This is a genomic window from Micromonospora sp. NPDC002717, assembly GCF_040295705.1.
Classification (GTDB): Bacteria; Actinomycetota; Actinomycetes; order Mycobacteriales; family Micromonosporaceae; genus Micromonospora.
This window is the reverse complement of sequence record NZ_JBEOVW010000016.1, coordinates 72,925-127,886: the sequence shown is the minus strand read 5'-3', so window position 1 is coordinate 127,886 and position 54,962 is coordinate 72,925. Positions and strand designations below refer to the sequence as shown.

At 73.7% G+C, this 54,962-nt stretch carries 54 protein-coding genes, 2 tRNA genes and 1 other RNA gene (2 of these 57 only partly in view); 34 read left to right on the top strand and 23 right to left on the bottom strand.

Annotated features, from left to right (window positions below):
* Together ABT006_RS23455 and ABT006_RS23450 are read right to left on the bottom strand one after the other, a co-directional pair.
* Positions 1 to 222, bottom strand: partial view of a hypothetical protein gene (locus tag ABT006_RS23455; RefSeq protein WP_350709578.1) — the 5' end (the start) only. 393 nt of this gene lie to the left of the window's left edge; the window shows 222 of its 615 coding nt (coding positions 1-222); it begins with the start codon at positions 220 to 222; the stop codon falls past the left edge of the window.
* A gap of 145 nt (positions 223 to 367) precedes the next feature.
* On the bottom strand, positions 368 to 1,375 hold the full coding sequence (locus ABT006_RS23450; protein ID WP_350709576.1) for a helix-turn-helix transcriptional regulator: 1,008 nt from the start codon (positions 1,373 to 1,375) through the stop codon (positions 368 to 370).
* 61 nt (positions 1,376 to 1,436) lie between these two features.
* Here ABT006_RS23450 and ABT006_RS23445 point away from each other — a divergent pair, with 61 nt between their 5' ends.
* A complete protein-coding gene (locus ABT006_RS23445; RefSeq protein WP_350709574.1) occupies positions 1,437 to 1,847 on the top strand; it encodes a VOC family protein in 411 nt (136 codons plus the stop codon).
* 5 nt (positions 1,848 to 1,852) lie between these two features.
* On the top strand, positions 1,853 to 2,152 hold the full coding sequence (locus ABT006_RS23440; protein WP_350709572.1) for a YdeI/OmpD-associated family protein: 300 nt from the start codon (positions 1,853 to 1,855) through the stop codon (positions 2,150 to 2,152).
* Between the two features lie 40 nt (positions 2,153 to 2,192).
* Here the strand turns inward: ABT006_RS23440 and ABT006_RS23435 are convergent, their stop codons facing one another.
* Positions 2,193 to 2,384 (bottom strand): DUF397 domain-containing protein, encoded by a 192-nt coding sequence (locus ABT006_RS23435; RefSeq protein WP_350709570.1) that lies wholly within the window; start codon positions 2,382 to 2,384, stop codon positions 2,193 to 2,195.
* On the bottom strand, positions 2,375 to 3,142 hold the full coding sequence (locus ABT006_RS23430; RefSeq protein ID WP_350709568.1) for a helix-turn-helix domain-containing protein: 768 nt from the start codon (positions 3,140 to 3,142) through the stop codon (positions 2,375 to 2,377). The genes ABT006_RS23435 and ABT006_RS23430 overlap by 10 nt, the downstream gene beginning before the upstream one ends.
* A 422-nt stretch (positions 3,143 to 3,564) precedes the next feature.
* Between ABT006_RS23430 and ABT006_RS23425 the strand changes: the two genes are divergently transcribed.
* Positions 3,565 to 3,921 (top strand): hypothetical protein, encoded by a 357-nt coding sequence (locus ABT006_RS23425; protein WP_350709567.1) that lies wholly within the window; start codon positions 3,565 to 3,567, stop codon positions 3,919 to 3,921.
* Positions 3,918 to 4,166, top strand: a complete 249-nt coding sequence (locus ABT006_RS23420; RefSeq protein WP_350709565.1) for a flavin reductase — start codon at positions 3,918 to 3,920, stop codon at positions 4,164 to 4,166. Before ABT006_RS23425 ends, ABT006_RS23420 begins: the two co-directional genes overlap by 4 nt.
* Before the next feature lie 29 nt (positions 4,167 to 4,195).
* Here the strand turns inward: ABT006_RS23420 and ABT006_RS23415 are convergent, their stop codons facing one another.
* Complete coding sequence (locus tag ABT006_RS23415; protein WP_350709563.1) at positions 4,196 to 4,990, bottom strand: sulfite exporter TauE/SafE family protein; 795 nt, start codon at positions 4,988 to 4,990, stop codon at positions 4,196 to 4,198.
* 385 nt (positions 4,991 to 5,375) lie between these two features.
* On the opposite strand from ABT006_RS23415, the gene ABT006_RS23410 reads away from it, so the two are divergent.
* Entirely contained in the window at positions 5,376 to 6,548 is a 1,173-nt protein-coding gene (locus ABT006_RS23410) for a glycosyl hydrolase family 28-related protein (protein ID WP_350709562.1), read from the top strand.
* Positions 6,549 to 6,609: 61 nt separating this feature from the next.
* On the opposite strand, the gene ABT006_RS23405 is transcribed toward ABT006_RS23410, so the two are convergent.
* Positions 6,610 to 6,694 (bottom strand) — tRNA-Ser (locus ABT006_RS23405).
* Between the two features lie 81 nt (positions 6,695 to 6,775).
* On the opposite strand from ABT006_RS23405, the gene ffs reads away from it, so the two are divergent.
* The 9 genes from ffs to ABT006_RS23360 all read left to right on the top strand — a co-directional run bounded on the left by ffs (position 6,776) and on the right by ABT006_RS23360 (position 17,082).
* An RNA gene (gene ffs / locus ABT006_RS23400) (signal recognition particle sRNA small type) lies at positions 6,776 to 6,866 on the top strand.
* Positions 6,867 to 6,974: 108 nt separating this feature from the next.
* Complete coding sequence (locus tag ABT006_RS23395; protein WP_350709560.1) at positions 6,975 to 9,602, top strand: DNA polymerase III subunit gamma and tau; 2,628 nt, start codon at positions 6,975 to 6,977, stop codon at positions 9,600 to 9,602.
* Between the two features lie 246 nt (positions 9,603 to 9,848).
* Positions 9,849 to 10,157 carry a YbaB/EbfC family nucleoid-associated protein gene (locus tag ABT006_RS23390; protein ID WP_218106165.1) on the top strand — a complete coding sequence of 103 codons (309 nt, stop codon included), beginning with the start codon at positions 9,849 to 9,851 and terminating at the stop codon, positions 10,155 to 10,157.
* Between the two features lie 7 nt (positions 10,158 to 10,164).
* Positions 10,165 to 10,758: a recombination mediator RecR gene (recR, locus tag ABT006_RS23385; RefSeq protein ID WP_350683348.1), complete on the top strand. Its 594-nt coding sequence runs from the start codon at positions 10,165 to 10,167 to the stop codon at positions 10,756 to 10,758.
* A gap of 310 nt (positions 10,759 to 11,068) precedes the next feature.
* Positions 11,069 to 12,733: an ABC transporter substrate-binding protein gene (locus tag ABT006_RS23380; RefSeq protein WP_350709558.1), complete on the top strand. Its 1,665-nt coding sequence runs from the start codon at positions 11,069 to 11,071 to the stop codon at positions 12,731 to 12,733.
* Positions 12,734 to 12,810: 77 nt separating this feature from the next.
* Entirely contained in the window at positions 12,811 to 13,815 is a 1,005-nt protein-coding gene (locus tag ABT006_RS23375; protein ID WP_350709556.1) for an ABC transporter permease, read from the top strand.
* Complete coding sequence (locus ABT006_RS23370; RefSeq protein WP_350709554.1) at positions 13,812 to 14,780, top strand: ABC transporter permease; 969 nt, start codon at positions 13,812 to 13,814, stop codon at positions 14,778 to 14,780. The genes ABT006_RS23375 and ABT006_RS23370 overlap by 4 nt, the downstream gene beginning before the upstream one ends.
* 110 nt (positions 14,781 to 14,890) lie before the next feature.
* Complete coding sequence (locus tag ABT006_RS23365) at positions 14,891 to 15,982, top strand: ABC transporter ATP-binding protein (protein ID WP_350709552.1); 1,092 nt, start codon at positions 14,891 to 14,893, stop codon at positions 15,980 to 15,982.
* Entirely contained in the window at positions 15,979 to 17,082 is a 1,104-nt protein-coding gene (locus tag ABT006_RS23360) for an ABC transporter ATP-binding protein (protein ID WP_350709550.1), read from the top strand. The genes ABT006_RS23365 and ABT006_RS23360 overlap by 4 nt, the downstream gene beginning before the upstream one ends.
* 47 nt (positions 17,083 to 17,129) lie before the next feature.
* On the opposite strand, the gene ABT006_RS23355 is transcribed toward ABT006_RS23360, so the two are convergent.
* Together ABT006_RS23355 and ABT006_RS23350 are read right to left on the bottom strand one after the other, a co-directional pair.
* The gene (locus ABT006_RS23355; RefSeq protein ID WP_350709548.1) at positions 17,130 to 17,585 is read right to left on the bottom strand and encodes a hypothetical protein; all 456 of its coding nucleotides are present in this window, start codon (positions 17,583 to 17,585) and stop codon (positions 17,130 to 17,132) included.
* On the bottom strand, positions 17,567 to 18,226 hold the full coding sequence (locus ABT006_RS23350) for an HNH endonuclease family protein (protein WP_350709546.1): 660 nt from the start codon (positions 18,224 to 18,226) through the stop codon (positions 17,567 to 17,569). Before ABT006_RS23350 ends, ABT006_RS23355 begins: the two co-directional genes overlap by 19 nt.
* 108 nt (positions 18,227 to 18,334) lie before the next feature.
* Here ABT006_RS23350 and ABT006_RS23345 point away from each other — a divergent pair, with 108 nt between their 5' ends.
* The gene (locus tag ABT006_RS23345; RefSeq protein WP_350709544.1) at positions 18,335 to 19,798 is read left to right on the top strand and encodes an MFS transporter; all 1,464 of its coding nucleotides are present in this window, start codon (positions 18,335 to 18,337) and stop codon (positions 19,796 to 19,798) included.
* Entirely contained in the window at positions 19,795 to 20,007 is a 213-nt protein-coding gene (locus ABT006_RS23340; protein WP_350709542.1) for a DUF1737 domain-containing protein, read from the top strand. The genes ABT006_RS23345 and ABT006_RS23340 overlap by 4 nt, the downstream gene beginning before the upstream one ends.
* Positions 20,008 to 20,131: 124 nt before the next feature.
* Here the strand turns inward: ABT006_RS23340 and leuA are convergent, their stop codons facing one another.
* The 3 genes from leuA to ABT006_RS23325 all read right to left on the bottom strand — a co-directional run bounded on the left by leuA (position 20,132) and on the right by ABT006_RS23325 (position 23,643).
* The gene (gene leuA, locus ABT006_RS23335; protein ID WP_350709540.1) at positions 20,132 to 21,883 is read right to left on the bottom strand and encodes a 2-isopropylmalate synthase; all 1,752 of its coding nucleotides are present in this window, start codon (positions 21,881 to 21,883) and stop codon (positions 20,132 to 20,134) included.
* 238 nt (positions 21,884 to 22,121) lie between these two features.
* Entirely contained in the window at positions 22,122 to 22,673 is a 552-nt protein-coding gene (locus ABT006_RS23330) for a nitroreductase family protein (protein WP_350709538.1), read from the bottom strand.
* Between the two features lie 85 nt (positions 22,674 to 22,758).
* Complete coding sequence (locus ABT006_RS23325) at positions 22,759 to 23,643, bottom strand: hypothetical protein (protein ID WP_350709536.1); 885 nt, start codon at positions 23,641 to 23,643, stop codon at positions 22,759 to 22,761.
* Positions 23,644 to 23,866: 223 nt separating this feature from the next.
* Between ABT006_RS23325 and ABT006_RS23320 the strand changes: the two genes are divergently transcribed.
* Positions 23,867 to 25,132 carry an aspartate kinase gene (locus ABT006_RS23320; RefSeq protein WP_350709534.1) on the top strand — a complete coding sequence of 422 codons (1,266 nt, stop codon included), beginning with the start codon at positions 23,867 to 23,869 and terminating at the stop codon, positions 25,130 to 25,132.
* A gap of 5 nt (positions 25,133 to 25,137) precedes the next feature.
* Positions 25,138 to 26,199, top strand: a complete 1,062-nt coding sequence (locus tag ABT006_RS23315; protein WP_350709532.1) for an aspartate-semialdehyde dehydrogenase — start codon at positions 25,138 to 25,140, stop codon at positions 26,197 to 26,199.
* Between the two features lie 9 nt (positions 26,200 to 26,208).
* Here ABT006_RS23315 and ABT006_RS23310 read toward each other — a convergent pair whose 3' ends face one another.
* A complete protein-coding gene (locus ABT006_RS23310; RefSeq protein ID WP_350709530.1) occupies positions 26,209 to 27,630 on the bottom strand; it encodes a GGDEF domain-containing protein in 1,422 nt (473 codons plus the stop codon).
* A gap of 217 nt (positions 27,631 to 27,847) precedes the next feature.
* Between ABT006_RS23310 and ABT006_RS23305 the strand changes: the two genes are divergently transcribed.
* The 3 genes from ABT006_RS23305 to ABT006_RS23295 all read left to right on the top strand — a co-directional run bounded on the left by ABT006_RS23305 (position 27,848) and on the right by ABT006_RS23295 (position 29,518).
* Positions 27,848 to 28,630, top strand: a complete 783-nt coding sequence (locus tag ABT006_RS23305; RefSeq protein WP_350709528.1) for a phosphodiesterase — start codon at positions 27,848 to 27,850, stop codon at positions 28,628 to 28,630.
* A gap of 10 nt (positions 28,631 to 28,640) precedes the next feature.
* Positions 28,641 to 28,793 (top strand): hypothetical protein, encoded by a 153-nt coding sequence (locus ABT006_RS23300; protein WP_350709526.1) that lies wholly within the window; start codon positions 28,641 to 28,643, stop codon positions 28,791 to 28,793.
* 269 nt (positions 28,794 to 29,062) lie between these two features.
* Positions 29,063 to 29,518, top strand: a complete 456-nt coding sequence (locus ABT006_RS23295; RefSeq protein WP_350709524.1) for a lamin tail domain-containing protein — start codon at positions 29,063 to 29,065, stop codon at positions 29,516 to 29,518.
* 186 nt (positions 29,519 to 29,704) lie between these two features.
* Here ABT006_RS23295 and ABT006_RS23290 read toward each other — a convergent pair whose 3' ends face one another.
* On the bottom strand, positions 29,705 to 30,334 hold the full coding sequence (locus ABT006_RS23290) for a hypothetical protein (RefSeq protein ID WP_350709522.1): 630 nt from the start codon (positions 30,332 to 30,334) through the stop codon (positions 29,705 to 29,707).
* A 90-nt stretch (positions 30,335 to 30,424) separates the two neighbouring features.
* Positions 30,425 to 31,219 (bottom strand): alpha/beta fold hydrolase, encoded by a 795-nt coding sequence (locus tag ABT006_RS23285; protein WP_350709520.1) that lies wholly within the window; start codon positions 31,217 to 31,219, stop codon positions 30,425 to 30,427.
* Between the two features lie 310 nt (positions 31,220 to 31,529).
* On the opposite strand from ABT006_RS23285, the gene ABT006_RS23280 reads away from it, so the two are divergent.
* Positions 31,530 to 33,242 (top strand): bifunctional metallophosphatase/5'-nucleotidase, encoded by a 1,713-nt coding sequence (locus ABT006_RS23280; RefSeq protein WP_350709519.1) that lies wholly within the window; start codon positions 31,530 to 31,532, stop codon positions 33,240 to 33,242.
* Positions 33,243 to 33,312: 70 nt separating this feature from the next.
* Here the strand turns inward: ABT006_RS23280 and ABT006_RS23275 are convergent, their stop codons facing one another.
* Entirely contained in the window at positions 33,313 to 34,596 is a 1,284-nt protein-coding gene (locus tag ABT006_RS23275) for an MFS transporter (protein WP_350709517.1), read from the bottom strand.
* A 162-nt stretch (positions 34,597 to 34,758) separates the two neighbouring features.
* Between ABT006_RS23275 and ABT006_RS23270 the strand changes: the two genes are divergently transcribed.
* A complete protein-coding gene (locus tag ABT006_RS23270; protein WP_350709516.1) occupies positions 34,759 to 35,232 on the top strand; it encodes a hypothetical protein in 474 nt (157 codons plus the stop codon).
* A gap of 105 nt (positions 35,233 to 35,337) precedes the next feature.
* On the opposite strand, the gene ABT006_RS23265 is transcribed toward ABT006_RS23270, so the two are convergent.
* Positions 35,338 to 35,414 (bottom strand) — tRNA-Pro (locus ABT006_RS23265).
* A gap of 163 nt (positions 35,415 to 35,577) precedes the next feature.
* On the bottom strand, positions 35,578 to 36,471 hold the full coding sequence (locus ABT006_RS23260; protein ID WP_350709514.1) for a metallophosphoesterase: 894 nt from the start codon (positions 36,469 to 36,471) through the stop codon (positions 35,578 to 35,580).
* Positions 36,472 to 36,496: 25 nt separating this feature from the next.
* Between ABT006_RS23260 and ABT006_RS23255 the strand changes: the two genes are divergently transcribed.
* Complete coding sequence (locus tag ABT006_RS23255; protein WP_350709513.1) at positions 36,497 to 36,952, top strand: GatB/YqeY domain-containing protein; 456 nt, start codon at positions 36,497 to 36,499, stop codon at positions 36,950 to 36,952.
* 85 nt (positions 36,953 to 37,037) lie between these two features.
* On the opposite strand, the gene ABT006_RS23250 is transcribed toward ABT006_RS23255, so the two are convergent.
* Positions 37,038 to 39,464: a penicillin-binding protein gene (locus tag ABT006_RS23250; RefSeq protein ID WP_350709511.1), complete on the bottom strand. Its 2,427-nt coding sequence runs from the start codon at positions 39,462 to 39,464 to the stop codon at positions 37,038 to 37,040.
* Positions 39,465 to 39,868: 404 nt separating this feature from the next.
* Between ABT006_RS23250 and ABT006_RS23245 the strand changes: the two genes are divergently transcribed.
* Positions 39,869 to 40,189, top strand: coding sequence for a WhiB family transcriptional regulator (locus ABT006_RS23245; protein WP_319460489.1), 321 nt, complete (start codon positions 39,869 to 39,871; stop codon positions 40,187 to 40,189).
* A gap of 6 nt (positions 40,190 to 40,195) precedes the next feature.
* Here the strand turns inward: ABT006_RS23245 and bagB are convergent, their stop codons facing one another.
* From bagB to ABT006_RS23230, 3 genes are read right to left on the bottom strand one after another with little or no spacing between them, the layout of a single operon-like run.
* Positions 40,196 to 41,347 (bottom strand): ArsA family ATPase, encoded by a 1,152-nt coding sequence (gene bagB / locus ABT006_RS23240; protein ID WP_350709510.1) that lies wholly within the window; start codon positions 41,345 to 41,347, stop codon positions 40,196 to 40,198.
* A gap of 54 nt (positions 41,348 to 41,401) precedes the next feature.
* Positions 41,402 to 42,379 (bottom strand): ATPase BagA, encoded by a 978-nt coding sequence (gene bagA, locus ABT006_RS23235; RefSeq protein WP_350709508.1) that lies wholly within the window; start codon positions 42,377 to 42,379, stop codon positions 41,402 to 41,404.
* 26 nt (positions 42,380 to 42,405) lie between these two features.
* On the bottom strand, positions 42,406 to 43,083 hold the full coding sequence (locus ABT006_RS23230) for an Rv0361 family membrane protein (protein WP_350709506.1): 678 nt from the start codon (positions 43,081 to 43,083) through the stop codon (positions 42,406 to 42,408).
* Between the two features lie 313 nt (positions 43,084 to 43,396).
* Between ABT006_RS23230 and ABT006_RS23225 the strand changes: the two genes are divergently transcribed.
* From ABT006_RS23225 to ABT006_RS23195, 7 genes are all read left to right on the top strand, one after another.
* Complete coding sequence (locus ABT006_RS23225) at positions 43,397 to 43,885, top strand: hypothetical protein (RefSeq protein ID WP_350709637.1); 489 nt, start codon at positions 43,397 to 43,399, stop codon at positions 43,883 to 43,885.
* A 46-nt stretch (positions 43,886 to 43,931) separates the two neighbouring features.
* A complete protein-coding gene (gene sp36, locus ABT006_RS23220; RefSeq protein WP_013736319.1) occupies positions 43,932 to 44,087 on the top strand; it encodes a Sp36 family protein in 156 nt (51 codons plus the stop codon).
* A gap of 5 nt (positions 44,088 to 44,092) precedes the next feature.
* On the top strand, positions 44,093 to 44,554 hold the full coding sequence (locus ABT006_RS23215) for a RidA family protein (protein ID WP_350709504.1): 462 nt from the start codon (positions 44,093 to 44,095) through the stop codon (positions 44,552 to 44,554).
* Positions 44,555 to 44,673: 119 nt separating this feature from the next.
* Positions 44,674 to 45,501, top strand: coding sequence for an MBL fold metallo-hydrolase (locus ABT006_RS23210; protein WP_350709502.1), 828 nt, complete (start codon positions 44,674 to 44,676; stop codon positions 45,499 to 45,501).
* On the top strand, positions 45,498 to 49,085 hold the full coding sequence (locus tag ABT006_RS23205) for an adenylate/guanylate cyclase domain-containing protein (protein ID WP_350709500.1): 3,588 nt from the start codon (positions 45,498 to 45,500) through the stop codon (positions 49,083 to 49,085). The genes ABT006_RS23210 and ABT006_RS23205 overlap by 4 nt, the downstream gene beginning before the upstream one ends.
* 138 nt (positions 49,086 to 49,223) lie before the next feature.
* Positions 49,224 to 49,694, top strand: a complete 471-nt coding sequence (locus tag ABT006_RS23200; protein ID WP_350709499.1) for a hypothetical protein — start codon at positions 49,224 to 49,226, stop codon at positions 49,692 to 49,694.
* 32 nt (positions 49,695 to 49,726) lie between these two features.
* Positions 49,727 to 51,220 (top strand): serine/threonine-protein kinase, encoded by a 1,494-nt coding sequence (locus ABT006_RS23195; protein ID WP_350709497.1) that lies wholly within the window; start codon positions 49,727 to 49,729, stop codon positions 51,218 to 51,220.
* On the opposite strand, the gene ABT006_RS23190 is transcribed toward ABT006_RS23195, so the two are convergent.
* Entirely contained in the window at positions 51,197 to 51,541 is a 345-nt protein-coding gene (locus ABT006_RS23190) for a hypothetical protein (RefSeq protein WP_350709495.1), read from the bottom strand. The two genes, ABT006_RS23195 and ABT006_RS23190, sit on opposite strands and share 24 nt — an antisense overlap.
* 99 nt (positions 51,542 to 51,640) lie before the next feature.
* Here ABT006_RS23190 and ABT006_RS23185 point away from each other — a divergent pair, with 99 nt between their 5' ends.
* Together ABT006_RS23185 and ABT006_RS23180 are read left to right on the top strand one after the other, a co-directional pair.
* Positions 51,641 to 52,078, top strand: a complete 438-nt coding sequence (locus ABT006_RS23185) for a hypothetical protein (RefSeq protein ID WP_350709493.1) — start codon at positions 51,641 to 51,643, stop codon at positions 52,076 to 52,078.
* Positions 52,079 to 52,308: 230 nt separating this feature from the next.
* Positions 52,309 to 54,117, top strand: coding sequence for an alpha/beta hydrolase (locus ABT006_RS23180; RefSeq protein ID WP_350709491.1), 1,809 nt, complete (start codon positions 52,309 to 52,311; stop codon positions 54,115 to 54,117).
* A 52-nt stretch (positions 54,118 to 54,169) separates the two neighbouring features.
* Here ABT006_RS23180 and ABT006_RS23175 read toward each other — a convergent pair whose 3' ends face one another.
* Positions 54,170 to 54,962, bottom strand: partial view of an acyl-CoA dehydrogenase family protein gene (locus ABT006_RS23175; RefSeq protein WP_350709489.1) — the 3' portion only. The gene runs 398 nt beyond the window's last position; 793 of the gene's 1,191 nt are visible here — the last part of the coding sequence; the start codon falls outside the window, past its right edge; its stop codon occupies positions 54,170 to 54,172.

Below are 54,962 nucleotides of genomic sequence, written 5' to 3'. Positions count from 1 at the left end.
GGCGAGGGCGGCCGAGAGCACCAGGTGGAACGGCTCCGCGGGCGACCGTTCCGCCACGGAGAAGTCGGGCAGCGCCCCGGTCAGCTCCTCGACCAGTTGCGGGGTGGCCGGCAGCAGCGCGAAGTCCTGGCGCAGCTCGCCGAGGACCGCGTGGTCGAGGTCGGCGGTCTGCTCGCGGAGCAGCTCGGCGTCCGCGACGACCGCGCTGAGCTGGTAACCCATCGGAGCCCTCCGCCGTCCACAGCCTGTGGATGGAACATGTGTACGACGGACCCGCCTCCGTCACCAACCACCCGCACGCTACCGCCCACCCCCGCCGCCGTGGGGACGCGACGACCCCCGTGATCTTGCACTTTCGGCCCCTGTTTCAGGCGGAATGTGGGCCTTCGCCCGGGCACGAGGTGCAAGATCGCCGGGGCGGGTGGGGGAGGGCGGCGAGGTAGCGGGTGGCGAGGGTGTGGAGGAGGTCGTGGAGTTCGGGGGGAGCCAGGACCGTGAACGGGACGTCGAACTTGCTCAGGTAGGTGGCCAGGTCGTGCAGCGAGTCGGTGCCGGTGACCAGCTCGCACGTCGCGTCGTCGATCGGGATGATCTCGCCGGAGGTGGGGGTGCTCCGCTCGGCCACCACCGAGGCGGGCGCGTGGAACCGGATGCGCGCCTGGTACGCCCAGACCAGCGAGCGGACCCCGCGCAGCACGTGCGCCGCCGCGTCGCCGCCCGGCGGCTCGCGCGGCACGAACCGTGGCCCGGCCGGCGGCAGCGGACGCATCCGGTCGGCCCGGAACGTGCGCCAGTCCCGCCGCTCCGTGTCCCAGGCCAGCAGGTACCAGCGGCGGCCCGTGTAGACGAGGGTGTGCGGCTCGACGTCGCGCACGCTGGCGCTCCCGTCGTGGCCGGCGTATTCGAACCGCAGCCGTTCGTGCCGGTGCGCCGCTGCCGCGACGGTGGTCAGCGTGCCGGCGTCGACGGTCGGCCCGCCGCCGGCCGCCGAGACCGTGGTGGTGCGCAGGGCGTCGACGCGCGGGCGCAGCCGCGCCGGCAGGGTCCGTTCGAGCTTGGTCAGCGCCCGCAGTGACACGTCCTCGATGCCGGTGACCGAGCCCGCCGCAGCCGCCCGCAGGCCGACCGCGACCGCCACCGCCTCGTCGTCGTCGAGCAGCAGCGGCGGCAGCGCGGTGCCGGCGCCGAGGCGGTAGCCGCCGGCCGGCCCGGTGGTCGAGTCCACCTGGTAGCCGAGCTGCCGGAGCCGGTCGACGTCGTTGCGGACGGTCCGGGTGGTGACCGCAAGCCGGGCCGCCAGGTCGGCGCCGGACCAGTCGCGCCGTTGCTGGAGGAGCGAGAGGAGCCGCAGGAGCCGTACCGAGGTTTCCAGCATTTCCCGATTCTGCCCGGGATTGAGGAAACTGGTGTTCCTCAACCGGTCCTAGCGTGAGGTCATGACGGAGACACCGAGACTGCGCGGCATGGCCAACGTCAGCTACTGGGCGGCCGACTGGCAGGCGGCCAAGGGCTGGTACACGGAACTGATCGGCTTCGAGCCGTACTTCCTGCGCGACGGCTACGCGGAATGGCGCCTCGGCGACCATCAGGACGAGTTGGGCCTCATCGACAGCCGCTACCGCCCGCCAGGCGCGGCGTCCGGGCCGGGCGGCGTCGTCCTGTACTGGCACGTCGACGACGTGCACGGCATGTTCGCGCGGCTGCTCGCCCTGGGCGCCACCGCGCACGAGCCGCCGCAGGACCGAGGCAGCGGCTTCGTGACCGCCACGGTGGTCGACCCGTTCGGCAACCTGCTGGGCGTCATGTACAACCCGCATTACGTCGAGATCCTCGCCGGGCAGGGCTGACAACCGTGGACGAGGTCGAGATCATCCGGTGCGCGGACGCCGACGCCCCGCAGCGCAGCGCCGCCGTACCCGAGGATCTCGTCGCGGCGCTCGCGGGCAGCGACCGTGCCCGCGTGGCGTTCGAGGCCCTGAGCCGCAGCGACCGGTACGGGATCTTCCTGCCGCTGCTCAAGGCGCGCACGCCGGCCGGCGGGCCGGCGCGCTGCGGCGGGCGCTGGCGACCCTGGAGGCCGCCACGGTGCCGGCGGAGTGACGCCACGTCCGGGCGGCGGAGTGACCCCAGGTCGTCCGGGGCGGCGGAGTGACCCGCTGCCCCGGACGCCGACCCGGGTCACCGCCGCGCGGTCAGGGGCGCTCGGCGATCCGGCTGACGAACGCGCGCCACGCCGCCGGCGGGAAGGCGAGCGCCGGGCCGGCCGGGTCCTTCGAGTCGCGCACGGCGACGACGCCGGGCAGGTTGTCGGCGACCTCGACGCAGTCGCCGCCGTTGCCGCTGCTGCGGCTGCTCTTGCGCCACCGCGCGCCATTCAGCTCCATGTCTCCGCCACTTCCGAGATGAGATCGACAGACTGCCAGTGGGTCAGCGCCTCGCCGCGCACGTTCTCCCACGCAGCCATCATGGCGGCGATGTCCGCGGGGTCGCTAACCAGTTGGCCCTGGAGTTGGTTGTCGAGATAGCCGGCGATCCGGTGGTCGTGGCTGTTGGCGATGACGAACGGCCCGTTCAGCCCCGCGTAGGCGCCGACCGACGACGGCACGACGTGCACCCGGACGTGCGGCTCGGCGCAGGCGGTGACCAGGGCCCGGAGCTGCTCGCGCATGGTGGCCCGGCCACCGACCGGCCGGCGCAGCACCGCCTCGTCGACGACGGCCGTGAACAGCGGCGGCTCGTCCTGCCGGAGGATGCCCTGCCGGGCGAGCCGGGCGGCCAGGTGCCGCTCGACGTCGCCCCGGGGGAAAAGGCCACCGCCGGTCAGCACGGCACGGGCGTACGCCTCGGTCTGGAGCAGCCCGGGCAGCACCGCCGACTGGTACGACCGCAGCGACACCGCCTCGCGCTCGATCTCCTGCCACGGACGGAACCAGATCGGGTCACGACGTCTCGAAGTGTCCGGCCAGATGTCCGACACGTCCCGGTGGAGGGCCTCCGCCGCCGCCAACCGATGTCGGGGATGCGGGATGCGGTCCTCGGTCAGCCAGCGGCCGACCGTCTTCGGGTCGACCCCGACCTTTTCGGCGAGGGATTCGGTCGTGTGCCCGGTGTCGCTGAGCGCGACCCGCAGCGCGTCGTTCACGGGCTCCTCCCATCGGATGTCCCAAATATCTGGCGACCATACATTTACGCGGTGTATCTGTCTGCTCACCGGCGGCAAGTTGGGGTGACGAAGGCGGCGCGGCCGGTGGAGGCGAGGGAGCCCGGCGGTCGCGCCAGTCGCGGGGCCGCCCCGGCGGGGAGGGCGGGGCGGCCCCCTCCAGCCCGCTCGTCGCGTTCCTCGTCGCACTCCCGGAGGAGGCCCCGCCCGTGCCCACCCGCCAGCCGCCCGGCCCGGCACAGTTGCCCGTCCGGCCCGACGCCGTCGCCGGTCGATGCCAGCCGATCCCGCCCGCGCCTCGCCGGGAGTCCGCGCCTCGCCGGGAGCCCGCGCCTCGCCGGGAGCCCGCGCCCCGCCGGGAGCCCGCGCCCCGCCGGGAGCCCGCGCCTCGCCGGGAGACACGGATGCCTCTGGCCGTCGGCGCGACGATCCGCGTGCCGGACGACGCGTACCGCTTCGGCGAGGGACCGCTGACCCTGCGGATCACCGAGGTGCTGAGCATCGGCCCGTTCGAGGGACGGGTGTGGGCCGAGGTACGCGGCCACGAGCTCACCCCGGACGGCACCCTCCGCGCCCGCGCGCGCTTCGCCTTCGTCCGCGTCGACCGGGTCATGCTGATCCCCGCCGGCCCCGGGCCGGCCGGATCGACGACGCGACCCGCGCCCTCACCGAATTACCCGGTCTCGGTCGTCGCCGGTCCGTCCGGGTCGGGCACCGGCGGCCCAGGGTCCGCGGAGGCGGCGGGGGCGGCCCGGCCGTGAGTCGACGCCGCGAGCACGTCCCGACCCGGCCCACCTGGCGCTGCCGGGCGTGCGGCATCGCCTGGCCCTGCTCGGCGGCGAAGCTGCGGCTGCTCGGCGAGTACCGTCACGACCGCGTCGCGCTCACCGTCTACCTGGCGACCCTCCAGGCCGAGGCCGCCGAGCAACTCGCCGGGCTGGACCACGACGTGAACCCCGCCGACCTGGCCGACCGCTTCGTCTCGTGGGCCCGTGCGCGCGGATGACCGGCCAGCTCACGTCGGGTGGCGCCGGCTCAGGCCAGCAGGTTGACCAGGGCGGCGAGCCCGACGACCACGATCGCGGCGCGCAGCGCCGCCGGCGGCAGCCGACGCCCCCACCGGCCGCCGACCAGGCCACCCACCACGGAACCCACGGCGATGAGCAGTGCCGGCTGCCAGGCCACCGTGCCCAGGGCGATGAACATGACCGCCGCGACCCCGTTCACCAGGCCGGCGAGCACGTTCTTGACCCCGTTGACCCAGCGCAGGTCGGTGGAGAGCAGCACCCCGAGCAGCCCCAGCAGCAGCACACCCTGGGCGGCGCCGAAGTAGCCGCCGTACACCCCGGTGGCGAACACACCGAGGAGCAGGAGCGGCCCGACCCGCCGGACCTCCCCGTCGGCGGGCGGCGGCACGTCCGCCGGGCCCTGCCGCCGGCGGGCCAGCGCCCGGGCCAGTTGCGGCTGCACTAGCACCAGCACCAGCGCCAGCCCGATCAGCGCCGGCACGATGGCCCGGAACGCCCCCGGCGGCAGCCGCAGCAGCAGCACGCCCCCGGTGATCCCCCCGAGCACGCTCGCGACGCCCAACCGCGCCAGCAGCCGGCCGTGCCCGGCCAGATCACGGCGATAGGCGTACGCCCCGGAGAACGACCCCGGCACCAGCCCGACCGTGTTCGACACGTTCGCCACCACCGGTGGAAAGCCCAGGGACAGCAGGACCGGGAAGGTCACCAGCGTGCCCGAGCCCACCACCGCGTTGATGGCGCCGGCCGCGACCCCGGCGGCCAGCACCGCCAGCATCTCGGCGGCGTTCAACATCGTGTTCATCTGTGTCCGCGCCTTCCCCGGGCCGGTCGTCGCCCTCAGGTCGCCGCCGCCCGGATATCTCGCTGTCGAGTGCGGCTGCCAGCGTATGGTTCCGGCCCTGCCGGTTGATCGACCTGCGTCGGAGATCACCACTCGACCCCGGACGCTGGCGTCCCGAAGATCGCCCGTAGGGGGCAGACGGATCGGCCACCAGTTGCGATGATGACCGCCGATGCGGCGCGGGCTCCGTCGCCGCCACGGGGGATCGACACAGACGGAGAGACTTGGCGGCTCGGCGCAGGCCGGGCTGCCCCGTCGACCTGTCCGCTTCCTCCGTGCGACGGGCCACCGACGCCGCACCTCGTTCCGCCCCGGCGGCCGAGGGTCAACCAGCTCAGGAGGAAGCATGCAGGACAACCGTTCCGGCCGTCGTCATCTGCTCCGGGCCGCGATGGTCGGCGCGGGCGCCGCCGTCGCCGCGCCCGCGCTGGGCGGCATCAACCCCGCACAGGCCGCCGCGCTCGCGTCCACCGGGGCGATCCCGTGGGTCGGTCCCGCCGGCTCCGGCGCCACCTACGAGGTGGATCCGACCGTCGGCGCCCAGGCCGCCATCAACACCGCGCTGGGCAGCAGCAGCCAGCGGGCCGTCTACGTCGCGCCCGGCACCTACACGGTCAAGGCCCCGGTGGTGCTCGACGACAAGCACGCGCTGATCGGCGCCGGCCCGCTGGTCACGATCCTGCGCGCCGGCTCGGGCTTCAGCGGGGCGGCGCTGGTCGTCAACCCGTGGTCCGGCACGTACGTCGGCTCCTCCCGCCAGTGCGTGACCGACATCGGGCTCGACGCGGCGAACATCGTGGCGAACGGGATCAACTTCCAGATGAACGCCACCCCGTCCACGTACGGGCCGGACCCGGCGCCGTGGTTCACCCGGGTCTTCGTCACCCGCACCACCGGCGACGGCATCTACCTCGGCGGCACCTACTCGGGCGGGCAGCGCGAGTTCAAGCTGACCGACTGCCGGGTCGAGCACGCGGACGGCTGGGCCTACAACATCCAGTCCTCCGACGGTTTCGTCAGCGGCTGCTCCGCCCAGGGCGGTGCCGCCGGTGGCTACCTGATCAGCGGCGGCAACCTCAAGGTCTGGGGCAGCAAGGCGTACGGCACCGGTACCGCGACGACGCCGGGCCCCGCCTTCCGCATCGAGTCCGCCCGCGCCACGCTGGTGGGCTGCGAGGCCCAGGACAGCGCGGGCAACGGGTTCGAGATCGCCGCCCCGAACTGCACGCTCTCCGGCTGCACCGCCGACTCGACGGGGACCGGCAGCAGTGACCAGTACTCGGCCGGCTTCCACATCGCCGCCTCGGCCGTCAGCGTGGAGGGCGGCTCGTTCCAGCGGGCCGGCGGCGGCGGAAAGTGGATCGTCGGCGGCGCGGGCATGCGGACGGCGCTCTACCTGGCCGACGGGGCCGACTACCTCTCCGTACGGCTGGTCACCGGCGGGGCCCGGGAGACGCCGTTCCAGCGCCTGATCACCGGGACGGCGGGCTCCCACTCGTCGATCTCGGTCATCGGCTGACACCAGGGGACGTACCACGACGAAGGGCCGGCCCCTCGTGGGGTCGGCCCTTCGTCGACGGCGGAGGATACGAGATTCGAACTCGTGAGGGTGTGAACCCAACACGCTTTCCAAGCGTGCGCCCTAGGCCTCTAGGCGAATCCTCCGCAGAAGAGGATACAGGTCCCCGACGGCTCGGCCACCCCACCACCCCCTGAAGATCGACCGCCGGTCGGGTACGCTTGGCGTACCCCCCGTGCGGCGTGCATCTCGTGAACCTCCCCAGGGCCGGAAGGCAGCAAGGATAAGCGGGCTCTGACGGGTGCACGGGGGGCCTTTCTGTCTCCGGGCGCCGGTAACGTCCCTGCGGGTCAGGTCACCGGCGGGGTGGGTGGTCACCCGCGGCTGACCGGCGCAGAATGGCTCGGTCGAGAGGAGGCGGGACGGGTGGCACTGGCGCTCTACCGCAAGTACCGGCCACGCACCTTCGCCGAGGTCATCGGGCAGGAGCACGTCACCGAGCCGCTGTCGCAGGCGCTGCGCAGCGGGCGGCTCAACCACGCGTACCTCTTCTCCGGCCCCCGTGGCTGCGGCAAGACCTCCAGCGCCCGCATCCTGGCCCGTTCCCTCAACTGTGAGCAGGGTCCCACCCCGGAGCCGTGCGGGCAGTGCGAGTCCTGCCGCTCGCTGGCCACCGACGGCGCCGGCTCGATCGACGTCATCGAGATCGACGCGGCCAGCCACGGTGGCGTCGACGACGCCCGCGAGCTGCGTGAGAAGGCGTTCTTCGCGCCGGCCCGCAGCCGCTTCAAGATCTATGTCATCGACGAGGCGCACATGGTCTCGTCGGCCGGCTTCAACGCGCTGCTCAAGCTGGTCGAGGAGCCGCCGGAGTACGTCAAGTTCATCTTCGCGACCACCGAGCCGGAGAAGGTCCTCGGCACGATCAAGTCGCGGACCCACCACTACCCGTTCCGGCTGATGCCGCCGAAGGTGCTCCGGCCCTACCTGGAGCAGCTCTGCGAGGCGGAGGGCGTGGCGGTCGAGCCGGCGGTATTCCCGCTGGTGGTGCGCGCGGGCGGCGGCAGCGCCCGGGACAGCCTCTCGGTGCTCGACCAGCTCATCGCCGGGGCCGGGCCGGAGGGGGTCACCTACTCCCGCGCCGCCGCGCTGCTCGGTGTCACCGACGCCGCCCTGATCGACGAGATGTGCGACGCGCTGGCCGCCGGCGACGGGGCGGCCGCGTACGCGACCGTCGACCGGGTGGCCGAGGCCGGGCACGACCCGCGCCGGTTCGCCTCCGACCTGCTGGAGCGGCTGCGCGACCTGATCGTGCTCCAGCAGGTGCCGGACGCCGCCGCCAAGGGCCTGATCGACGGCCCGACCGACCAGATCGAGCGGATGGCCGCGCAGGCCGAGCGGCTCGGCCCGGGCACCCTGTCCCGCTGCGCCGACATCGTGCACAACGGCCTGGTGGAGATGCGCGGCACCACCGCGCCCCGGCTGCTGCTGGAGCTGATCTGCGCCAGGATGCTGCTGCCCGGTGCCGACAGCACCGGCGGCCTGCTCCAGCGCCTGGAGCGCCTGGAGCGCCGGCTCACCCTCGCCGGCACCGACGCGCCGCCGGCCGCCGCCGGCCCCGCGCCGGTCACCTCCGCCCCTCCGGTACGCCCCGACACTCCCGCCGCGACCGCGGCCGCCGCCGTGCCCGACCCGGGGCCCGCCGGCCCGCCGGCGGCTGCCGCCGCTCCGTCCGGTGCCGCCGCCGCCCGCGCTGCTGCCGGGGCCGCCACCGGTTCCCGGTCGGCGGAGGCGGTCCCGGGTGCCGCGGACCCGGCGGGTGCCACCGCCGGTGGCCCGCCCGCCGATGCTCCCGCCCGCCGTGACGTGCCGCCCGCGGCGGTGATGCCCGACCCGGCCACCCCGGAACCGCCCCGCCCCGGCGCGGCTCCGGCGGGCGCGCTGGACGCCGTCGCGGTGCGCCGGGTCTGGCCGGACATCGTCGCCAAGGTCAACCGGATCAAGAAGCCGGCCGCCGCGCTGATGCGCGACGCGGTGGTCCGCGACGTGGACGGCGACACCCTGGTGCTGACCGTCAAGTCGCCGGTGCTCGCGCAGATGATGGGCAACCACACCTCGGTGCTGGCCGAGGCGCTGTACGAGGAGTTCGGCGGTCGCTGGCAGATCCGCTGCGAGGTGGCCGGCGAGCGGGGTGGCGCGTCGCTCGGTGGCCCGTCCCGTCCCGCCGCTCCGGCCCGCCCGGCCTCCCCGCCACCGGCCGCCCCCGTCCACCAGGCCCCGGGCGGCGGCGCTGGCCCGTCCGGCAACGGCGCGGGCGGCGGCATGTCCGGCGGCCCGAGCGGTGCGGCCGGCGGGCCCGATGGCGGGGCCGGTGGGCCTCGTGCTGGCGCGGGCGGCCAGGGCGGGGCGACCCGTCCGGCGTCCGGCGCGGGTGCGGCGCGGGGCGGCACGTCCGCCGAGGACTGGCCCGAGGCGGCCCGGCCCGGCGGCGCGGCCGGCGGGGGCGAGGACTGGCCCGAACCGGCCCGCCCGGGTGGCGCGGCCGGGGGGGCCGACGACTGGCCGGAACCGGCCCGGCCGGGCGGCACGTCGACGGCCACCTCGACGGCGGGCGCGGCGACGACCACCGCACCGACGGGCAGCGCGTCGGTGACCGCCGCGCAGGCCGTACCGAAGCCGGCCGGTCCCTCGGCGGCGCCGCAGCAGGCCGCGCCCGCCGGTCCCCCGGTGAGCAGCGCGATCGCGGCGGCGCGGGCGGCTGCGGCGGGACGCGGTCCGCGGCCGGCCCAGGCGGCCCGGAAGACCGCGGACGCCGACTGGGCCGGCGAGCCGCCGTACGACCCGGACTTCGACGGGCCGGTGCGCGGCGGCGGGGGACGCCCCGGCGGCGCCCAGCCGGCGAACCCGACCTACGAGGGCTTCGACCCGGGCGACGAGCCGCTGGACGAGGTGCTCGACGAGCGGACCGCGCGGGAGTCCAGCGAGGAGCAGGCGGTACGGCTGCTGCGCGAGGCGTTCGGCGCGGAGAAGATCGACGAGGTGGACGCCCGCTAGGGCCACGGCCCGGCAGGTCGGCGTAGCGGCCGGCGTCCATCGCCGCAGAGGCCCGCGCCTGCTGTTCCGCTGCCGTCGCGGCCTGTTCCCGGGACATCCGCGTCTGCCTGCGGTCGATCCCGTGATCGTCCGCCGGGCGGGGAAGCACCGGGCGGGGCGAGGCCGCTCACAGCGGATAGGCTGAGCGGCGGCCGAGCAGACGAGTGCGAGAAGGAGCCATCCGTGCGCCCAGGTGGACAGCCGAACATGCAGCAGATGCTGAAGCAGGCGCAGAAGATGCAGCAGCAGATCGCCAAGGCCCAGGCCGAGCTCGCCGAGGCCGAGCTGACCGGCACCGCCGGGGGCGGCCTGGTGACCGCGACCGTCGCCGGCACCGGGGAGCTCAAGGCGATCAAGATCGACCCCAAGGCGGTCGACCCGGAGGATGTGGAGACCCTGGAGGACCTGGTCGTCGCGGCGATGCACAACGCCGCCGAGGCGGCCCGGGAGCTGACCGAGAAGAAGATGGGCCCGGTCACCGGCGGCATGGGCGGCCTCGGCCTGCCCGGTTTCTGAGCGGCAGATGTACGAGGGTGCCATCCAGGACCTGATCGACGAGCTGGGGCGGCTGCCGGGCGTCGGCCCGAAGAGCGCGCAGCGGATCGCCTTCCACGTCCTGTCGGCCGACCCGGCCGACGTCAACCGGCTGGCCGGCGCGCTGCGCAAGGTCAAGGAACTGGTGCGGTTCTGCACCAGTTGCTACAACGTGGCCGAGTCCGACCAGTGCCGGATCTGCCGCGACCCGCGCCGCACCGACGAGGTGCTCTGCGTGGTCGAGGAGCCGAAGGACGTGGTCGCGATCGAGCGGACCGGTGAGTTCCGGGGCCGCTACCACGTGCTCGGCGGGGCGATCAACCCGCTGGAGGGGATCGGGCCCGACAACCTGCGCATCCGCGAGCTGATGACCCGCCTGGGCGGGGGCGCGGTGCGGGAGCTGATCCTGGCCACGGACCCGAACACCGAGGGCGAGGCCACCGCCACCTACCTGGCGTTGATGGTCAAGCCGATGGGCATCGCGGTGACCCGGCTGGCGAGCGGCCTGCCGGTCGGCGGCGACCTGGAGTACGCCGACGAGATCACCCTCGGCCGGGCCTTCGAGGGGCGCCGCGCCGTCTGATCCGCCGATCGTGGCCGGCACCGGATCTCGGTGCCGGCCACTGTCGTACGCGCTCGCACATCCACTGTGGGTTCTGACATGTGGACGATGAGCGTGTCGATACATGTAACAAATTTGCATCGGTCAACCTGGACATTTCGCCCCATTGATGGCGCTCTGGCGCTGCCTCCGGGACGGGGCGCCCCGGTTAAGACACGATCCGGTACCAACCAGTTCGGCGACGGTTTCCCGGCGGTCCGAACGGGGGCTAAGGTCACGGCCATCGGTGACCCCTGTCACCACGTTGTCCGTACCCCCAAGGAGAAGCACCATGCGTGCATCCAGGCCGAAGGTCGCTATCGCGGCCGTCGCGGTCGCGGCCCTCGCGGTAGCAGGCTGCGCCGAGAGCGACCGTGATGACAGTTCCGGCGGTAGCAAGAAGGACACCCTCGTCTTCGGCGTAGCCGGAGACCCGAAGGTGCTCGACCCGAGCTTCGCCAGCGACGGTGAGTCGCTGCGCGTCGCACGCAGCATCTTCGAGACGCTGGTCACGCCGGAGGAGGGGGGCACGAAGATCACCCCCGGTCTGGCCGAGTCCTGGACTCCGGACGCCGCCGGCACGACGTGGACCTTCAAGCTGCGTTCCGGCGTGAAGTTCCACGACGGCACCGACTTCAACGCCGAGGCGGTCTGCAAGAACTTCGACCGCTGGTACAACGCCAAGGGCCTCATGCAGAGCCCGGACGTGACGGCGTACTGGCAGGACGTCATGGGCGGCTTCGCCAAGAACGAGGACGCGGAGCTGCCGCCGAGCCTCTTCAAGTCCTGCACCGCCAAGGACGCCACCACCGTGGACCTGGCCTTCACCCGGGTCTCCAGCAAGATCCCGGCCGCGCTGATGCTGCCGTCGTTCTCCATCCACAGCCCGGCCGCGCTGGAGAAGTACGACGCCAGCAACGTGGGCGGCACCGCCGAGGACATCAAGTACCCGTCCTACGCGATGGAGCACCCGACCGGCACCGGCCCGTTCAAGTTCAAGTCCTGGGACGTCGCCAACAAGACGCTAACCATCGAGCGCAACGACGACTACGCCGGCTCCAAGGCCAAGCTGAAGACCATCATCTTCAAGACCATCTCGGACGAGAACGCCCGCAAGCAGGCGCTGCGCTCCGGCGACATCCAGGGCTACGACCTGGTCGGCCCGGCCGACGTCGAGTCGCTGAAGGGTGAAGGCTTCAACGTCCTGACCCGCCCGGCGTTCAACGTGCTCTACCTGGCCATCAACCAGAAGGGCAACCCGAAGCTCGCCGACATCAAGGTCCGGCAGGCCATCGCGCACGCCCTGAACCGGCAGGCGCTGGTCGACTCGAAGCTGCCCCCGGGCGCCAAGGTCGCCGAGAACTTCATGCCGGACACGGTCGAGGGCTGGAACGGCGACGTCGCCAAGTACGACTACAACCCGGAGAAGGCCAAGCAGCTGCTGGCCGAGGCCGGCGCGACGAACCTGACCCTGAAGTTCCACTACCCGACCGAGGTCACCCGGCCGTACATGCCGAACCCGAAGGACATCTTCGAGCTGCTCTCGGCGGACCTCAAGGCGGTCGGCATCAAGGTCGAGGCCATCCCGCTGAAGTGGAGCCCGGACTACCTCAACGCCACCACGTCCGGCAGCAAGCACGATATCCACTTCCTCGGCTGGACCGGTGACTACGGCGACGCCTACAACTTCATCGGAACCTTCTTCGACCGGCCGAAGGACGAGTGGGGCTTCACCAACAAGGCCCTGTTCGACCAGTTCAAGGACGCCGACACCACCGCCGACCAGGCGGCCCGGGTGGAGAAGTACAAGGCCCTCAACAAGGCCATCATGGAGTTCCTGCCCGGTGTCCCGGTGTCGCACTCGCCGCCGGCGATCGTGTTCGGCAAGGACGTGACCGGGGTCAAGGCCAGCCCGCTCACCGACGAGCGGCTTGAAACGGCCGAGTTCAAGTCCTGACCTGACGCAAGGCACGCGGGCGGGCGCTGTTTCGACAGCGTCCGCCCGCGACCCTCCGCACCCCTTTCGAGGCCACCGTGTTCCGGTTCATCGTCAGACGCCTGCTCCAGCTGATACCCACGCTGTTCGGGCTCTCCCTCCTGCTCTTCATCTGGCTCCGCCGACTGCCCGGCGGTCCCGAGACCGCCATCCTCGGCGAGCGCGGCACGCCCGAGATGCGTGCCGCGATCCGGCGCAACATGGGCCTCGACGAGCCGATCCTGGTGCAGTACGGCCGGTTCGTGCGGCGGCTGCTCCGCCTCGACCTCGGCACCTCGACCTCCACCAAGCGCGCGGTCACCACGGAGTTCCTGGAGCGCTTCCCCGGCACCGTCGAGCTGACCGTCATGGCGCTGGTGATCGCGATCGGGCTCGGCATTCCGCTCGGCTACCTGGCCGCCCGCCGTCGCGGCCGGATGCTCGACCACCTCTCGGTCGGCGGCTCGCTGATCGGCATCTGCATCCCCGTCTTCTTCCTGGCCTACGTGCTCAAGGCGATCTTCTCGGAGAACCTCGGCTGGTTCCCGTCCAGCGGCCGGCAGGACCCGACGCTCGGCGCCACCCGGATCACCAACTTCTTCGTCCTCGACGGCCTGATGACGCGGGAGTGGGACGCCGCCGCCGACGCGATCTGGCACCTCGTGCTGCCGGGCGTCGCGCTGGCCAGCATCCCGCTCGCGATCATCGTCCGGATCACCCGGGCCAGCGTGCTGGAGGTGCTCAACGAGGACTTCGTCCGCACCGCCGAGGCCAAGGGCCTCACCGAGCCGACCGTCCGCCGCCGGCACGTGCTGCGCAACGCGATGCTGCCGGTGGTCACCTCGATCGGCCTGCTCACCGGCGGCCTGCTCTCCGGCGCGGTGCTGACCGAGACCGTCTTCGCCTTCAGCGGCATCGGGGCGTTCATCTACGACGCCATCGGCCAGCGGGACTACCCGGTGCTGATGGGCTTCATCATGATCATCGCGGTGGTGTACGTGCTGGTGAACCTCCTGGTCGACCTCTCCTACAGCCTGATCGACCCGAGGGTGAGGGTCCGATGACGATCACCACCGGCAAGAAGAAGGAAAAGATCGACCGGCTCTCCGAGCTGGCCGCCCGGGACGACGAGCGCGGCGTCAGCCTCTGGCAGGAGGCGTTCCGCCGGTTGCGGCGCAACCCCGCAGCGATCATCGGCGCGGTCATCCTGGTGCTCTTCGTCCTGGTCGCGGTCGTCGGGCCGTTCTTCGTCCCGTACGGGCCGACCGACGCGATCGGCATCCGCGAGGGCGTGGTCAAGTCGGGCCAGGGCCTCATCCCCGGCTCCTCCGGCGACCACTGGCTCGGCTACGACCACCAGGGCCGCGACGTGTTCAGCCGGATGATCGTCGGCGCCCGGCAGACCCTGCTCGTCGGCGTGGTCTCCACGCTGATCGGTCTGGCGGTCGGCGCCCTGATCGGTGGGGTCGCCGGCGCGGCGGCCGGGCTGGGCGGCCGGTGGGGCCGGGCCGTCGACACCGCGCTCATGCGGGTCATCGACATGATGCTGGCGCTGCCCAGCCTCCTGCTGGCGGTGAGCATCGCCGCCCTGCTCGGGGCGAGCCTGACCACCGTGATGATCGCGGTCGGCGTGGTCTCCGTGCCGGTCTTCGCCCGGCTGCTGCGCGGCTCGATGATCTCCCAGGCCAACAGCGACTACGTGCTGGCGGCCACCTCGCTGGGCGTGAAGAAGTCCAAGATCGCGATCACCCACGTGGTGCCGAACTCGCTCGCCCCGGTGATCGTGCAGGCCACGCTCACCCTGGCCACCGCGATCATCGAGGCCGCCGCGCTCTCCTTCCTCGGCCTCGGCAACCCCGACACGGCCGTGCCGGAGTGGGGCGTGATGCTCGCCGACGCGCAGCCGTACCTGGGCATCCGGCCGGGGCTGGCGATCTACCCGGCGGTCGCGATCATCATCACCGCGCTCGGCTTCACCCTGCTCGGTGAGGCGATGCGCGAGGCCCTCGACCCGAAGCTGCGGAAGTAGGTCTCCATGTGTGAAGCGCGAGGAGTGAGCTTGCGAGCCCCGCAGCCGCGAACGGTAGGTCGGCTGTGTGAAGAGTTGCGAGCCCGGCAGTCTTGGACGGAGGGTCGGTAATGGCACTGCTCGAAGTGGACGACCTCTCCGTCACCTTCGCCCGGCGCGGTCAGCGCACCGTGCACGCCGTGGACGGTGTCTCGTTCTCCGTCGACGCCGGCGAGGTGGTCGGCCTGGTCGGTGAGTCCGGCTGTGGCAAGAGCGTGACCTCGCTGGCGATCATGGGCCTGCTGCCCAAGCAGCCGGGCCTGCGCGTCGGCGGTAAGGCGGTCTTCGACGGCACCGACCTGCTCCAGCTCGACGACCGGTCCCGGCGGGACATCCGCGGCCGGGACGTCGCGATGATCTTCCAGGACCCGCTGTCCTCCCTGAACCCGGTCATCCCGATCGGGTTGCAGGTGACCGAGGTGCTCGCGCGGCACCGGGGGATGAAGGGCGCGGCGGCCGAGAAGGAGGCGGCGACGCTGCTGGACCGGGTCGGCATCCCCGACCCGAAGCGGCGGTTGAAGGAATACCCGCACCAGCTCTCCGGCGGCATGCGGCAGCGCGCCCTCATCGCGATGGCGGTGGCCTGCAAGCCCCGGCTGCTGATCGCCGACGAGCCGACCACGGCGCTGGACGTCACCATCCAGGCGCAGATCCTGGAGCTGCTCAAGGAGTTGGTCCGCGACTCCGGCACCGCGCTCGTCATGATCACGCACGACCTCGGCGTGGTGGCGGGCATGTGCGACACCATCAACGTGCTCTACGCCGGCAGGGTGGTGGAGACGGCCCGCCGTCGTCCGCTGTTCCGCGAGCCCCGGCACCCGTACACCGTGGGGTTGCTCGGCTCGGTGCCCCGCCTGGACGCCGGGCGCGGGGAGCGACTGAACCCGATCCCCGGCTCGGTCCGCGACGTGCTGCCCTGGCCGGACGGCTGCGCCTTCGCGCCGCGCTGCGCCCGGCGGGTCGACGAGTGCGTGGGGGAGCCGCCCGCGCTGGTGCACGCCCACGACGGGCGCAGCTACCGCTGCGTCAACCCGGCGCCGCTGCCCGGCACCGTGCCCCCGCGGGCCGCCGCCACCGCCCGCGCGGCGGACGCTCCGGCGGCGGAGGCGGCGGAGGCGACCGCGGGCCCCGTGCCCGCCCCGCGCGAGGAGGAGAAGGCGTGACCGAGAGCGACATCCTCGTCGAGGTCCGCGACCTGAAGGTGCACTTCCCGATCCGGCGGGGGGTGATCCTCGACCGGACGGTCGGGCACGTGAAGGCGGTCGACGGGGTCGACCTGCGCATCCCGCGCGGCCGGACGTACGGCCTGGTGGGCGAGTCCGGGTGCGGCAAGTCGACGCTCGGCCGGGCGCTGCTCCAGCTCACCCCGCCCACCGGCGGCGAGGTCGCCTTCGACGGCGTCGAGCTGACGAAGCTGTCGGCGGGCAAGCTGCGGTCGATGCGCCGCCGGATGCAGATGATCTTCCAGGACCCGATGTCGAGCCTGGACCCCCGGCAGAACGTCGAGTCGATCCTCACCGAGGGGTTGCAGACCCACGGCATCGGCGGCAACCGCGACGAGCGGCGGCGGATCATCAGCGAGACGCTGGACAAGGTCGGCCTGCCCCGCTGGGCGCTCTCCCGCTACCCGCACGAGTTCTCGGGCGGCCAGCGGCAGCGCATCGGCATCGCCCGGGCGCTGGTGCTCGGGCCCGACCTGATCGTCGCCGACGAGCCGGTCTCCGCGCTCGACGTGTCGATCCAGGCCCAGGTGGTGAACCTGCTCGACGAGCTCCAGGACAGCCTCGGCCTGACCTACCTGGTGATCGCGCACGACCTCGCCGTGGTGCGGCACATCTCCGACACGGTCGGCGTGATGTACCTCGGCGCGCTGGTCGAGGAGGCGCCGAGCGACCGGCTCTACACGGAGCCGTTGCACCCCTACACGCGGGCGCTGATGTCGGCGGTGCCGGTGCCGGACCCGGACGTGGAGGACCGGCGGGAGCGCATCCTGCTCGCCGGCGACCTGCCTTCGCCGGCCAACCCGCCGGCGGGCTGCCGGTTCCACACCCGCTGCCCGTGGGCGCAGCCGACCCGCTGCGCCGACGAGCGGCCGGTGCTGAGGGAGATCGGCGGGAGCCGGGTCGCCTGCCACTTCGCGGAGCGGATCGCGAGCGGCGAGCTGCGCCCGCACAAGGTCAGCGTGCAGATCACCCGCCCGATGGGCGAGGGCGAGGAGCCCCACACCGTCTCCGCCCCCAGCGAGCCCGGCTCGTACGTCTGACCTGCGGCGCGGACGCGGTCCCGCCGAGGGGCCGCGTCCGGCCGTGGTCAGCCCTCGGGACGGTGCAGCAGGGCGACGGCGATGCCGTGCACCGCGTCCAACCCGGCCGGATCAGCCAGCGCGACCCTGCCGCCGGTGACCGTGTACCACTCGTCGGCGTCCTTGTACTGCACCGACAGCGTGACCTGGCCGTCGGCGTAGCCGGTGCGCAGGGTCAGCTCGCCGGTGACCACGCCGACCTCGTCGGTCATCACCCCGCCCGGGCCGGGCACGAGGTCGGCGGTGCGTTCCTGGGCGGCGGCCGACGCGCCGCCGGCGTCGGCGGCCATGCCCGCCCCCGGCACCGCGGTCTGCGTGGCGGCCCTCCCGTCCACCGTCATGCCGGCCGTGGTCGGCCCTGCGGGCGCGCTGCCGGCGGCCGCCGCGGCGTCCTCCCCGCCGGGGTCCGGCATCTGCTCGGGAGCGGGGGTCGCCCCGGCCCCGGTCACGGCTTGTTCGCCCATGTGCAGCCCTCCAACATGTCGGTCAGGGCGGCCTTCTCGGCGGTGGTCACCGTGAGCCGCCAGTGGTGCTTGACCGTCACCCAGTTTTCGGCGTACTGGCACCAGAACGACCGGTTCGCCGGTTTCCACTGGGACGGGTCCTGATCACCCTTTGCCCGGTTGGAGTTCTTGGAAACCGCGATGAGCTGCGGTCGGTCCATGTCGTTGGCGAAGTCGCCGCGCTTGGCGTCGTCCCACTCGTCGGCGCCGGAGCGCCACGCGTTCGCCAGCGGCACCATGTGGTCGATGTCCACGTCGGACGGATCGGTCAGGGCGCGGTCGTCGTACACGCTCTCCCACCGGCCGCCGACCACGTTGCAGCCGGAGAGCCTGATGTCCTCCCCGTCGCGCTTCAGCACGCTGTCCCGCACGTCGCAGTTCTTGCCGGTGTCCCGCCAGTGCGGGAAACGCTCCCGGCTGTAGCCCTTCATCGACCCCGCGCTGGCGACGCTGAGCTGGGCCAGCTTCTGCGCGGCGTTGCCGCCGCTGCTGCTCGGCGGGGCCTCCGGCTCGTCGACGGGGACGCAGCCGGCCGCGCCGAGCGCCAGCGCCGCGGCCAGCGCGGCCGTCACCGCGACGCGCGGTCCTGATCTGGTACGCACAGACGACACCTCTCCAGCTTGGGGGCTCCCGGCGATCCCGCACAGTACCCGGGCATGGTTTCGGCGTTTCGTGGCGTCTCTCATATGGTGCGGGGAAGATTGGACGCCATGACCGACTCCGCGCCCGCGCTCCGGCTGGGCACCGCCCACGGTCGGGGCACCCTGCTCGCCGCCGTCCTCGCCTCCGGCATGGTCTTCCTGGACAGCACGGTGGTCAATGTGGCGCTGCCCCGGCTCGGCGCGGAACTCGAGGCCACCGTCGCCGGTCTCCAGTGGACGGTCAACGGATACCTGTTGATGCTCGCCGCCTTCGTCCTGCTCGGCGGCGCGCTCGGCGACCGCTTCGGGCGGCGGCGGGTCTTCCTGCTCGGGGTGGTCTGGTTCACCGCCGCCTCGCTGCTCTGCGGCCTGGCCCAGGGCACGGAGTGGCTGATCGCGGCCCGTTTCCTCCAGGGCGCCGGCGGCGCGCTGCTGACCCCGGGCTCGCTGTCGGTGCTCCAGGCCAGCTTCCACCCCGACGACCGGGGGCGGGCGATCGGCGCCTGGTCGGGGCTGTCCGGCGTCTCCACCGCGCTCGGCCCGTTCATCGGCGGCTGGCTGATCGACGCGCTCTCCTGGCGGTGGATCTTCTTCCTCAACCTGCCGCTGGCCGTGCTGGTGGTGCTCGCCGCGCTGCGCTGGGTGCCGGAGAGCCGGGACGAGGCCACCTCCCGCACCCGGGCGGCCGGCCGGCGCCGCCGCTTCGACGTGGCCGGCGCGCTGCTCGGCGCGCTCGCCCTGGCCGGCGTCACGTACGCGCTGATCGACGCCCCGGCGCGCGGCTTCGACTCGGCGCCGGTGCTGGTCGCGGCGCTGCTCGGGGTGGCCGGCGCGGTGGCCTTCGTGCTCGTCGAGCGGCGCCGGGGCGACACCGCGATGTTGCCCACCGGGCTGTTCGGCAGCCAGCTCTTCTCCGTGCTGAACGTCTTCACCGTGCTGGTCTACGCGGCGCTCGGCGGCTTCACCTTCTTCCTCGCCGTCTACCTGCAGAACGTGGTCGGCTGGTCGGCGCTGCTCACCGGGGTCGCGATGCTGCCGACGACCGTGCTGCTGCTGGTCGGCTCGGCGCGGGCGGGCGCGCTGTCGGCGCGGATCGGTCCCCGGCTGCCGCTGACCGTCGGGCCGGTGGTCGCCGCCGCCGGGCTGGTGCTGCTGCGGGGCGTCGGCCCGGACGCGTCGTACTGGCGGGACGTGCTGCCCGGGGTGGGGCTCTTCGGGGTCGGGCTGACCCTGGTGGTGGCGCCGCTGACCGCGTCGGTGCTGGCGGCGGTCGACGACCGGTTCGCTGGCGTGGCGAGCGGCTTCAACAACGCGGCGTCCCGGGCCGGCGGCCTGCTCGCGGTGGCGGCGCTCCCGCTGCTGGTCGGGCTCTCCGGCACCGGCTACGAGCAGGCGGGCGAGCTGACCGGCGCCTACCGGGACGCGATGCTCTGGTGCGCCGGCCTGCTGCTGGCCGGCGCGGCGTTGGCCGCCCTGCTCATCCACCGCCCGCGCCGCCGAGAGCCCCGAGGAAGCGGTACGGTCGCCGCGTGACGGATCAGGACAACGCGTCGCCCCGCCTGCGCTACCGCCTGCTCACCGGGCCGGACGACGCCGACTTCTGCCGGCGCGTCAGCGAGGCGCTCGCCGACGGGTACCGGCTGCACGGCTCGCCCGCGATGACCTTCGACGGTGAGCGGGTCGTGGTCGCCCAGGCGGTGGTGCTCGCGGACGGCTGGGCGGCCGACGTCACCCCCGTCTGATCACGGCAGCGCCGACGGCGCGACCCGCCGGGCGTACGACGCCTGCGGCGGCTCGGGCGTGTGGCGACGTGCGGAAGGGCCCCCTGCGATCGCCAGGCTTTGGCAGGGAGCCCTTCCTCGCGCGTCAGGCGCGGGCGCGGTTGACGGCGCTCGTCACGGCCTTGATCGAGGCGGTGACGATGTTGGCGTCGGTGCCTACGCCCCAGACCGTACGACCGTCGACCTCGCACTCCACGTACGCGGCGGCCTGCGCGTCCCCGCCGGAGGAGAGCGCGTGCTCGTGGTAGTCGAGCACCCGCACCGCCACGCCCACCGACTGGAGGGCGTTGACGTACGCGTCGATCGGGCCGTTGCCGACCGCGGTCAGCGAGTGGGCCTCGCCGCCCAGGCCGACGCGGGCCTCGATCTCGACCTTGCCCTCGGGGGTGCCGATGGCGTAGCCGTCCAGGGTGAGCGCCGGGTCGGCCTGGTGGTCGAGCAGGTAGTGCCCCGCGAAGATCTCCCACATCGTGCCCGGGTCGACCTCGCCGCCGTCGTGGTCGGTGACCTGCTGGACCACGCCCGAGAACTCGATCTGGAGCCGGCGCGGCAGGTCGAGCTGGTGCTCGCTCTTCATGATGTACGCGACGCCGCCCTTGCCGGACTGCGAGTTGACCCGGATGACCGCCTCGTAGGTGCGGCCCAGGTCCTTCGGGTCGATCGGCAGGTAGGGCACCGCCCAGGTGAAGTTGTCGACGGGCACCCCGGCCGCCGCCGCGTCCGCCGTGAGGGCGTCGAAGCCCTTCTTGATCGCGTCCTGGTGGGAGCCGGAGAAGGCGGTGTAGACCAGGTCGCCCGCGTACGGGTGGCGCTCGTGCACCGGGAGCTGGTTGCAGTACTCGACGGCCCGCTTCACCTCGTCGATGTGCGAGAAGTCGATCATCGGGTCGATGCCCTGGGAGAACAGGTTCAGGCCCAGCGTCACCAGGTCGACGTTGCCGGTGCGCTCGCCGTTGCCGAACAGGCAGCCCTCGACCCGGTCCGCGCCGGCCAGCAGGCCCAGCTCGGCGGCGGCCACGCCGGTGCCCCGGTCGTTGTGCGGGTGCAGGCTCAGCACCAGGCTGTCCCGCCGGGGCAGGTGCCGGTGCATCCACTCGATCGAGTCGGCGTAGACGTTCGGCATCGCCATCTCGACGGTGGCGGGCAGGTTGACGATCAGCTTCCGGTCCGGCGTCGGGTCGACCACCTCGATGACCTTGGCGCAGACCTCCAGCGCGTACTCCAGCTCCGTGCCGGTGTACGACTCCGGTGAGTACTCGTAGTGGATGTCGGTGTCCGGGGTGTGGATCTCCGCGTACTTCTGGCAGAGCCGCGCGCCCTGGGTGGCGATGTCCGCGATGCCGTCGCGGTCCAGCCCGAAGACCACCCGGCGCTGGAGCGTGGAGGTCGAGTTGTAGAAGTGCACGATCGCGCGCCGCGCGCCGCGCAGCGACTCGAAGGTGCGGTCGATCAGGTGCTCCCGGCACTGGGTGAGCACCTGGATCGTGACGTCCTCCGGGATCAGGTCCTGCTCGATCAGCTGCCGGACGAAGTCGTAGTCGGTCTGGCTGGCCGAGGGGAAGCCGACCTCGATCTCCTTGTAGCCCATCTGCACCAGGAGCTGGAACATCCGCCGCTTGCGATCCGGCGACATCGGGTCGATGAGCGCCTGGTTGCCGTCGCGCAGGTCCACCGCGCACCAGCGCGGCGCGGTCTCGACGTGCCGGGTCGGCCAGGTGCGGTCCGGCAGGTCGATGCGGAACTGCTGCTGGTAGGGCTGGTAACGGTGGTACGGCATCCCGCTGGGGCGCTGCCGGGCGATCGGATCGGTCTCCGCGTCGGTGACGGGTTGAGCCATGACGAAGTGCTCCCCTTGAACATGTGGCGTCAGCAATCGGAAGGTGTCGGCGAGGTGCCGGGGCGACGGTGCCCGGGCGGTGCCGATGGGAAGTTCGGATGTGCTGGACGGCGCGGTTCGACTCCGCGACGAGGTGCCGGCCTTCAGGCCTCGTCGCGGCGACCAAGGAGGAGGTACGCCCGCCACATGACCAGGTAACCCTACGTGGTGGGACGAGTCGCGGGAAGGACGGTCCGGACTATGAGACGCACTTCGCATTCCCGCTGGTCAGCACGATCTCGGTCAGGGGGAGGCGGCGGCGCAGGCCGGTCTCCGACCCGAGCAGGTCGGCGGGCAGGCTGAGCGGGTCGCCGAGCTGCCCGACGGCCACCACCACGTGCGGCCGTACGCCGGCCGGCAGGTCGAGGTCGGCGGCCAGGCCGGCGCGGTCCAGGCCGCGCAGTTGGCGCACGTGCAGCCCGAGCGCCGTGGCCTGCACGGTGAGGTGGGCGATGGCCTGACCCAGGTCGTAGAGGTGCCCGGCGGCCCCGGTCAGGTGGGTGCCCAGCAGCAGGGCGGAGGCGCGCTGGGCCCACCGCTGGTCCGGCTCCGGCAGGTTCACCAGGATCCGCTTGAACGTCTCGTCGTCGCGGTGCCCGAGGACGAACCGCCACGGCTGGACGTTGCCGGCCGACGGCGCCCAGCGGGCCGCCTCGATCAGCGTCGACGCGTGGTCGGCGGCCAGCTCCGCCGTCGGGTCGAAGGACCGGGGGCTCCAGCGGAACGCGAGCAGCGGGGTGAGGTCGACCATGCGACGAGTGTCCCGTACGGCCGTTTCGGCAACTAAGGGAGGTATGTCCGAATGTGGCGAAAAGCACCCGTAACGTGCGGCCGGGTCAGAGCGTTCCCGCGCTCGGGCTGTCGGCCGGCTCCGGCGCCGCCGTACCGAGCGGCTCGCCGTCCACCACGGGACCGGCGAGCTGCACGGTCGCCGGGGCCGGCCCGGGCGGCCCGGCCAGGGTGAGCGTGCCGAACGCCGTGCGCACCGCGGTGGGCGTGCCGTCGGGGTCGTAGCAGTAGATGCCCACGTCCAGCGGGGCGTTGATCGAGGCCGAGGTGGTCTCCACCGAGTAGCACGCACCCGACGCCCCGGGCAGGGGCTGGGCGGGTGACACGGCGAGCGGGGCGCGCCGGTCGGTCAGCACGTCCAGCCAGTCGGTGAACGGGTGCTGCACCCGTGGGTCCAGCCGGCGGGGCACCGCGTCGTCCCGGTCGCCGAGGCGTACGCAACTCGCCGGCTCGGGCCGGGCGGCGGACGGCAGGGCGCACTGGAACAGCCCGTCGGCGGTGGCGGCGAGCGAGACGTCCGCGGTGCCGCCGAGCGCGCCGCCCGGGACGTCGACCCGCCAGGTGCCGTCGTTCGCGCTGGTCACCATGATCGTGCGGTCCGGGGCGTCCGGGCTGCGCAGCGTGTAGCCGGCGACCAGGTGCCGGTCCTGCGCCGCCGCGGCCAGCGCGGCCAGCGCGTCGCGCGCCGCGTCCATCCCCACCGGGACGGGCGTCGACGTGGCGGGCGGTGGTGTGACCGGCTCGTCGGCGGTGCAGGCGACGAGGAGCGCCGGCAGGGCGAGCGCGAGCGGGCCGGCGAGGCGTCGGGCCGGCCGCGCCGCCGTGCGGAGGCCGGCGGCGGGGGCGCGGACCTCCTCGGCGGCGGCCTTCCCGACCCGGGCGGACTGACGGTCGCGCCCGTGGGGGCCGGCCGGACTCAGGTGGGCGTGCACCGGGTCATTCTGCGGCCCGGGAACGGCGCGCGGGGACCCCTGCCGCCCCGTCCGCCCGGCGTGTCGCGCGCCACGCCCCCCGCGTCGGCCGGGCCGGATCGTGGGATCACCTGACCCGACCGAGCCGGTCGACCGATACCCTGAAGGCGTCTGACACGCGCCGCCGGCCCCGACCGGCGGCGTCGGCACGCTCAGGGTCGTCGCTGGGAGGGAGCGCACCGTCGTGGCACTCGTGGTGCAGAAGTACGGCGGGTCCTCCGTCGCCAACGCCGAGCGGATCAAGCGCGTGGCCGAGCGCATCGTCGCCGCGCGCAAGGCCGGCGACGACGTCGTGGTGGTGGTCTCCGCCATGGGGGACACCACCGACGAGCTGCTCGACCTGGCCAACCAGGTCAGCCCGCTGCCGCCGGGCCGCGAGCTGGACATGCTGCTCACCGCCGGGGAGCGGATCTCCATGGCGCTGCTCGCCATGGCCATCCACAACCTGGGGTACGAGGCCCGCTCGTTCACCGGTTCGCAGGCCGGCGTGATCACCACGTCGGTGCACGGCCGGGCGCGGATCATCGACGTCACGCCGGGCCGGCTCAAGGGCGCGCTCGACGAGGGCGCGGTGGTGATCGTGGCCGGCTTCCAGGGCGTCTCCCAGGACACCAAGGACGTCACGACGCTGGGCCGGGGCGGTTCCGACACCACCGCGGTGGCGCTGGCCGCCGCCCTGCACGCGGACGTCTGCGAGATCTACACCGACGTCGACGGCGTCTTCAGCGCCGACCCGCGGATCGTCCCCGACGCGCGGCACATCAAGCAGATCACCTACGAGGAGATGCTGGAGCTGGCCGCCTGCGGCGCCAAGGTCCTGCACCTGCGCAGCGTGGAGTACGCCCGCCGGGCGGGCTTGCCGATCCACGTCCGTTCGTCATACTCGACCAACACCGGCACGATGGTCACCGGATCGATGGAGGACCTTCCTGTGGAGCAAGCACTGATCACCGGGGTCGCCCACGACCGCAGCGAGGCCAAGATCACGATCGTGGGGGTGCCCGACGAGCCGGGCGCCGCCGCGCGGATCTTCGACACCGTGGCCGGTGCCGAGATCAACATCGACATGATCGTGCAGAACGTCTCCACCGAGGGCACCGGGCGCACGGACATCTCCTTCACCCTGCCCAAGACCGACGGCCCGACGGCCATGGCCGCGCTCAGCAAGATCCAGGAGTCGGTCAAGTTCAGGGGCCTGCTCTACGACGACCACGTCGGCAAGGTGTCGCTGATCGGGGCGGGCATGCGCTCGCACCCCGGCGTCGCGGCCGGCTTCTTCGCCGCCCTGGGCGCGGCCGGCGTGAACATCGAGATGATCTCCACCTCGGAGATCCGGGTCTCCGTGGTCTGCCGCGACACCGACCTGGACGCCGCCGTGCGCGCCATCCACGAGGCGTTCGACCTCGGCGGCGACACCGAGGCCGTCGTCTACGCGGGGACGGGACGGTAGCCCCCGTGTCGTCGCTGCCCACCCTGGCCGTGGTCGGAGCGACCGGTGCCGTCGGCACCGTGATGTGCGAGCTGCTCACCGGGCGGAAGAACGTCTGGGGAGAGATCCGGCTGCTCGCCTCCGAGCGCTCGGCCGGGCGGCGGGTGCGCTGCCGGGGCGAGGAGCTGACCGTCCGGGCGCTGACCCCCGAGGCGTTCGACGGCGTCGACGTGGCGATGTTCGACGTGCCGGACGACGTCTCCGCGCGGTGGGCCCCCGTCGCGGTGGGCCGGGGCGCCGTCGCGGTGGACAACTCCGGCGCCTTCCGGATGGACCGCGACGTCCCGCTGGTGGTGCCGGAGATCAACCCCGAGCAGGTGCGCAACCGGCCGAAGGGGATCATCGCCAACGCCAACTGCACCACCCTCGCGATGATCATCGCGGTCGCCCCGCTGCACCGCGAGTACGGGCTGCGCGAGCTGGTGCTCGCCTCCTACCAGGCGGTCTCCGGCGCCGGTCAGGCCGGCGTGGACACCCTGCACACCCAGCTCACCAAGATCGCCGGTGACCGGGCCCTCGGCTCCCGCCCCGGCGACGTACGCCAGGCGGTCGGCGACGAGCTGGGCCCGTTCCCGGCACCGCTGGCGCTCAACGTGGTGCCCTGGGCGGGCTCGCTGGCCGAGGCGGGCTGGTCGTCCGAGGAGATGAAGCTGCGCAACGAGTCGCGCAAGATCCTCGGGCTGCCCGACCTCAAGGTCTCGGCCACCTGCGTACGGGTGCCGGTGGTGACCGGCCACTCCGTCGCGGTGCACGCGGTCTTCGCCACCGAGGTGGACGCCGAGGGCGCCCGTGAGGTGCTGCGCAACGCCCCCGGGGTGATCCTGGTCGACGACCCGGGCGACGGCGAGTTCCCGATGCCGATCGACGCGGTCGGCACCGACCCGTCCTGGGTGGGCCGGATCCGCCGCGCCGTCGACGACCCGCGCGCCCTCGACTTCTTCGTCACCGGCGACAACCTGCGCAAGGGCGCGGCCCTCAACACCGCCCAGATCGCCGAACTCCTCGCCAAGGAACTGACCCCCCGCTGACGGGTGCGGTCAGGCGGCGGCCAGGCGGACGCCGTCGCGGCCGTGCCGCTTCACCGCGTAGAGCGCCTGGTCGGCGCGGCGCAGGGTGAGTTCGGGGGACTCGCCGGGGCGGGGCAGGGCCACCCCCACGCTGATCGTGCGGCCGATCTGCCGCGCCGCCTCGGTGAGGCGCTCGGCGATCCGGACGGCCTCGTCGGGGCGGTTCACCTCGATCACCGCCACGAACTCGTCGCCGCCGATCCGGTACAGCTCGTCGCCGTGCCGCAGCGCCCCCTCCAGGGCCCGGGCCAGCCGGACCAGCACCCGGTCGCCGGCCTGGTGGCCGTACGTGTCGTTGACGCTCTTGAAGCCGTCCACGTCGATCGCCAGCAGGGCCGTACGACCGGGGGTGGCCACGGCGATGCGTCGGCCGAACGGGCCGGTGTGGCGCAGCCCGGTCAGCGGGTCGGAGTTGGCCTGCTCGCGCAGCCGGGCGACGGTACGCAGCCGGTCCAGGCAGCTCCATGCCTGGCCGGCGAGCAGCTCCAGCAGGTTGACGGTGGTCGGGTCGGGGCGCAGCAGCCGCTCGTCGGCGACCAGCAGCACCCCGCCGTCGCCGGGTGGGCCGACCGGCACCGCGACCAGGGTGCGCACCCCGGCCCGGGACAGCGGCCGGTGGTCGGGGACCGGCGGGTGTCCCGCCTCGCCGAGCGTGTACCCCACTCCGTGGTGGTGGGCGCGGCTGATCATCCGGCCCAGCGCGGCGGGGCCCGCCTCGGTCAGCTCCGCCCGGATCCGGGACTCGAACTCGCCGGGGGTGGCCGTGGGCGCGCCCAGCCGGGGCCCCTCCGGCCCGGCGAGCACCAGCACGGCGGCGGAGAGGGTGGAGACGTCCCGGGCCGCGGCGATCGCGGCGGCGAACAGGTCCCACTCCGTCGACGCGGAGGTCAGCGCGGTGGCGTGCCGGAGCAGCTTCTCGCTGCGGCTCTCCGCGGGCGGCCCGCCGAGCGCCACGATCCGGGCACCGAGCCGGGCGGCCAGCCGCTCGGCGGTCTCCCCCCACCGGGCCAGGTCGGCCGGCCCGCGCCATTGGAGGTCCAGCACGCCGATCGGCCGCCCCGCCGGGTCCAGCACCGGTACGCAGACCTCGGCGGTGACGTCGGGGCGTACCGGGATGTAGTCGGGGTCGTCGGCGACGTCCGGCACGACGGCGGTCTCGCCGGAGGCGTACACCCGCCCGACGATCCCGGTCTTCGGCGGCACGGTCGAGAAGACCTGCCAGGAGCCGGTCGCCGCGACGCAGCGGAGCCGGTCGTGCACCTGGAGCAGGACGGAGATGGTGGCCGGCGCGTGCCGGGCGAGCGCGGTGACGGTCCACTGGCACGCCTCCAGGGCGGTCGACGCCATGGGGAGGCGGACCGTCACGTCACGGATGACTCGCTCGTGATCCACGGGGCACGTCGTTCCAGGTTGGGAGGGGTGTGGGCCGGCGGGCGGGCCCGCACCAAGGGTACTCAGCGAGGCGTCGTACCGCCCGGGAGCAAGATCGTCCACAGCCTTCGTACACATGTGCTATCCACAGGCTGTGGACACGGCCTGTGGGTTCGGGCGGGCCGCGCGGCGGGGCTCGCGGCGATAGCGTGAGGGTCCCGGTCGAGTGGAGGCACGAATGCTCATCGCCCAGCTCAGTGATCCGCACGTGACCACCGGCGTGCTCGCCGCCGAACCGGCCGTCGGCCTGCACCGTGCCCTCGGCCGGGTGCTGGCGCTGAACCCCCGGCCGGAGTGCGTGGTCATCACCGGCGACCTCGTCGACCACGGCCGCCCCGACGAGTACGCCGCGCTGCGCGAGATCATCGGCCGGTTCCCGCTGCCGGTGCACCTGGTCGCCGGCAACCACGACGACCGGGAGTCGCTCCTCGACACCTTCGGCGGCACGCCGTGGCTCGGTGGCGGTTTCTCGGCCTACTACCACGTCGACCACCCGGAGGCGACGATCGTGGTGCTGGATTCGCTGATGCCGGCCGGCGACGGCGCCGGGTGCCTCGGCGAGGACCAACTCGGCTGGCTGGACGGGGTGCTGGCCGGCCGGCCGGAGGTGCCGGCCGTGGTCTGCCTGCACCACCCGCCGGCGCCGGTCGGCATCCCCGTCGCCGACGACATCCGGCTGACCGACGGGGACGCGCTGGCCGAGGTGATCGCCCGGCACCCGCACGTCGCCCGGGTGGTCGCCGGGCACGTCCACCGCCCGGTCACGGTGACCTTCGCCGGCACGGTGCTCACCACCGCGCCGAGCACCTGGCGGCAGTGCTCGCTCACCATGAGCGCCGACGAGCAGATCGGCTGGGTCACCGAGCCGACCGGCTTCCTGCTGCACCAGGTCGCCAGGGGCGGCTGCGTCACCCACCTGGTGCAGGTCAGCCACGCCGCCGGCAAGACCTGCGGATTCTGACCTCCGCACGGTGGCGGCGGCAGTGACCGGCGAGGTCTGGCGCGTCGCCTACGGGTCGAACATGCACGCCGCCCGGCTCGCCTGCTGTCTGGCCGTCGCTGGCCCCTGGACGGAGGCGGCCGTCGGGGCGCTGACCGCCGGGACGGACCGGGTACCGGGCTGACCGGCGCACCGTCCCTTCCCTCTGGCCGGACAGTTGGGGGGACCGGGACGCTCGGTGGTCTTCGTCTCGCCGCACGGCCATCCGGTCGGGCGGTCGGTCGCTCGGCCCCGCCTCGCCGGATGGGGACCGGTCGACCGGGCGGTTGTATTTGCTGCGGCAACCGTTCCGCTGTCCACAATTGATGCAGGACATCGATAACCTCGATCGGCCGTGCGATGACGCGTGGCTCAACCGCCGGCCGCGACCGGCCGTCAGTGTGGGGGAATCGCATGAAGAAGAGGCTGATCGGGTTCGCCATGGCGCTCGCCGCCACGATGGGCGTGTCGCTGACCGCCGCCGGCCCGGCCCAGGCCGCCACTCCGGCCATCCAGATCACGAAGGTCTACTACAACTCGCCGGGCAGCGACAACCGCTCGAACTCGAGCCTGAATGCCGAGTACGTCAAGCTGACCAACCGGCGCTCGACGAGCATCAACCTGAAGTACTGGACGCTGCGCGACAAGGCGAACCACATCTACAAGTTCTCCGGCGACTTCCGCCTGGCCTCCGGGGCCAGCGTCTACATCCACACCGGCAAGGGGACGAACACCTCGACCCACCGCTACTGGGGCTCTGGCGCGTACATCTGGAACAACACCGGGGACAAGGCCTACCTGCGCAACTCCGCGGGCACCCTCGTCGACTCGTGCTCGTGGGGAAGCAGCGGCAGCTACACGAACTGCTGAGGTGGGCACCGGCCCCGGGGCGGCCGGGGCCGGTGCGTCCGTCGGCCGAGGAGGACGTCGCGTAGCCACCGGGCGACCGGCCAGGGCGGCCGGCGGGTCCTATACCGCGATCCGGGACGCGGGGTCAGCCGCTGGTGCCCCGCCCACCGGCTGACCCCGCGTCGCGGCCGTGGGCAGGGTCGCTGGTCAGGCCGCCGTCGGCGTGCGGGTGCCGTCGTCGCCGGACCGGGCCGGCTCGTCGGGCGCCCGGCGGGGCGAGGCGCGGCGGAACCGGGCCCAACGGGAGCGGACCATCTCGTGGAGGCGGTTGGACCAGGCGCCGAGCAGCAGCAGGAGCATGGCGGCCCCGACGGCCCAGGCCAGCTTGTCGGCGGTCGTGCGGATGCCGGGGAGCGTGACCGCCAGGGCGAGGGTGGACACCCCCGGGAAGATCACCCCCATGGCGAGCGCCTGCGCCACGTGCCCGTCGTGCTTGCGTCGCCAGTAGAAGGCCTCCCAGCCGAAGAGGCTGGGCTCGTCGGTGTAGCGCGCGATGGCGGGGCGCAACACCTGCTCGAGGTACCGACCGGCGATGCGGATGTCCCGGTACTGGGAGACGACGCTCAGCCCCAGGGCGGTGCTGAGCACCGGCAGGAGCAGGAACATCCGGAGGTCTGCCTTCTCCGAGAGGACGAAGCCGGCGACGGCCGCGACCGCGGTCAGGTTCGCCCCGACGAGCGCCTGGTTGTGGTTGGCCTTGCGCTCGATCGTCGTCCGGATCGCCGCCGCGTCCGCCAGGGCCGCCTCGAGGGCCCGGTTCTTCTGCTCCTCCGACACCCTGCCTCCTCCGGCGCTCACGCACTCCGGTGTATCAGCGGCCGTCAATAGTGCCCGGCATGCCGCTGCCGTCGGTGAGGCGGATCGGCGTCAGCGGAGGAGGACGTCGCGCAGCACCGGGGCGAGCGCCTCGGCCGGCACCTCGTGGTAGCCGCCGTCGAGGCTGACCTGGCGGGCGCCCGGGATCGCCTCGGCCGCCGCGCGGGCGCCGTCGCGCAACCACTGCGGGCTGCCCGTGCTGTCCACCACCACGGTCGGGACGGTGATCGTGGCCAGGCGGTCGACCGGCGGCACGCCGCCGGCGCTGATCAGCGTGTCGTACGGGAGGGTGTGCGCCAGCGACTCCAGGTGGGGCCACACCGGCTCGCCGCGCATCCCGGCCACCGCCTCGGCGGGCAGGCCCACCGCGTAAAGCATGAACGCCTCGACCGCACCGGCCCGGTCGCCGGCGGCGATCAGCTCGGCCGTCCGGGCCGAGACGTCCGGCCGGGGGCCGGTCTGCGGGCCGACCTGGAACGGCGGCTCGAACAGGGCGAGCCCGCCGACCGGCAGCCCGTGCGCCGTGGCGAGCGCGGCGAGGATCGCGCCGGACGAGACGCCGTAGAGGTGCGCCGTGCCGCCGACCGCGGCGACCAGCGCCGCGATGTCCTCGATCTCCCGGTCGACCGCGTAGGGCGCGGTGTCGCCGCTGTCGCCCCGGCCGCGCCGGTCGTAGCCGACGGCAGTGAAGTCCGGCGCGAGCGCCCCGGCCAGCGCCCGGGTGGTCGACCGGTCGTTGAAGGCGCCGCCGACCAGGATGATCGGTGGCCCGTCGCCCGCGCGCTCGTACGCGATCCGCGTGCCGTCGGCCGACCGCACCGTCTCCACCACCAGGCCCCCGCTCATCCGATCATCCTTCCCGTCGTACGCCGTCCGTCCGGTCCTTTCTAGACCAGCCCACCGACAACCGCGACGACCGGCCATCGCCGGCCGGGCATGTCGGAAACGCCCGTCCAGACGTTCCCCGATCGGAGACGTATCCCCAGGTCTGCGGGGCCCGCCCCGGTCGACCGGCGGCGGCCGGCGATGAGAGGCTGTCCCCGACGCGGCGGCGGTCCCCCACCGCCGCCACCGCGACCGAACCCCGCCGACCGCGCGGGCCCGACCGGCGTCACCATCGCCCGGGCGCCCGCGCCGGCTTCTCACGAGGAGTTCCATGTCCATCCCCGGGATGCGTCGGGCCGCCATCGGCCTGACCGCGCTCGCCGTGACCGCGTTCGGCGCGGTCACGACCACCCCCGACCAGGCGGACGCCGGCCCGAAGCCGGTCGCCGTCAAGCTGCTCGCCCTCAACGACTTCCACGGCAACCTCGAACCGCCGACCGGCACCACCAACGGCACCATCGCCGGGCAGCCCGCAGGCGGGGCCGAATACCTCGCCACCCAGCTCGCCGAGCTGCGCAAGCGCGCCGCCAAGGAGCAGAACACCATCACCGTGGCGGCCGGCGACCTGATCGGCGCCTCCCCGCTGCTCTCCGCCGCGTTCCACGACGAGCCGACCATCGAGGCGCTGTCGCTGGCCGGGCTCGACTACGCCAGCGTCGGCAACCACGAGTTCGACGAGGGCGCCGACGAGCTGCTGCGCATCCAGAACGGCGGCTGCCACCCCGTCGACGGCTGCGCCGACGGCACCCCGTACGAGGGCGCCGGCTTCCAGTACCTGTCGGCCAACGCGTTCAGGACCGCCACCGGCCAGCCGCTGCTCGCCCCGTACGCCATCCACAAGGTGCAGGGCGTCAAGGTCGGCTTCATCGGCATGACGCTGGAGGGCACCCCGCAGATCGTCAGCCCGCAGGGCGTCGCCGGCCTGACCTTCGCCGACGAGGCGCAGACCGCCAACCGGTACGCCCGCGAGCTGCGTGCCAAGGGCGTCGAGACCATCGTCGTGCTGCTGCACGAGGGCGGCACCCAGGACGCCACCGGCGGCATCAACGACTGCAAGGGCATCTCCGGCCCCATCGTGGACATCGCCAACCGGATGGACCCGTCGATCGACGTCGTCGTCAGCGGCCACACCCACCAGGCGTACAACTGCGACATCGCCGGCAAGCTGGTCACCAGCGCCAGCTCCTTCGGCCGTCTGGTCACCGACATCGACCTCTCCATCGACCGGCGCACCGGTGACGTCATCACCGCCAAGGCCGAGAACGTGGTGGTCAACCGGGACGTCGACAGGGACCCGGCGCAGACCGACCTGATCAACCGCTACAAGACCGTGCTCGGCCCGGTGGCCGGCCGCGAGGTCGGCCAGACCACCACGGCGATCAAGAAGACCCAGGAGACCCTCTTCGGTACGACCCTGGGCGAGTCCCCGATGGGCAACGTGATCGCCGACGCGCAGCTCGCCGCCACCGACGACGAGCAGGGCGCGGTCGCCGCCTTCATGAACCCCGGTGGTGTACGCGCCGACCTCGACGCCGGCCCGGTCACCTACGAGGAGGCCTTCACGGTGCAGCCGTTCGGCAACAACCTCGTGACGCTCGACCTCACCGGCGCGCAGCTCTACTGCATGCTGGAGCAGCAGTTCGTCACGGGCCGGACGCTCTACCCGTCGTCGACCGTCCGGTACGTCGTCGACCCGGCCGGCACCACCGGCACCGTAGCGGACCCGTGCGCGGGCACCCGGGTGGTCCGGGGCAGCCTCAGCTTCGGTGGCGTGGCGGTCGACGCCGGTGCCACCTACCGGGTCACGGTGAACAACTTCCTCTCCGGCGGCGGCGACGGCTTCAGCGTCCTCACCGGCGGCAAGAACGCGGCCACCGGGATGATCGACCTGGACGCCTTCGTGGCGTACCTGACCGCGCAGTCCCCGGTCTCGGCGCCGGCCCTGGACCGCATCCGCACCACCGCGGAGGTCCCCGCCGCCTGAGGCGACGTGCGCACCCGACGGGCCCCGGAGCACCTGCTCCGGGGCCCGTCTCCGCTGCGCCCCGTGGCGGTCAGACGTGGGCGGGGGCCGGCTCGGCGGCCGGCGCGGCAGCCGGCACGCGGCCGTCCTGGACCGCCGTGAGCAGCGGGCGCAGGGAGAGCGCGAGCAGCGAGGCCACCAGGCAGCCGCCGACCACCACCGCGACCCAGATCCGGCCGTCGGCCGCCCCGATCAGGGGACCCGCCGTCACCGGGCCGATCACCCCGCTGATGCCGAAGATCATCGAACTCATGGCGTTGTAACGCCCGCGCAGCTCGTCCGTGGCGAGCGCGTTGGTCAGCGCGGGCATCACCGGCGACAACAGCGTCTCGCCGAAGCCGAAGATGGCCGAGCAGGCCACCACGCCGAGGGCGGCGACCAGCGCGTTGCCCGGACCGACCTGGCCGGCGGCGCCGAGGACCAGCCAGGCGGTCGCGAAGACCGCGCCCACCACGGCCAGCCCGCCCGTCCGGCTGCGCCCCTCCATCCGGCGGATGACCAACAGCTGGGCGAGCACGATCATCACCGTGTTGCCGGCCAACGCCCAGGCCACCACGCGCGGCGTCACCTCCACCACGCGCACGGCGTACGCGGCGAAGCCCACCTCGATCTGCGCGTACCCGCAGGTGGTCAGGACCAGGCCGAAGACGACCAGCCGGCGGAACGGCCGGTCCCGCAGCACGGTGAGGTAGCCGCCGGCCGACGGACGGTCCCCGGCCGGCCCGGCGGCGAGCCGGTGGCCCACCCGGGGCAGGCTCAGCAGGATCAGCGCGGGCATCAGGTAGCTGATCGCGTCGAGCACGTAGATCGCCTGGAAGGTGACCGGGCGGGCGGTGTCGACGATCGCGCCGGAGATCAGACCGCCGATGCCGATGCCGAGGTTGAGCAGGGCGAAGTTCAGCCCGTAGACCCGCTGCCGCTCGTCGTCGTCGGTGAGCGAGGCGAGGATGGTGTTCTGCCCGGACCAGATGGCCGAGCTGCCGATCGCGATCAGCGTGATCACCACGAAGGCCGAGGCGGTCGAGTCGACCAGCGCCAGCGAGCCGGTGCCGGCCGCCTCGACGAGCAGGCACGGTACGACGATCCGGCGCGCGCCGAAGCGGTCGATGAGCGTGCCGCCGAGCGGCGACAGGGCCAGGGTGACGGCGCCGTACCAGCCGATCACCAGGCCGGCGCGGGCGTCGGTGAGGCCGCGGACGTCGGTCAGGTAGATGAACAGGAACGGCAGGGTGAGGCCGCGCCCGACCGCCGACAGCAGGGTGCCGACGAGGATCCGCCGGGCTTCCGGACGGCGGGGCAGGGCGCGACTGAGCATGCCGCGATTCTGTGCGCCGGGTACGACGACAGGCGAGCCGTTTACGACCCGCCCCGCGCGGCCCGACGCTGCCCGGTGACCAAGGACACGTTCGCGCCGACCGGCCCGCGCCGTGGTGCCGGGGCCGGCTCGCTGTCGGGCCCGTCTGCGATGCTGGCCGGGATGACCACGACCTGGCGACACCTGCCCGCACCGGCCCGCGAGATCGCCACCGCCGCGGCCGCCGCGGTCGCCGCCGCGCGCGAACGCGACCCCGATGCGTACGACGTCTCGGTGGCCCGGCTCGCCGCGGCCGAACGGTCCGGCCTGGTCCTCGGCGCGGTGGTCCGGCTGCTGCTGGAGGAGGGCCACCCGGACGGACTGGACGGCGACGACGTCCGGCAGGTGCTCGAACGCTGCGTACGGGGCGCGGCGCCGTGGCGGCCCGACGTCGACCCGCACGTGGTGCTCGTCCTGCTGGCGGGCGCCCTCGGCGTCTACGACCCGGATGGCGACGAGTCCCCGCCCGACCCGCCGGCCGTGGCGCGGCACGCGCCGTTGCTCGTGGCCGACCTGCTCGCCGTGACCGGCCGGCCGCTCGACGGCTACCTGACCGCCGCGTTCGCCGAGATCGCGCGCACCGAACGCCAGGACTGAGCGCGCCCGAGTGCCGCCGAGGCGCGATCGCCCGAGCCGGATCGGGGCACTGTCGCCGAATGCACCAGAGGGCATGTCCGCTGAGCGGACATGCCCTCTGACCTCTGGTCGGGGTGGCCGGATTCGAACCGACGACCTCTTCGTCCCGAACGAAGCGCGCTACCAAGCTGCGCCACACCCCGAGGCGTGCCGACAAATAGTAGCCCACCCGCTCCGGTGGTCAAACTCGGTACCCCCGGTGGTCCGGGCGGCCCGCCCGGTCCCATGGACGGGGCAGCTCGACAGCGCGATCGGCGGCACTGTCCCGGCAGGCCGGGGAGCCGGCCCGGCCTGCCGGCGTACGGGTCAGCGGGGGATCAGGGTGAGCACGCTCGCCTCCGGCGGGCAGGCGAACCGGACCGGCGCGGTCGGGTGGGTGCCGAGGCCGGCGGAGACGTGCAGCCAGGAGTCGGACCCGGGCCAGCGGTGCAGGCCGCGCGCCATGGAGCGGGGCAGGCCGCAGTTGGTGACCAGCGCCCCGACGCCCGGCACGCAGACCTGGCCGCCGTGGGTGTGCCCGGCGAGCAGCAGCCCGAAGCCGTCGGCGGCCATCCGGTCGAGCACGGCCGGCTCGGGGGAGTGGGTCAGCGCGATCGACAGGTCGGCCGCGGGCGACACCGGCCCGGCGACGGAGTCGTAGTCGTCCCGCTCGATGTGCGGGTCGTCGACCCCGAGCAGCTCGACCGCCCGGCCGCCGGCCTTGACGGTGGTGCGGGCGTTGTTCAGGTCCGCCCAGCCGGCTCCGGTGAGGACGTCGCGCAGCTCCTCGTGCGGCAGCTCCGCGCCCTCGGTGTACTCGCGGTCGGGCAGGAAGTAGGTGAACGGGTTCTTCCAGACCGGCCCGGTGTAGTCGTTGGAGCCGAAGACGAATGCTCCCGGGTAGTCGAGGAGCGGCTGGAGGGCGCGCAGCACGCCGGGCACGGCGCCGGGGTGCGCCATGTTGTCCCCGGTGACCACGACCAGGTCGGGGTCGAGCGCGGCCAGCGACGCCACCCAGCGCTGCTTGCGCCCCTGGTCGGGCATCATGTGCAGGTCGGACAGGTGCAGGACGCGCAGCGGCTCGGCGTCGGCCGGCAGCACCGGCACGTCGTACCGCCGCAGGGTGAACATGTTGCGCTCGACGAGCGACGCGTACGCCAGGGTCGCCGCGCCCAACGCGACGGTCCCGGTCGCAAGCCGGAATAGTGTGCGCTTTCGCATGGCGTTCAGGGTAGTTTCACCGTCCATGAGCACGCTGAAGGACCGTCTGACCGCCGACATGCGCGCCGCTCTCAAGGCGCGCGACGAGCTGACCACCTCCACCCTGCGGATGGCGCTCGCCGCCGTCGGCACCGCCGAGGTCGCCGGTAAGGCCAAGCGCGAGCTCACCGACGACGAGGTGCTCGCGGTGCTGGCCAAGGAGGCGAAGAAGCGCCGGGAGGCCGCGACCGCCTTCGCCGACGCCGGCCGCACCGAGCAGGCCACGAAGGAGACCGCCGAGGGCGAGGTGCTGGAGCGCTACCTGCCGAAGCAGCTCTCCGAGGCCGAGCTGACCGAGCTGGTCGCGGGGGCGCTCGCCGCGGGTGGCTTCACCGGCAAGGCGCAGATGGGCCCGGCCATGAAGGCGGCCCAGGCCGCGGTGGCCGGCCGGGCCGAGGGCGGCCGGGTGGCCGCGGAGGTCCGCCGGCAGCTCGGCCTCTGAGCCGTCGCGCGACCCGCTCCGCGTACGCGAAACGGGCGGGCACCCCCGCGTGGGGTGCCCGCCCGCTTCCGTCGATCCGGGCGGCTCAGCCGCCGTTGCGGCCCGGCGGACGGCCCGGGTTGGTCGGCTTGGTGCCGCTGCCCGGGGCGGTGCCGCCGCCGGCGCTGATCTGGATGGTCACCACGCCGCCCTTGATGGTCCGGCCGTCGGGGCTGGTGCCCGCCGCCTTGCCCGGGGCGCAGCTCGACGGGACCTTGATGTCGGAGACGACCGCGTCGAAGCCCTCCGCCTCGATGCGGGACTTCGCCTGCTCCACGTCCAGGCACTTCACGTCCGGGATCCGGCGCTGGTCGCCCTCGGAGATCTTCTGGCCCGGGGGCTCGAAGTTGATCCGCTTCTTGCCCTTCATGGCGTCGCGCAGCGTCTCGTAGACCGGCGGGTTGATGCCGTCCTTCTGCTTGTGCTTCATCTTGACGTTGGTCTGCGGCCAGTCCGGGTCGGCCATGATGCCGGCCACCGCGTACTGCTTGGTCATCGCGACCAGCGAGGCGGTCTTCTCCGAGTCGGTGGTGCCGGACTTGCCGGCCACCGGCGCGTCGACGATGCCCTTGACCTCGGCGGCCGTACGGCTGCCGCCGCACCTGCTGGTGGAGGAGTTGTCGCCGACCGGGCAGCGGGCCGCGTCCACGGCGGCGCGGGCCACCTCGGTGCTGACCCGCTTCTCGCAGCGCGGGTTGGCGATGTCGAGCTTCTTGCCCTCCGGGTCCTTGATCTCCTGCACCGGGATCGGCTCGCAGTACTTGCCGTCCGCGGCGAGGGTGGCGTAGGCGTTGGCCAGCTCCAGCGGGGTGGTCTGCGAGACGCCGAGGGTGAAGGCGCCCCACTGGTGCGCGGCGTCCTTGGTGCCGGCGAACTTCGCGTCCTCGCTCTGCCGGAACTGGATGCCGAGCCGCTTGGCCACGTCGACCACGTTCTCCGCGCCGACCTGCTGCTGCAACGGCACGAAGTACGTGTTGATCGACTGCGCGAAGGCGCTCCACATGTTCTGCACGCCGCCGGCCTTCTTGCCCGAGTTGGTCGGGCAGTAGAAGTGGGTGCCGGGGCACGCCGCCGGGCTGCTGCTGTCGATGATGTATTCCGACTTGAACTGCTGCGGGGCGTTGATCGTGTAGCCGAGCGGGATGCCCTTCTCCAGCGCGGCCACGATGGTGAAGATCTTGAAGGTCGAGCCGGCCTGGTAGCCCGTGATGCCGTCACCGCCGGTGAGCAGCGGGTTCACCGTGTTCGGGTAGTTGCCGAGCTTGCCCTTCCTTTTCTGCTTCGGGTCGCTGTGCGGCTTGTTCGCCGGCTTCTTCGGGTCGTCGAGCTTGAAGGTGCGGTTGACCGCCAGCGCCCGGACCCGGCCGGTGCCCGGCTCGACCACCGCCACCATGGCGGCTTCCTTGCTCTTCTCCGACTTGGCCTTGCGGACGGCCTTGTCGGCGCCCCGCTGGGCCTGCGGGTCGAGCGTGGTGACCACGGTGTAGCCGCCGCTCTTGAGCCGCCGCTCCCGGTCGTACGAGGTCGAGCCGAAGGTCTCCTGCTGCATCCACCAGCGGTAGAAGTAGTCGCAGAAGAAGCCCCAGCCCTTCTCGTTGGTCGAGACGCAGCCGTTGGGCGCCCGCTTGCCGGTGACCTTGAGCTGGACGGCCTTCGCCGCGTCCGCCTCCTGCTGGGTGATGGCGCCGATCTCGACCATGTTCTGGATGACGTAGTCACGCCGCTCGACCGCCGCCTTGTAGCCGCTCTTGGTGGTCGGGTCGTTGGTGCTCGGCGCCTTCACCATGCCGGCGAGCATGGCGGCTTCCTCGATCTTGAGCTTGCTCGGCGGCTTGTTGAAGTAGACCTGGCTGGCGGCGTAGATGCCGTACGCGCCGTTGCCGAAGGCGGCGATGTTCAGGTAGCGCTCCAGGATCTCGTCCTTGGAGAGCTCCTTGTCGATCTGGATGGCGTAGCGCATCTCGCGCAGCTTGCGGGCGCTGGTGTCCTCGGTGGCCGCGACCACGTCGGCCGGGTGGGTCGCCGAGTAGGCGATGGCCAGGCGGACGTACTGCATGGTCAGCGTCGAGGCGCCCTGCTGGCTGGACGCGCCGGACTGGTTGTTGACGAAGGCCCGGGCGATGCCGTTGAGGTCCACGCCGTTGTGCTTGTAGAAGTCGTGGTCCTCGGCGGCGATGATCGCCTTCTGCATGATGGGCGCGATGTCGGCCAGCTTCACGTCCCGACGGTTCTCGTCGTACATGGTCGCCAGCGGGGTCTTGCCGTCGGCGGCGTACAGGTAGCTGATCTGCGGCGCGCGGGCCACGGTCAGCTCCTTGGGCAACGCGCCGAAGGTCTCGGCGCCGGCCTTGGCGGCCAGGCCGGACATCGCCACCGCGGGGAAGGCCGCCGCCGCGACCACCACGCCGGCCAGCAGGCCACATATGAGTAGCGATGCGGCGTTGGTCAGCACATTGTGGTCACGTTTCCGCATCCAGGTCACCTCGACAGGGTACGCGAGTAGGGAACGAGGGGCGCCGGGGCTTCTTTCCCCATTTCCTGCGCGCGCCGACCTCGTTGTGCTAAACGCACGACCCCCGGTGCGTGGTTGCGTGAATCCGGCGTCGAGTCTCCCTCCTTCCCGAGGGGGCCCGCAGCGTTTTCACGGACTCCGGCGGGGTAACCGGCGGTCGCGAAGCCCGGGAAGCCGGGAGTGTCCGGAATGATGGATTTAGCCGACAACGTTGCGTAATCAGGCGACTACAGAGCATGATGGGGGCGGCGACCGAGCCACATGTCGTCCGTGCGGCCTTGGGGAAGGCGCGCCGGGCGACCGGGGGGAATTGCCGGCTGGTCCGCGACGGGGTCGGTAGGTACTGCAAGGGGGGACGAGTACACATGGGCATGATCACTGACTGGCCGTCGCTGGCGGCGTGTCAGAACGGGGACCCGGACGCGTTGTTCGTACAGGGCGCCGAACAGAACGTGGCCAAGCGGATCTGCCGGAGCTGCCCAGTCCGGTACGAGTGCCTGGCCGACGCGCTGGACAACCGGATCGAGTTCGGCGTGTGGGGTGGCATGACCGAGCGCGAACGCCGCGCGCTGCTGCGCCGTCACCCCCAGGTGACGAGCTGGCGCAAGATGTTCGAGGCCGCGATGAAGAAGAACGCCAAGGACAAGGCCGGCAAGGACAAGATCCTCGTCACCGCCGCCGGCTGAACGCCGTCACGGCCGGCTGATCGCCGCGCCGATCGTCCGCAGCCCGTCGACGTCGTGCACGTCGGCGGGCTGCGCCGTCACGGACACCGCCGGCACCGCCGGGAACGCCTCCGTGAACCGGGCCGCCACCTGCCGCTCGCGTACCGCCTGCTGGGCCAGGGCCGCGTGGGCCCGCAGCACGTCGACGGTGCCCTCGTGCCCACCCAGGTCGGCCAGGCGCTCCGCGGCGGCCATGCTCTCCGCCGCGCCGAGGCCGGGCACGGCCGGCCGGTGCACCCGGTTGAGCACCAGGCCCGCCAGCGGCATCCGCTCCTCGCGCAGCCGGCCCGCGAAGTAGGCGGCCTCCCGGACCGCGTCCGGCTCTGGCGCCGCGACCAGCAGGAACGCCGTCTCCCGCGCCTGGAGGATGCGGTACGTCTGCTCGGCGCGCTGCCGGAACCCGCCGAACATCGAGTCGAGCGCGGCGACGAAGCCGGAGAGGTCGGTCAGCAACTGGGCGCCGAGTACCTTCTGCACGACCTTGGAGAACATCCCGAACGAGGCGGTCACCAGGCTGAACATGCTCCGCCCGCCGGTGCGCGCCGGGGCGAGCAGCAGCCGCAGCATCCGCCCGTCGAGGAAGCGGGACAGCCGGGCCGGGGCGTCCAGGAAATCCAGCGCCGAGCGGGACGGCGGGGTGTCCACCACGATCAGATCCCACTCGCCCCGGGCGTGCAACTGGCCCAGCTTCTCCATCGCCATGTATTCCTGGGTGCCGGCGAAGGTCGAACTCATCGCCTGGTAGAAGGGGTTGGCGAAGATCTCCGCCGCCTTCGCCTGATCGGTGTGCTGGAGCACCACGTCGTCGAAGGTGCGCTTCATGTCCAGCATCATGGCGTGCAGCTCGCCGCCGCTGGCCTCGACGTCGATCCCCTTGACCTGGCGGGGGGTGTTGTCCAGTTCGGTCAGCCCGAGCGACTGGGCCAGCCGGCGGGCTGGGTCGATGGTGAGCACCACCGTCCGCCGGCCGTGCTGCTCCGCGGCCCGCAGCGCGAGCGCGGCGGCCGTGGTCGTCTTCCCCACCCCGCCCGCCCCGCAGCAGACCACGATCCGCACGCCGGGATCGGCGAGGATCTGGTCGACATCCAGCTGCGGCGCCGCGTCTTCGGAAGGCACCAATCGAGCGTATCGGGCCGGGTCGGTCGCCGTGCCCGTGCCGGTGGCAGGTGTGAGTCAATCCGCCCGGAGCAGGGCCTCGGCCAGCCGGTCCAGCCCGGTGCGGTCCACCCCGTCGGGCAGCAGCGGCAGCTCGGTCAGCGGCAGCCCCAGCTCTACCAGGTCGGCCCGCAGCGAATCCTCCAGCTCGCGGCGGATCGCCTGGTCGCGTGCCTCCACGGCGAGCCCGGCGACGGTGTCCCGGTCCGCCGGCAGCCCGGCGGCGCGCAGCCCCCGCTCCAGCTCGGCCGGGCCCACCGCGCGACCCGCGGGCAGCGGCGGCCGGGTGCCGTTGACGATCACCCGCCCCACCGGGAAGCCGAACGAGGTCAGCTCGGCGATCGCGTCGACCGTCTCCTGGACCGGCATCTCCTCCAGCAGGGTCACCACGTGCACGGCGGTGATCGGGGAACGCAGCAGCGCCGCGACCCCCTCGCTCTGGGTCTTGATCGGGCCGACCTTGGCCAGCCGGGCCGTCTCGGCGGTGACGTTCAGGAAGCGGCCGATCCGCCCGGTCGGCGGGGCGTCCAGCACCACCGCGTCGTACGCGCGCCGCTGGTCGACCGTGCGGGTGGTCGCCTCCTTCACCTTGCCGGTGAGCAGGACGTCCCGCAGGCCCGGGGCGATGGTGGTGGCGAAGTCGATCGCCCCGAGCTTGCGCAGCGCCCGGCCCGCCGCGCCGAGCTTGTAGAACATGTCCAGGTACTCGAGGAGGGCCTCCTCGGCGTCCACCGCCAGGGCCCGCACCTCGCCGCCGGCCGGCGCGTCGGTCAGGTGCCGCTCCTCGTAGGGCAGCGGGTCGGTGCCGAAGAGCTGGGCGATGCCCTGCCGCCCCTCGACCTCCACCAGCAGCGTGCGCCGCCCACCCGCGGCCAGGGCCAGGGCCAGGGCGGCCGCGACGCTGGTCTTGCCGGTGCCGCCCTTGCCGGTCACGACGTGGAGGCGGGCCGGCCACTGGGTGCCGGCCGGATCGGCCGGCCGCTCTGCTGCTCGCACCCGTCGAGCCTATCCAGCGGCCGGGCTCAGGCGACCTCGCAGACCCACCAACCCGTCCTCTTCACCACGGTGAACCGCAGGTCCTGGTCGGCGACCTTCTCGTCGGCGGTGGTCATGGTGACCTTGGTGGTGACCGTGGCGCTGTCGCCGGTCTGGTCGTCCACCTTCGGGCTGCTCCACCGGAACCGGGGGTTCTGGTGGGCCGCGACGTACTTCTCGACCTCGGCGACCTTGGTGGCGATCTTCTCCTCGTCCCGCGACGAGGAGCAGACCAGGGCGGCCGCCCTGCCCGCGTCGCGGTCCTTGTAGACGGCAGTGAGGAACTGGTCCACGGCGACCGTCGGCTCCTTGGCGCCCTCGCCGCTCTCGGCGTTGCGCAGCGTCAGGAAGGTGACGACGCCGCCGCCGGCGCAGAGCAGCAGGATCACCGCCAGGGCGATGGCGGCGATCAGCACGCCGCGCTTCTTCTTCGGTGCGGCGGGCGGCTGGTACGGCGGGTAGCCGGCCGGGGGCGGCGGGATCGACGGGTCCGGGGCCGCTGCCGGCGCGGGCGGCTGGTACGGCGGGTAGCCGGCCGGGGGCGGCGGGGCCGACGGGTCCGGGGCCGCTGCCGGCGCGGGCGGCACGGCGGCGCCGGGAGCGGCCGGGACGTCCGGCTGGCCGGCCGGCGATCCGGTGGGGCCGCCGCTGGGTGGTTGGGTCATCTCTTCCCCCCGGGGTGCGACGTCGTCGCCTGCCCCGGCGACGAGCGTGATCGAGCTGGCGGCGAGCCGGCGAGCGCCCGTCCGACCGGAAGGGTAGCGGTCGGTCGGCCGGTTTCGCGGGGCGGCAGGTGGGGCCTCGTCCCTGACCAGGGTTGTGTCGCATATGTGACTCGGCGTGACCGAGCGTGCGCGTCCTGTTGGCGGGACTCTTCCTCCGGTCCTACGTTCTCACCGGCGCGGGGGAAGGGTCGGGCACCGGGGCCCGGGCCCGCAAGGCGATGACGTGACCAGGTACGACGTCCGGAGGCAAGGCATGCGCGACGTGGACAACATCCCCCGAGCACAGTTCCCGGCGGGTGACCGGGCGTGGCGGACCGGGGCCGGTTCCGCCGGCGAGACCGAGGGCGTGGCCGGCGGCCTGCCGATCAACGAGCGGTCGTACCGGCGGTTCGCCCAGCCCGGAGAGGTGATGCGCACGGCTGGTCGCCCCGGCGCGCGCGGCCGGGACGAGGAGGAGCCCGGGTACGTCATCCACCTGCCGATCCGGGTCGCCGACCTGGCGGCGGCCACCGCGCTGGCCGGCACCGTCGCCACGTCGCTGAGCTTCCTGCTGGAACTGGACGCGGGCGAGACGACCGTGTCCACCGCGGACGACCAGAACAACCGGCACCGGGTCTTCTGCGACCTGCTGCTGCCGGACCGGTCGCGCTGCCCGCAGCCGTACGAGCACAGTGGCCCCTGCGGGGAAGTGCCCACCGCCCCGGAGCAGCGTCCCGCGCCCCGGCCGGCCGCCGGACCGTAGGCTGTGCGTCGAAGAGTCGTACTCCATCCGAGGGAGCCCTCCACCGATGCAGAAGTGGGAATACGCCACGGTCCCGCTGCTGGTCCACGCGACCAAGCAGATCCTCGACAACTGGGGTGAGGACGGGTGGGAACTCGTCTCCGTGGTTCCCGGCCCGAACCCGGAGCAGCTCGTCGCGTACCTCAAGCGGCCGAAGGCGTGAGCGGCATGACCAACGGTCCCCACGCGAAGCTCGCCGAGCTCGGGCACACGCTGCCCGAGGTGGTCCCGCCCGTGGCCAGCTACGTGCCGGCCGTGCAGTCCGGGCAGCACGTCTACGTCTCCGGGCAGCTGCCGATGGTCGAGGGGAAGCTGCTCGCCACCGGCAAGGTCGGCGCCGGCGTCTCCGCCGAGCAGGCGAAGGACCTGGCCGAGCGGTGCGCGCTCAACGCGCTGGCCGCGATCGACTCGCTGGTCGGCCTGGAGAAGGTCGTCAAGGTCGTCAAGGTGACCGGCTTCGTCGCCGCCGCCCCCGGCTTCACCGCCGTGCCCGGCGTGATCAACGGCGCCTCCGACCTGTTCGGCGCGGTCTTCGGTGAGGCCGGCCGCCACGCCCGCGCCGCCGTCGGCGTCGCCGAGCTTCCCCTCGACGCCCCCGTCGAGGTCGAGGTCATCGTCGAGGTCGCCTGACCCGCGCCCACTCCGCGATCTTGCACTGACCGCCCGGCAAAAGCCGTGAAGCGGGACGTATCCCAGGCGGAAACTGCAAGATCGCGGGGAGTGGCGGCGGGGGCCGTACGATCGCAGCCATGACCGGGCACTTCACCGCGCCGGCAGCGGCGCTCGCCGACCAGCTGCCGGGTTGGGTGACGCTGCTGCGTGCCCCGAACCCGGGGCCGATGACGCTCGACGGCACCAACACCTGGCTGCTACGCGCCCCCGGCCAGGAGCACGCCGTCGTCGTCGATCCGGGCCCGGCCGACGAGGAGCACCTGGCCGCGATCGTCGCGCGGGGGCCGATCGGGCTGGTGCTGATCACCCACGGCCACCCGGACCACACCGAGGGCTCGCCCCGCCTGCGCGACCTGCTCGACGGGGTGCCCGTGCGCGCGGCCGACCCGGCGCACACCCTCGGCGGGGAGCCGCTGACCACGCCCGGCGACAGCCTCGGCGGCCCCGGCCTGGACATCCGGCTCGTGCCGACCCCCGGCCACACCGGCGACTCGGTCTGCTTCGTCGTCGCGCACGGCGACGAGCGGGTCGTGCTCACCGGCGACACCATCCTGGGCCGGGGCACCACCGTGGTCGCCCACCCCGACGGGCACCTCGGGGACTACCTGGCCAGCCTGGAGCTGCTCTCGACGTACCGGGGGATCCCGGCGCTGCCGGGGCACGGCCCGGCACTGGCCGACTGCGCCGCCGCCGCGGAGTTCTACCTCGCCCACCGCCGGGCCCGGCTCGACCAGGTCCGGGCGGCGGTCGCCGAGGGGGCCACCACCGCCGCGGAGGTGGTCGCGAAGGTCTACGCGGACGTCGACCGGTCGCTGTGGTGGGCGGCCGAGTGGTCGGTGCGGGCCCAACTGGAACACCTCGGGCGGGAATCCGGCGCGGGCACCGCGGGGTTGGAGCAAGCGTGACCTGCCCGGTGTGCGGAACCGTAGCCGTCCCCGGCGCCCGGTTCTGCCACAACTGCGGGGCCGCCCTGCCGGCCGCCGCGACGCTGCCGGCGACCGAGCGCCGCGTGGTCACCGTGCTCTTCGGCGACCTGTCGGACTTCACCTCCTGGTCCGAGGACCTCGACCCGGAACGGGTCGGCGCGGTCACCGACCGGGTGCTCGCCGCCCTGGCCGGCGCGGTCAAGACCTTCGGCGGGCACGTCGACAAGCTCACCGGCGACGGGATCATGGCGGTCTTCGGCGCGCCGGTGGCGCACGAGGACGACGCCGAGCGGGCGGTCCGCGCCGCGCTGTCCATGCAGCGGGCGGTCCGCCGGGTGCTCGACGACGAGCGGGGCGGTGGCGCGCCGCTCGGTCTGCGGGTCGGCCTGAACACCGGCGACGTGATCGCCGGCATCCAGGCCGCGATCGAGTACACGGTCATCGGCGACACCGTGAACACCGCCGCCCGGCTGGCCGACGCCGCCGCCGTCGGCGCGGTCTACGCCGGGGCCCGCACCTCCGCCGCCACCCGGCACGTCGCCTCCTGGCGCGCGCTGCGCCCGCTGCGGCTCAAGGGCAAGCGCGAGCCGGTCGAGGCGTACGAGCTGCTCGGCCTCCTGGACGCGCCGGGCACCCGGTCCGGCCTCGGTGACGAGGCCCCGTTCGTCGGCCGGGAGACCGAGATCGGCCGGGTCGCCGGCCGGCTGGCCGAGGTGATCGACCGCGGCGAGCCCCGGGTGCTCCTGATGACCGCCGAGGCCGGGCTCGGCAAGTCCCGGTTCGCCGCCGAGGTGGAACGCCTCGCCGCCGGCTACGACGTGGGCGCCGGCCGGTACGCCGCGCACACCGGCGCCCGGGTGCTGTCGGTGCGCTGCGCCGCGTTCGGCGAGCGGCGCCGGCTCGCGCCCCTGGCCGACCTGGTCCGGGCGGCGGTCGGCCTGCCCAACGACGCCGCCACCGCGCTGACCCGCCCGGCCGTCGAGGAGCGGCTGCGCCGGCTCAACCAGCGGCTCGGCCGCGCGGGTGGCGACCCGGCCCCGGTCGCCACCGACCAGTTGCTGGCCCTGCTCGGCTACGCCGAACTGCCCGGCGGCCCGGCCGACCAGGGCGAGTGGACCACCGCCCAGCAGCCCGCCGACGCCGACGCCGTGCCGAACGCGGTCGCGGACCTGCTCAGCGCCCTCGCCGCGGAGGCGCCCCTGGTGGTCGTCGTCGACGACCTGCACGACGCGACCGCGGAGACCATCGGAGCGCTCGGGGTCGCCCTGTCCCGGCTCACCGGCCCGGTGCTGGTGCTGCTGCTCGGCCGACCCGAGCTGGTGCGCACCGCCGGGGCGCTGACCCGGATGTCGGAGGCCGAGGTGCACGCGCTGCCGCCGCTGCGCGGCGCCGACGCGGCCCGGCTGCTCACCAGCTATCTCGGTGGGGGGAAGCTGCCGCAGGCCGACACCGACCGGCTGCTCGCCACCGCCCAGGGCAACCCGTTCTACCTGGCCGAGCTGGTCACCCTGCTGATGGAGCGGGGCGCACTGACCGCCGTCGCCGACCGGAACGCCCCGAGCCCGGGGGCCTGGCGGCTGGCACCCGGCTCGCTCGGCAGCCGCCTGCTCTCCCGCGACCTGGCCGCGGTGCTCGCCGCGCGTATCGACGCGCTGCCCGTCGACGCCCGCTCGGTGCTGCGGGACGCGGCCGTGGTCGGCGACACCGTGCCGGGCGGGGCCCTGGAGGCGCTGCGCGAGCAGCGCGCCGGCCGGGACGGCCGCCCGGCGGCGGTGGTCGCCGTCGAGCTGGAGCGGGCCGTCGAGGAGCTGCTGCAACGCCGGATGCTGCACCGCACCCGCACCGGGTACGCCTTCGCCACCCCGCTGATGCGGGAGGCCGCGTACGCCGGGGTGAGCAAGGCCGAGCTGGCCGAGCGGCACGCGGCGCTGGCCCGCTGGGCCGCGACCGAACCGCCGGCCGGGGCGGGCGCGCCGGGCGGCTTCACCGGGGCGGCCCGGGACGTCTTCGTGGCCCAGCACGTGGAGCGGGCCGCCGCGCTGGCCGACGCGGTCGGGCTGCGGCCGGACGCCCCGGCGCGGACCGTCGTCCCGCTGGGCGTCGCCGCACTCGGCGGGGCCGCCCGCCGGTCGCTGCAGGCGGGCGAGCCCGCGCTCGCCGTGGAGTACGCCGAACGCGCCGCCGAGCTGGCCCGCGACGGGGTGCCGGCGGCCGACCGGGTGGTGCACGCCCGGGCGCTGCTCCAGATCGGCCGGCCCGCCGACGCGCTCGCCTCCGCCGAGAAGATCGCGGCCAACGCCGGCGACGAGTCGGGCGTCCGGGCCAGCGCGCTGCTGCTCGCCGGGCAGGCCCACCAGACCATGGGCGACCAGGCACGGTCGGCGGCCTGCTGGCAGGAGGCGTTGCAGGTGGCCACCGACGGCGGTCTGCCGACCCTGCGCGCCTCGGCGATGCGCCGCCTCGGCATGGCCGACTTCATCGCCGGGCGGCTGGGGCAGGCGAGCAGCCGGCTCGCCGCCTCGTACCAGGTGAGCCTCCAGGCGCAGGACCGCCGGGGGCAGGCGTGGTCGTTGCAGAACCTGGCCTGGGTCACCACCACCCGGGGCGACTTCGCCGGGACCGACGCGGTGCTCGGCCGGGCCGCCCGGCTCTTCGCCGAGCTGAAGGACCCGTACGGGCAGGCGTGGCTGCGGGGCACCACCGCGTTCGCCCGGCTGCTGGCGGGCCGGCTGCGGGAGGCGTGCCGGATGGCGCGGGTCTTCCTGCCGTTCGGCGAGCGGGTCGGCGAGGCGTGGGCGGTGGGCACGTTGCGGGCGGTGGAGGCGTACGCCACCGCCGAGCTGGGCGAGCTGGGCGAGGCGGACCGGGGGGCCCGCCGCGCGTACCGGGAGTTCGCCGCCGCCTCCGACGACTGGGGGCAGGGCTTCGCGCTGGTCGTCCGGGGGGTGGTGGCGCGCGGGCTGGGCGAGCCGGAACACGCCGCCGACCTGCTCACCGACGCGCTGCGGTACGCCCATCGGACGTCGCACCCGCTGCTCACCGGCATGGCCGGCACGCTGCGGGGGTTCGTGGCGCTGGACATGGGCGACTACGACACGGCCGAACGCGCCGCCCGCTCGGTGCTGACCGCCGTCGAGCCGCACAACCCGCAGGCGCCCGCCCAGGTGGCGCCCCGGGTGCTGCTGGCCACCGCCCGGCTGGCCGCGGGCGACTCCGCCACCGCGGTCGGGCTGCTCGCCCCGGTCGCCACCGTCGCCGCGACCGTGCCCTCGCTGCTCTTCTCCCGCCGCCAGACGATGGCCCGGTACGCCGCCGCGCTGCTCGCCCACGGCCAGCGCGAGCAGGCGCTGGACTGGGCCCGGCGGGCGGTCGCCGCCCCGGCGGAGGACGTGCGCAGCCAGGTGGTCGGCGCGATGGTGCTCGCCGAGGCGCTGGCCGCGTGCGGCCGGCCGGTGGAGGCGCTGGCCGCCGCCGAGGAGGCGGTGCGCCTGGCGTACGGGACCGAGCAGCGCAGCGAGCGCGCCGCCGCCGACGCCCTCCGCGCCCGCCTCGCCGCCGGCTGACCCCTGGCCGGCTCGGCGGGGCCCTGGCCCGGGCAGGTCTGGCGGTTCCGGTGATGTGGCATGTCGGGGGTGGCCGATAGCGTGTCAGGCCGGAGGGGCGGTCCAGTGTCGACCGCGCCGGGTCTGGGAGGGGCCGGGATGAGGTTGCCGCGTTCGGCCGCGGGATGGACGATCGCGGTCTTCGGCGTGCTGGCCCTGCTCATGGGCGTGGTCGGGCTGCTCTGGCCCGAGACGCTGCTGCGCCTGCTCGGCTTCGAGGTGCCGGCGACCCGCGCGGCCGGCGACCACGCCGGCACCTTCCTCCTGGCGTCCTCGATGGCCTCGTTCAACATGGGGGTCTACTACCTGCTCGCCACCGCGACCGAGTGGCGCCCGTTCTACCGCTTCACGGTCGTGTTCCGGCTGGTCACGTTCACCGTGTTCGCCATCGCGGTGCTGACGGACATCGCGCCCGGCCGGTTCTTCGGAGTGGCCGCCTGGGAGGGCCTCGGCGCGGTGGCGACCGCCGCCGGGCTCTGGTGGGACGCACGGCGCGCGGGCCCGGTGGCCGGCGGGGGTGGGAGCCGTCTTTCCGCTGGTGCCGCCCCGGCCCCCGACGCGGTGCACTGAGCGGCCCGTCCGGTTAGGTATTTTCTAGAACTGTGACCGCGACCCCGCCCGGCGCCCTGCCGTTGCCCATCGTGCCCGGTCTGACTGATTTGAGGGTCTTCGCCCGGGGAGGCTACGCGACCATCTACAAGGCGACCCAGATCTCGGTGGGGCGCGAGGTCGCGGTCAAAGTGGAGAATCGCACCCTGGACAGCGAACGGGACCAGGCCCGGTTCCTGCGCGAGGCGCGGGCCGCCGGGCGGATGTCGTCCCACCCGCACGTGGTGGACCTCTTCGACGTCGGGGTCACGGTCGATCAGCACCCCTACCTGATCATGGAACTCTGCGACGGCTCGTACGCGGAGCGGATGCGGACGTCGCCGCTCGGGCCGGCCGAGGCCCGCGACCTCGGCGTCAAGATCGCCGACGCGGTCGCCCACTCGCACGCGGCCGGCGTGCTGCACCGCGACGTCAAGCCGGCGAACATCCTCTACTCGCACTTCAACTCGGCGGTGCTGGCCGACTTCGGGCTGGCCGTGGTGGCCGAGATGCGTGACGCCTCGGTCGCCCTGGAGGTGCTCACCCCGGCGTACGCGCCGCCGGAGATGTTCAACCACGCGCCGCCGTCTCCCGCCGTCGACGTCTATGCCCTCTGCGCGACCCTCTACGCGGTCATGCACGGCCGCCCGCCGCGCTGGCAGTCCGAGCGCAATCCCAGCCTGGTGACGGTGCTGGAGATGTTCCACCAGCCGGTTCCCGGCCTGCCCGGTGTGCCGGACGAGCTGATCGACGTGCTCCGGGTCGGCATGTCCAACGACCCGGGGGAGCGCCCGTCGGCCGTCGAGCTGCGTGACCTGCTGGTCGGCCTGCCGCTCGACCCGGCCGGCGGCGCACCGGCGTCGGGCTCCCCGGTGGGCGGCGGTCCCGCCGCCTCCGGTCCGTACGCCGCCGGCCGCACGACCCGCCCCGCGCCCCGGCCGCCGGTGGAGGACATGCACCCGACGGTGCCCACCTCCGACCGGCGGCGCCGGCGGCGCTGGTTCCTCGGCGGCGCCGGGATGGTCGCGCTGGCCGCCTCGGCCAGCGCCGGCGCCTGGCTCGCCGGCCCGGCGTCCACCCCGGTCCCGTCCCCGACGGCCGACGTGGCCGCGACGAGCGGGGTGCTGCCCGCCTGCGCCGCGGCCACCGGGTTGCCCGACGGGGCGGGCTGCGCCGACGAGCTGGAGTGCTTCGGGCCGATGGAGGTGCGCGGCGCGCGGGCCAGGGCGGCCCGGGTGCCCTGCGACGGCGACCACACCTGGGAGAGCTACGCCGAGGGCAGGCTCCCCGACACCCTGGTCGGCGCGGACCACACCCGGGTCAGCGAGGCCCCGGCGGTGCGCCGGGTCTGCAACGAGACCACCTTCCGGCTCACCAGCGGGATGGGCCACGCCGACGGCTGGAACCTGGAGGTGCTGCCCCCGGCGGTCGACGCCGACCGGACGTACCGCTGCCTGGCCGGACGCGGGCTGGACGCGCTCGCGTCACCCACCCTCACCGGTCGCTGAGCCGCGCCCCCGGTGGCGCTCCCGCATCGCGCGGATCGCCTCCCGGCCGTCCAGCGTCTCCAGCGTGTCGGCGTCGATGCCGTACAGGCCGCCCGCCGGCTGCCCCGGGACGGTCGGCGTGACCGCCGGTCGCCGCCCGCCCTCCTCACGCGCCGCCGCCACCGACACCGCCGCGATCATCACCATCAGGACGCAGAGCAGCGCCAGGACCACTCCGAGGAGATCCTGACGACCACGCACGACCAGCGTCGCCAGCAGCGAGACCGCCGCCAGCGCCGCGACGACCGCCTTCGTCCGCGCGTCGGGCCTGGGAAATCTCACCCGTCCAGCATGTCCACTAGGGAGCCGCTGTCAACCGGCGGCGCCACCGCCGGTGCGATGATCTCCGGTGCAGGTCTTTACCAGGAGAGAGGAGCGCCGGTGTCCCGGTTCTGTCGGATCGTCGCCGCCGTGCTGGTGTCGGGCGTGCTGGCCGCCTGCGGGTCCGACCGTCCATCCGAGACGGCAACCGCGCCGACGCCGGCCGCCGGGAGCGCCACCGCGCCCGGGGCGTCGTCGTCCCCGGGCGGCGGTGGCTTCGCCACCGTGGACCAGGCGGTGGCCCGCTACCTCTCGGCCGCCTCCGGGGCCCGCTACGTGGGGCAGTGCGCGCAGGCGGAACCCGACCCGGACGCGGTCTGTGCGATCAGGATGGCCACTGTGGACGACGGCGACGTCTACGGCGTGGGAGCCCCGTCGAGCGAGGTCGTCGGCTTCCTGCTGCTCCGCGAGGGGCCCGACGGCTGGCGGGTGGTGGACGACCACGTGCCGGGCGAGCCGGACGCGTCCACGCCCGCCTGGATGGCCGGCCTCGACTAGCCGGACCTGCCGGGCGGCCGGGCCGGGTGCGGCCGGGCCCACCCGTGGGAGTTGTGGCGTCCGCCGGGTCGGGCGAGAACAGCGTCGGTCGTCGGGAACTCGTTACACCGGGCCGACGGATTGTCGGATATGCGGCCCCACGTCGGGCGGCATTCATTGCCCGCGATCCCTAGAGTGCGAAGGGTCGGGCCTCGCCCCGACCCGTCCTGTCGTCCACCGGAAGGGTCCACATGCCACGACGAACCCGGTCCCTCGCCGCCGCCGGTATCGCCGGCGTCATCCTCGCCGGATCGGCGGTCGCGCCCGCTGCCGCCGCCGCACCGTCCCCGACCGGCTGGGGCCGCCCGGCCACGTCCGACCGGACCAGCCCGGAGGAGGCACGCCGGGTCGACCGGGTGCCCACGCCCGATCTCGACTGGTACGCCTGCTACGACTACGCCGAGTGCGCCACCGTCCAGCTCCCGTTGGACTACGACAGGCCGAACGGCCCGACGACCGAGATCGCCGTGCTGCGGGTGAAGGCCCGCGACCAGCAGCGCAGGATCGGCAGCCTCTTCCTGAACCCGGGCGGCCCCGGCGGCTCCGGCACCGACGTCGCGCTCGCCGCGCCGTACTTCCTCGGTGACGAGGTGCTCGACCGGTTCGACATCGTCGGCGTGGACCCGCGCGGCGTCGGCGCGAGCGAGCAGGTCAGGTGCTTCCCGTCGGTCAAGGAGCAGACCCGGGCGTACGCCGGGCTCAACGTGGCGTTCCCGTGGACGAAGGCCGAGGAGAAGGCGTACGTCGCGTCGTCGAAGGCCGTCGGGGAGGGCTGCTCCAGCACGGGCCGGCCGCTCACCGGCGCGATGTCGACCGCCGAGGTCGCCCGGGACATGGACGTGCTGCGCCGTGCCGTCGGCGACCCGAAGCTGACCTACCTCGGCTTCAGCTACGGCAGCGCGCTCGGCCAGTACTACGCCAACATGTTCCCGGACCGGGTCCGTGCCCTGGCCATCGACGGGGTGCTCGACGCGGACGCCTGGGTCGGCCGGGGCAGGGCGCGCACGCTGTCCCAGGAGGACCGGCTGCGCAGCGCGCAGGGCGCGTACAAGGCGCTGCGGGAGATCCTGGTGCGCTGCGACAGGGCCGGCGCCGAGGTCTGCCCGCTGGCCCAGGGCGACCCCCTCGCGTCGTTCGAGCTGGTGGCGCAGCGGCTGCGGGCCAAGCCGCTGGTGATCGAGGATCCCGAGCTGGGCCTCGTCCGCGTCAGCTACGCCGACTTCGTCTCCGCCACCCTGGGCGCGCTCTACAGCCCCGCCGGCTACGACCAGGTCGTCGGCCTCACCGCCGAGCTGCTGGTGCTCACCGACCCGGCGTCGGGCGCGACCGCCCGCCAGCAGGCGCGCGCCGACGTGGTCCGGCGCGCCGCCACGGCCCGCGAGCAGGCCCGCCGGTACGACTTCCCGTACGACAACGGGCTGGAGACGTTCCTCGGGGTGGACTGCACCGACGCCTACCACCCGGCGGACGCCGCCTCCTTCCCGGCGCTGGCGGCGAAGGCCGACAAGCGGGATCCGTACTTCGGCCGGCTGTGGACCTGGGGCAGCTCGCCCTGCGCCCGGAAGACGTGGACGGTGCGGGACGAGGACGCCTACCCGGGCCCGTTCAACCGGCGCACCGCCGCGCCGGTGCTGGTGGTCGGCAACTACTGGGACCCGTCGACCAACTACCGGGGCGCGGTCGGCGCGGCCAGGCTGTTGCCGAACAGCCGCCTGCTGAGCAGCGACAGCTGGGGGCACACCGCGTACGGGACCTCGGCCTGCGTGACCGGCGCGGTGGACGCCTACCTGGTCCGGGGCACGCTGCCGGCGAAGGGCACGGTCTGCACGGGCGACGTCCAGCCGTTCGCCGAGCTGCCCGGGAACCCGGGGGCGACGCGGCGGGCGGAGTCGTCGAAGAGCGCCCTCGCGGCCGAGGGCGCGCCGGGCCGGGGCGAGCCGAAGCGGCTCCCGCCGGTGGTCGCGCCGCTGCCGGCGGTCGGTTCGCTGACCATCCGCTGAGGACCCGGGGTACGGCGGGCGATCGGGCGCCCGCCGTACCCCGGTCCCGCCGTCAGTACGACTTGTCCTGGCCGAGGACGTGCTGGGCGACGAAGTTGAGGATCATCTCCCGACTGACCGGGGCGATCCGGCCGGCCCGCACCGCGCCGAGCAGCGTCGCCACCCCGTACTCGGTGGTCATGCCGGCCCCGCCGTGCACCTGGACGGCGGTGTCGACGGCCAGCGCCGCCGCCTCCCCGGCCGCGTACTTGGCCATGTTGCCGGCCACCCCGGCCTCCAGGTCCCGGCCGGCGTCGTAGAGGGTGGCCGCCTTGTGGATCATCAGCCGGGCCAGCTCGACCTGCACGGCCGCGTGCGCCAACGGGTGCGCGACGCCCTGGTGCGAGCCGATGCTCCGGCCGCCCCAGACCTTGCGGGCGGCGGTGTACTCCGAGGCCCGCTCGATGGCGTACCGGCCGGTGCCGACGCCCATCGCGGCGACCGTGATCCGCTCCGGGTTGAGCCCGGCGAACAGCGCCGGCAGGCCGGCGTCCAGGGACTCGCCGACCAGCGCGTCGGCGGGCACCCGCACGTCGTCGAGGTAGAGCAGGAACTGGTTCTCCGGGGACACGATCTCCATGTCCAGCTTGGACCGGGTCAGCCCCGGTGCGTCGGTCGGCACCATGAACAGCGCCGGCTTCAGTTTCTGCGGAGCCGCGTCCCCCGCGCCGGCGTGGCCGTCTTCGACAGCGACCCGCGCCACCACCAGCACGTACGACGCCTCGTCGACGCCGGAGATGTAGCACTTGCGGCCGGAGACCAGCCAGTCGTCGCCGTCGCGGCGGGCCACCGTGCCCAGCCGGTGG

What these genes read in the sequence shown, in the direction of transcription:
- ABT006_RS23355 (WP_350709548.1), bottom strand. Translation starts at nt 17,585, where the DNA reads ATGGGCGAACAAGCCGTGACCGGGGCCGGGGCGACCCCCGCTCCCGAG.
- ABT006_RS23200 (WP_350709499.1), top strand. Translation starts at nt 49,224, where the DNA reads ATGAGGTTGCCGCGTTCGGCCGCGGGATGGACGATCGCGGTCTTCGGC.
- ABT006_RS23445 (WP_350709574.1), top strand. Translation starts at nt 1,437, where the DNA reads ATGACGGAGACACCGAGACTGCGCGGCATGGCCAACGTCAGCTACTGG.
- ABT006_RS23450 (WP_350709576.1), bottom strand. Translation starts at nt 1,375, where the DNA reads ATGCTGGAAACCTCGGTACGGCTCCTGCGGCTCCTCTCGCTCCTCCAG.
- recR (WP_350683348.1), top strand. Translation starts at nt 10,165, where the DNA reads ATGTACGAGGGTGCCATCCAGGACCTGATCGACGAGCTGGGGCGGCTG.
- ABT006_RS23245 (WP_319460489.1), top strand. Translation starts at nt 39,869, where the DNA reads ATGGGCATGATCACTGACTGGCCGTCGCTGGCGGCGTGTCAGAACGGG.
- ABT006_RS23365 (WP_350709552.1), top strand. Translation starts at nt 14,891, where the DNA reads ATGGCACTGCTCGAAGTGGACGACCTCTCCGTCACCTTCGCCCGGCGC.
- ABT006_RS23225 (WP_350709637.1), top strand. Translation starts at nt 43,397, where the DNA reads ATGCGCGACGTGGACAACATCCCCCGAGCACAGTTCCCGGCGGGTGAC.
- ABT006_RS23255 (WP_350709513.1), top strand. Translation starts at nt 36,497, where the DNA reads ATGAGCACGCTGAAGGACCGTCTGACCGCCGACATGCGCGCCGCTCTC.
- ABT006_RS23180 (WP_350709491.1), top strand. Translation starts at nt 52,309, where the DNA reads ATGCCACGACGAACCCGGTCCCTCGCCGCCGCCGGTATCGCCGGCGTC.
- ABT006_RS23345 (WP_350709544.1), top strand. Translation starts at nt 18,335, where the DNA reads ATGACCGACTCCGCGCCCGCGCTCCGGCTGGGCACCGCCCACGGTCGG.
- ABT006_RS23280 (WP_350709519.1), top strand. Translation starts at nt 31,530, where the DNA reads ATGTCCATCCCCGGGATGCGTCGGGCCGCCATCGGCCTGACCGCGCTC.
- ABT006_RS23390 (WP_218106165.1), top strand. Translation starts at nt 9,849, where the DNA reads ATGCAGCAGATGCTGAAGCAGGCGCAGAAGATGCAGCAGCAGATCGCC.
- ABT006_RS23275 (WP_350709517.1), bottom strand. Translation starts at nt 34,596, where the DNA reads ATGCTCAGTCGCGCCCTGCCCCGCCGTCCGGAAGCCCGGCGGATCCTC.
- ABT006_RS23380 (WP_350709558.1), top strand. Translation starts at nt 11,069, where the DNA reads ATGCGTGCATCCAGGCCGAAGGTCGCTATCGCGGCCGTCGCGGTCGCG.
- ABT006_RS23415 (WP_350709563.1), bottom strand. Translation starts at nt 4,990, where the DNA reads ATGAACACGATGTTGAACGCCGCCGAGATGCTGGCGGTGCTGGCCGCC.
- ABT006_RS23435 (WP_350709570.1), bottom strand. Translation starts at nt 2,384, where the DNA reads ATGGAGCTGAATGGCGCGCGGTGGCGCAAGAGCAGCCGCAGCAGCGGC.
- ABT006_RS23330 (WP_350709538.1), bottom strand. Translation starts at nt 22,673, where the DNA reads ATGGTCGACCTCACCCCGCTGCTCGCGTTCCGCTGGAGCCCCCGGTCC.
- leuA (WP_350709540.1), bottom strand. Translation starts at nt 21,883, where the DNA reads ATGGCTCAACCCGTCACCGACGCGGAGACCGATCCGATCGCCCGGCAG.
- ABT006_RS23230 (WP_350709506.1), bottom strand. Translation starts at nt 43,083, where the DNA reads ATGACCCAACCACCCAGCGGCGGCCCCACCGGATCGCCGGCCGGCCAG.
- ABT006_RS23260 (WP_350709514.1), bottom strand. Translation starts at nt 36,471, where the DNA reads ATGCGAAAGCGCACACTATTCCGGCTTGCGACCGGGACCGTCGCGTTG.
- ABT006_RS23305 (WP_350709528.1), top strand. Translation starts at nt 27,848, where the DNA reads ATGCTCATCGCCCAGCTCAGTGATCCGCACGTGACCACCGGCGTGCTC.
- ABT006_RS23210 (WP_350709502.1), top strand. Translation starts at nt 44,674, where the DNA reads ATGACCGGGCACTTCACCGCGCCGGCAGCGGCGCTCGCCGACCAGCTG.
- ABT006_RS23215 (WP_350709504.1), top strand. Translation starts at nt 44,093, where the DNA reads ATGACCAACGGTCCCCACGCGAAGCTCGCCGAGCTCGGGCACACGCTG.
- ABT006_RS23425 (WP_350709567.1), top strand. Translation starts at nt 3,565, where the DNA reads ATGCCTCTGGCCGTCGGCGCGACGATCCGCGTGCCGGACGACGCGTAC.
- ABT006_RS23270 (WP_350709516.1), top strand. Translation starts at nt 34,759, where the DNA reads ATGACCACGACCTGGCGACACCTGCCCGCACCGGCCCGCGAGATCGCC.
- ABT006_RS23410 (WP_350709562.1), top strand. Translation starts at nt 5,376, where the DNA reads ATGCAGGACAACCGTTCCGGCCGTCGTCATCTGCTCCGGGCCGCGATG.
- ABT006_RS23285 (WP_350709520.1), bottom strand. Translation starts at nt 31,219, where the DNA reads ATGAGCGGGGGCCTGGTGGTGGAGACGGTGCGGTCGGCCGACGGCACG.
- ABT006_RS23370 (WP_350709554.1), top strand. Translation starts at nt 13,812, where the DNA reads ATGACGATCACCACCGGCAAGAAGAAGGAAAAGATCGACCGGCTCTCC.
- ABT006_RS23295 (WP_350709524.1), top strand. Translation starts at nt 29,063, where the DNA reads ATGAAGAAGAGGCTGATCGGGTTCGCCATGGCGCTCGCCGCCACGATG.
- ABT006_RS23250 (WP_350709511.1), bottom strand. Translation starts at nt 39,464, where the DNA reads ATGCGGAAACGTGACCACAATGTGCTGACCAACGCCGCATCGCTACTC.
- sp36 (WP_013736319.1), top strand. Translation starts at nt 43,932, where the DNA reads ATGCAGAAGTGGGAATACGCCACGGTCCCGCTGCTGGTCCACGCGACC.